Annotated in this window: 41 protein-coding genes; 19 read left to right on the top strand and 22 right to left on the bottom strand. The window is 72.6% G+C overall.

The features are described 5' to 3' along the window. The 11 genes from MET9862_RS15825 to MET9862_RS15875 form a co-directional block, all read right to left on the bottom strand. The coding region (locus MET9862_RS15825; RefSeq protein WP_142583873.1) for a baseplate multidomain protein megatron at positions 1-2,733 on the bottom strand (2,733 nt) is incomplete at its 3' end. Next, positions 2,721-3,197, bottom strand: a complete 477-nt coding sequence (locus MET9862_RS15830; protein ID WP_142583874.1) for an NlpC/P60 family protein — start codon at positions 3,195-3,197, stop codon at positions 2,721-2,723. The genes MET9862_RS15830 and MET9862_RS15825, both read right to left, overlap by 13 nt. Before the next feature lie 11 nt (positions 3,198-3,208). After that, positions 3,209-4,081, bottom strand: a complete 873-nt coding sequence (locus MET9862_RS15835; RefSeq protein ID WP_142583875.1) for a phage/gene transfer agent baseplate hub protein — start codon at positions 4,079-4,081, stop codon at positions 3,209-3,211. 18 nt (positions 4,082-4,099) lie between these two features. After that, positions 4,100-4,741, bottom strand: a complete 642-nt coding sequence (locus tag MET9862_RS15840) for a DUF2460 domain-containing protein (protein ID WP_142583876.1) — start codon at positions 4,739-4,741, stop codon at positions 4,100-4,102. A 102-nt stretch (positions 4,742-4,843) separates the two neighbouring features. Then, positions 4,844-5,407, bottom strand: a complete 564-nt coding sequence (locus tag MET9862_RS15845; protein WP_142583877.1) for a phage tail tape measure protein — start codon at positions 5,405-5,407, stop codon at positions 4,844-4,846. A gap of 12 nt (positions 5,408-5,419) precedes the next feature. After that, a complete protein-coding gene (locus tag MET9862_RS15850; protein ID WP_210248109.1) occupies positions 5,420-5,644 on the bottom strand; it encodes a phage tail assembly chaperone in 225 nt (74 codons plus the stop codon). Further along, positions 5,641-5,964: a gene transfer agent family protein gene (locus tag MET9862_RS15855; protein ID WP_142583878.1), complete on the bottom strand. Its 324-nt coding sequence runs from the start codon at positions 5,962-5,964 to the stop codon at positions 5,641-5,643. The genes MET9862_RS15850 and MET9862_RS15855 overlap by 4 nt, the downstream gene beginning before the upstream one ends. Next, positions 5,964-6,377, bottom strand: a complete 414-nt coding sequence (locus tag MET9862_RS15860) for a phage major tail protein, TP901-1 family (protein WP_142583879.1) — start codon at positions 6,375-6,377, stop codon at positions 5,964-5,966. Before MET9862_RS15860 ends, MET9862_RS15855 begins: the two co-directional genes overlap by 1 nt. A gap of 35 nt (positions 6,378-6,412) precedes the next feature. After that, positions 6,413-6,823: a tail completion protein gp17 gene (gene gp17, locus MET9862_RS15865; protein WP_142583880.1), complete on the bottom strand. Its 411-nt coding sequence runs from the start codon at positions 6,821-6,823 to the stop codon at positions 6,413-6,415. Further along, positions 6,820-7,179, bottom strand: a complete 360-nt coding sequence (locus tag MET9862_RS15870) for a head-tail adaptor protein (RefSeq protein ID WP_142583881.1) — start codon at positions 7,177-7,179, stop codon at positions 6,820-6,822. Before MET9862_RS15870 ends, gp17 begins: the two co-directional genes overlap by 4 nt. Before the next feature lie 12 nt (positions 7,180-7,191). Next, positions 7,192-7,740: a head-tail connector protein gene (locus tag MET9862_RS15875; RefSeq protein ID WP_142583882.1), complete on the bottom strand. Its 549-nt coding sequence runs from the start codon at positions 7,738-7,740 to the stop codon at positions 7,192-7,194. A 38-nt stretch (positions 7,741-7,778) separates the two neighbouring features. Between MET9862_RS15875 and MET9862_RS15880 the strand changes: the two genes are divergently transcribed. From MET9862_RS15880 to MET9862_RS15890, 3 genes are all read left to right on the top strand, one after another. Continuing rightward, positions 7,779-8,522 (top strand): S1 family peptidase, encoded by a 744-nt coding sequence (locus MET9862_RS15880; protein WP_142583883.1) that lies wholly within the window; start codon positions 7,779-7,781, stop codon positions 8,520-8,522. A 304-nt stretch (positions 8,523-8,826) separates the two neighbouring features. Further along, positions 8,827-9,681 (top strand): S1 family peptidase, encoded by an 855-nt coding sequence (locus MET9862_RS15885; protein ID WP_142583884.1) that lies wholly within the window; start codon positions 8,827-8,829, stop codon positions 9,679-9,681. A 184-nt stretch (positions 9,682-9,865) separates the two neighbouring features. After that, positions 9,866-10,411 (top strand): PAS domain-containing protein, encoded by a 546-nt coding sequence (locus MET9862_RS15890; protein WP_142583885.1) that lies wholly within the window; start codon positions 9,866-9,868, stop codon positions 10,409-10,411. 74 nt (positions 10,412-10,485) lie between these two features. Here MET9862_RS15890 and MET9862_RS15895 read toward each other — a convergent pair whose 3' ends face one another. The 3 genes from MET9862_RS15895 to MET9862_RS15905 are packed head-to-tail and all read right to left on the bottom strand — an operon-like array spanning position 10,486 to position 13,503. Next, positions 10,486-11,850: a phage major capsid protein gene (locus tag MET9862_RS15895; RefSeq protein WP_142583886.1), complete on the bottom strand. Its 1,365-nt coding sequence runs from the start codon at positions 11,848-11,850 to the stop codon at positions 10,486-10,488. Between the two features lie 5 nt (positions 11,851-11,855). Continuing rightward, the gene (locus tag MET9862_RS15900; protein WP_142583887.1) at positions 11,856-12,320 is read right to left on the bottom strand and encodes an HK97 family phage prohead protease; all 465 of its coding nucleotides are present in this window, start codon (positions 12,318-12,320) and stop codon (positions 11,856-11,858) included. Positions 12,321-12,330: 10 nt separating this feature from the next. Beyond that, the gene (locus tag MET9862_RS15905) at positions 12,331-13,503 is read right to left on the bottom strand and encodes a phage portal protein (protein ID WP_142583888.1); all 1,173 of its coding nucleotides are present in this window, start codon (positions 13,501-13,503) and stop codon (positions 12,331-12,333) included. A gap of 241 nt (positions 13,504-13,744) precedes the next feature. Here MET9862_RS15905 and MET9862_RS15910 point away from each other — a divergent pair, with 241 nt between their 5' ends. After that, complete coding sequence (locus MET9862_RS15910; protein WP_142583889.1) at positions 13,745-14,038, top strand: hypothetical protein; 294 nt, start codon at positions 13,745-13,747, stop codon at positions 14,036-14,038. A 145-nt stretch (positions 14,039-14,183) separates the two neighbouring features. Here the strand turns inward: MET9862_RS15910 and MET9862_RS15915 are convergent, their stop codons facing one another. The 3 genes from MET9862_RS15915 to MET9862_RS30110 all read right to left on the bottom strand — a co-directional run bounded on the left by MET9862_RS15915 (position 14,184) and on the right by MET9862_RS30110 (position 17,791). Then, entirely contained in the window at positions 14,184-15,662 is a 1,479-nt protein-coding gene (locus tag MET9862_RS15915; RefSeq protein WP_142583890.1) for a methyl-accepting chemotaxis protein, read from the bottom strand. 214 nt (positions 15,663-15,876) lie between these two features. Beyond that, positions 15,877-17,145: a DNA-packaging protein gene (locus MET9862_RS15920; protein WP_438616620.1), complete on the bottom strand. Its 1,269-nt coding sequence runs from the start codon at positions 17,143-17,145 to the stop codon at positions 15,877-15,879. Then, positions 17,102-17,791, bottom strand: coding sequence for a hypothetical protein (locus MET9862_RS30110; RefSeq protein ID WP_244612739.1), 690 nt, complete (start codon positions 17,789-17,791; stop codon positions 17,102-17,104). The genes MET9862_RS15920 and MET9862_RS30110 overlap by 44 nt, the downstream gene beginning before the upstream one ends. Before the next feature lie 218 nt (positions 17,792-18,009). Here MET9862_RS30110 and MET9862_RS15930 point away from each other — a divergent pair, with 218 nt between their 5' ends. After that, entirely contained in the window at positions 18,010-19,041 is a 1,032-nt protein-coding gene (locus MET9862_RS15930) for a sensor histidine kinase (RefSeq protein ID WP_142583892.1), read from the top strand. 80 nt (positions 19,042-19,121) lie between these two features. Here the strand turns inward: MET9862_RS15930 and MET9862_RS15935 are convergent, their stop codons facing one another. Then, positions 19,122-20,402, bottom strand: a complete 1,281-nt coding sequence (locus tag MET9862_RS15935) for an ArgE/DapE family deacylase (RefSeq protein WP_142583893.1) — start codon at positions 20,400-20,402, stop codon at positions 19,122-19,124. Between the two features lie 176 nt (positions 20,403-20,578). Here MET9862_RS15935 and MET9862_RS15940 point away from each other — a divergent pair, with 176 nt between their 5' ends. From MET9862_RS15940 to gltX, 5 genes are all read left to right on the top strand, one after another. After that, complete coding sequence (locus MET9862_RS15940) at positions 20,579-21,049, top strand: SRPBCC family protein (protein ID WP_142583894.1); 471 nt, start codon at positions 20,579-20,581, stop codon at positions 21,047-21,049. A gap of 113 nt (positions 21,050-21,162) precedes the next feature. Then, positions 21,163-21,492 carry a hypothetical protein gene (locus MET9862_RS15945; RefSeq protein WP_142583895.1) on the top strand — a complete coding sequence of 110 codons (330 nt, stop codon included), beginning with the start codon at positions 21,163-21,165 and terminating at the stop codon, positions 21,490-21,492. A gap of 105 nt (positions 21,493-21,597) precedes the next feature. Continuing rightward, positions 21,598-21,780 carry a NepR family anti-sigma factor gene (locus MET9862_RS15950; protein WP_142583896.1) on the top strand — a complete coding sequence of 61 codons (183 nt, stop codon included), beginning with the start codon at positions 21,598-21,600 and terminating at the stop codon, positions 21,778-21,780. 448 nt (positions 21,781-22,228) lie between these two features. Continuing rightward, complete coding sequence (locus MET9862_RS15955) at positions 22,229-22,462, top strand: hypothetical protein (RefSeq protein ID WP_142583897.1); 234 nt, start codon at positions 22,229-22,231, stop codon at positions 22,460-22,462. Positions 22,463-22,532: 70 nt separating this feature from the next. Further along, complete coding sequence (gene gltX, locus MET9862_RS15960) at positions 22,533-23,876, top strand: glutamate--tRNA ligase (RefSeq protein ID WP_142583898.1); 1,344 nt, start codon at positions 22,533-22,535, stop codon at positions 23,874-23,876. 117 nt (positions 23,877-23,993) lie between these two features. Here gltX and MET9862_RS15965 read toward each other — a convergent pair whose 3' ends face one another. Continuing rightward, a complete protein-coding gene (locus MET9862_RS15965) occupies positions 23,994-24,959 on the bottom strand; it encodes a LysR family transcriptional regulator (RefSeq protein WP_244612740.1) in 966 nt (321 codons plus the stop codon). A gap of 109 nt (positions 24,960-25,068) precedes the next feature. Between MET9862_RS15965 and MET9862_RS15970 the strand changes: the two genes are divergently transcribed. The 9 genes from MET9862_RS15970 (at position 25,069) to MET9862_RS16010 (ending at position 37,667) form a co-directional block, all read left to right on the top strand. Beyond that, positions 25,069-25,944, top strand: a complete 876-nt coding sequence (locus tag MET9862_RS15970; protein WP_142583900.1) for an HTD2 family dehydratase — start codon at positions 25,069-25,071, stop codon at positions 25,942-25,944. After that, positions 25,941-27,131: a CaiB/BaiF CoA transferase family protein gene (locus MET9862_RS15975; RefSeq protein WP_142583901.1), complete on the top strand. Its 1,191-nt coding sequence runs from the start codon at positions 25,941-25,943 to the stop codon at positions 27,129-27,131. The genes MET9862_RS15970 and MET9862_RS15975 overlap by 4 nt, the downstream gene beginning before the upstream one ends. Positions 27,132-27,218: 87 nt before the next feature. Then, entirely contained in the window at positions 27,219-28,235 is a 1,017-nt protein-coding gene (locus MET9862_RS15980; RefSeq protein WP_142583902.1) for a TRAP transporter substrate-binding protein, read from the top strand. Between the two features lie 331 nt (positions 28,236-28,566). Then, a complete protein-coding gene (locus tag MET9862_RS15985) occupies positions 28,567-29,196 on the top strand; it encodes a TRAP transporter small permease (protein ID WP_142583903.1) in 630 nt (209 codons plus the stop codon). Continuing rightward, on the top strand, positions 29,193-30,479 hold the full coding sequence (locus MET9862_RS15990) for a TRAP transporter large permease (protein ID WP_142583904.1): 1,287 nt from the start codon (positions 29,193-29,195) through the stop codon (positions 30,477-30,479). Before MET9862_RS15985 ends, MET9862_RS15990 begins: the two co-directional genes overlap by 4 nt. 216 nt (positions 30,480-30,695) lie before the next feature. Then, the gene (locus MET9862_RS15995) at positions 30,696-32,537 is read left to right on the top strand and encodes a caspase family protein (RefSeq protein ID WP_185156884.1); all 1,842 of its coding nucleotides are present in this window, start codon (positions 30,696-30,698) and stop codon (positions 32,535-32,537) included. 145 nt (positions 32,538-32,682) lie between these two features. Then, entirely contained in the window at positions 32,683-33,342 is a 660-nt protein-coding gene (locus MET9862_RS16000; protein ID WP_142583906.1) for an OmpA family protein, read from the top strand. A 273-nt stretch (positions 33,343-33,615) separates the two neighbouring features. Continuing rightward, positions 33,616-34,524, top strand: a complete 909-nt coding sequence (locus MET9862_RS16005; RefSeq protein ID WP_142583907.1) for an efflux RND transporter periplasmic adaptor subunit — start codon at positions 33,616-33,618, stop codon at positions 34,522-34,524. Further along, positions 34,524-37,667 carry an efflux RND transporter permease subunit gene (locus MET9862_RS16010; protein ID WP_142583908.1) on the top strand — a complete coding sequence of 1,048 codons (3,144 nt, stop codon included), beginning with the start codon at positions 34,524-34,526 and terminating at the stop codon, positions 37,665-37,667. Before MET9862_RS16005 ends, MET9862_RS16010 begins: the two co-directional genes overlap by 1 nt. Before the next feature lie 98 nt (positions 37,668-37,765). Here MET9862_RS16010 and MET9862_RS16015 read toward each other — a convergent pair whose 3' ends face one another. The 3 genes from MET9862_RS16015 to MET9862_RS16025 all read right to left on the bottom strand — a co-directional run. Next, positions 37,766-39,814, bottom strand: coding sequence for a methyl-accepting chemotaxis protein (locus MET9862_RS16015; protein WP_438616619.1), 2,049 nt, complete (start codon positions 39,812-39,814; stop codon positions 37,766-37,768). Positions 39,815-40,073: 259 nt separating this feature from the next. Next, entirely contained in the window at positions 40,074-40,982 is a 909-nt protein-coding gene (locus tag MET9862_RS16020; protein WP_142583910.1) for an efflux RND transporter periplasmic adaptor subunit, read from the bottom strand. Positions 40,983-41,009: 27 nt separating this feature from the next. After that, a partial coding sequence (locus MET9862_RS16025) for an AsmA family protein (protein ID WP_142583911.1) occupies positions 41,010-42,281 on the bottom strand: 1,272 nt, incomplete at its 5' end.

Raw genomic sequence — 42,281 nt, forward strand, 5'->3', positions numbered from 1 at the left:
GGTGTCGCGGGCGGCGATGGCGCGGTCCAGCACGGCCTCGGCCAGGGCCTCCGCGCTCGCGCGCCGGGTGACGATCGCCGCCTCGATCCGGCTCTCGCGGCGGCGTCCGCCCGCCGGACGCGCGGCCGCGGCGCTGGCGCGGCGATAGGCCGGGCTCTCGGAATCGGTAAGCCCGAGTTCGAGGCTGCGCGGCAGGGCGCTCTCCTCCGCCCGCACCTGCGCCAGCGGCGGCCTGTCCTCGGCGACGCGCACGAGGTCGCCCTCGGCGAGCGCCAGGGCCGTCTCGCGGCGGGGCCCGCGGATGCGGAGCACCCCCGCCACGGCCGAGACGTCGAGGCCGTAGACCTGAGCGAGAGGCTCCAGGGCGGCGCGCGCCGAGAGCGGGCGATCGATCACGTAGCCGTCGAGGAAGGCGGCAGCCTCGATCCGCACGGTGGCGTCCACGCCGAGATCGGCGAGGATGCGCGCCACCAGCAGGTCGAGGTCGCAGCCCTCGATGCGCCCGGTGATCCAGTGCCCCACCTGCCAGTTGCCGGCATCGGCCCAGACCGATCCGAGATCCGGGAAGGCGGGGAAGGGCCGCGCGTCCCAGGCCCAGACGAAGACCGAGGCGGGATCGACCATGCGTCCGCCATAGACCGGCGAGAGCGGGTTGTGGGCGGGGTCGAAGCCGGGGCTGTCCGGATCGAACCGCGACAGGATCGCCTCCAGGCCGCGCAGCTGGATGAGGTCGTCGCGGCTCCCGCGCGAGAAGGGCGGGACGGCGTTCTCGGAGGATTTCGGGTCGGGAAAGACGTTCGGGCCGTTTGTGCCCTTGTCGACGGCGGGCACGCCGACTTCCGTGAGCCAGATCGGCTTGGCCCCGGGCAGCCACGCGGTCGGCCCGGTCTCGACCCCGCCCTCCCGCTCGACATGGCGGTTCGACCACCAGGCGACGAGATCCTTCGCCCGGTAGATCCAGGGCTTGCCGAAGGCGCCGTCGCTGATCGGCCGGCGGCCTTGCGCCGCGCGCGCACTCTCGTCCGGATAATACCAGTCGAAGGCCTCGCCCGAGGCGCAGGCCGCCTTCAGGAAGCCGCGGTCGTAGAGGGTGTCGGCCCGGGCGAGGTCGGCATGGACCGGGGCGTCGCGCCAGTCGGTGAGCGGCGGGTAGTAGTCAATGCCGACCGCCGCGATGTTCGGATCGGCGAAGAGCGGGTCGAGGGGGAAGCGCAGGCTGGCCCCATCCTCGCGCACATGGGCGCCATACTCCGTCCAGTCGGCGGCGTAGACGAGGGGCACGCCCGGCCCGAGGATCGCCCGCACCTCGGCCGCGAGCGCCCGCAGCGCCGCGACCGCGGGGTAGCCGGCCGCGCCGCGCACCCGGGTCAGACCGACGAGCTCGCTGCCGATCAGGAAGCCGGACAGGCGGATGCCGGTCTCGGCCCAGCCCGCGGCGAGGCCCGCATAATGCAGCACCGCGTGCCGGTAGCCGTTCGCGAAGAAGGCCTCGACCTGGGCCTCGGCCGCGTCGGTGCCGTCCGGGCTGCCCGGCCGGCCGGGGGCGGGATCGCAGGTGATGCGCCCGCGCCAGGGATAGGGCGGCTGGCCGGAGGCGCTCGCGTCGCGCGGGTCCGGCAGGCCGTTGCCGGCGGGGATGTCCATCATCACGAAGGGGTAGAGCACCACCTCCAGCCCGCGCCGGGCGAGGTCGGCGACGAGGCGCCCGAGCCCGGCATCGGAGGGCGTGCCGCCATAGGCCGGGGCACCGTCCGCGGTGCTGGAGACGCACTCCGCCTCCGCCCGGCCCAGGCCGGCCACCTGCCAGACGTCGCCGGTCGTCGCCTTGGCCGCCGCCTCGACCCTGGGCACCACCCGGCACCGGCCGGCGCGCAGGTCGGTCCCGAACCACGACACCACCACGGCCACGCGCCGCAAGCGCGGGCACAGGGCCTGGAGCGCGTCGAGGGAGGCGGTGACGTCGGCCTCGCGCCGGAGCTGGAAGCGGTTGGCGGGCCGGCTCCGCCCGAGGCCGAGATCGACGCTGACGGAGGCGGGGTCGAGGGCGAACTCGCTGGAGCCCGGGATCAGGTCCACCGCTCGCACGAGCGGGGCGAGGCCGTTGACCGGACGGATCACCTCGAAGGCGAATTGCGGCACGCGGTTGCCGAACTCGGCGAGCGGCAGGCCCTCGAACACCACATAGGCGAGGCCGCGATATGCGGGGGCGTTCTCCGCGCCCTCCTTGGCGACGATGAGCGGGTCGGGCGCCTGATCCGGCGTGCCGGTATGGACACGGAGCGTGATCCGGGTCTGGTCGATCTCGCGGCCATCGGCCCAGATCCGGCGCAGGCAGGCGATCTCGCCCTCGCACAGGCCGACCGCGAGGTTGCCGAAATAGGCGTAGGCCGTGCGCACGACGCGCTGGCCGCCCCCGCCCTTGGCGCCGCGGCCGGCACGCTCGACCGTGGTGTTGGCGACCTCGAGCGGACGCGTCGCCCAGATCAGGGTGCCGCCGAGTCTCGCCCGCCCGTAGACGCGCGGCACCGGATCGCCCTCGGTGGAGGTGAGGCCGGCGACGTCGGCGAGGCGCGGCCCCTCGACATGGCGCGGGCCGGCGCGCGAACCGAGCAGCGCCCCGTCGATGGCGCCGCCGGCCGCGGCGCCGACCACGCGCCCGATCGCCCCCCCGATCGGGCCGCCGAGCGCGGTACCCGCCGCCGCGCCGGCCGTGGACAGGATCAGCGTCGCCATGGCGGATCTCCTGGAACGAGGCCGGGAAAGCGGAAGGCGCCGACGAGGTGGCGCCGCCACCACCCGGTGAGGGCGACCTCGGCGACGGCGGCGCGGTCATGGGCGTGGATCATCGCGCCCGCCTCGGTGGCGATGGCGCAGTGCCGGGCCGGGAGGTGGGCGCGGAAGGCGAAGAGCAGCACGTCCCCGGGCTCGGCCGCGTAGGTTGCGAGCGGCCCGTCCACCGGCACGAGATGGCGGCGGGCCGCTTCCATCAGCGGGTCGCGGCCGGGCGGGGCCGATTCCGCCCAGGTGCCCGAATAGGGCGGCGCCGCCTCGGGCTCCTCGCCGTGCAGCCCGCGCCAGACGCCGCGCACCAGACCGAGGCAGTCGCAGCCGATTCCGATCAAGGAGGCCTGGTGCCGGTAGGGCGTGCCGAGCCAGGCCCGCGCCTCGGCGACGACCGCGTCTCCGGTGAGTCTCATCGCGCGCTCCGTCAGCGGAACAGGCTGCCGCCGTCGAGGCCGGTCTCGCCCCCGGGCGGCCGCACCACGAAGTCGTTGCCCGGCATGTGCGGGAAGCCCTGGAAGTTGACCGCGTTGGCGAAGCGGTCGCGGCAGGTGGCGAGGCGCTTGTCGCAGCCGGCGCTGAGGGTGAAGGCGTCGCCCGGGGCGATCGCGGCCGGGGGCGCCTCCCACAGCTCGATCAGGCCGCCGGCCTGGACCCGCAGGTCGGTGGTCCGGCCGGCATTGGCGCCCCCGGTCCAGGCGAGGCGCCCGCCCGAGAACAGGCCTTCGGGAAAGCTCCCGTCGAGGGCGACGGCGAGCGTGCCGGGCTCCGGCTCCGCCAGCACCGTGCCGGTGGCGCGGAAGCCCGCGAGGTCGACGCGGCAGCGCGCATCGCCGAGATCGGCGCCGCAGGTGGCGCGGTAGGTCCGGCCGCGCTCCGCCTCCAGCCGGTCGGCGAGGCCGCGCAGCTCCGCCACGAAGGCGTCGCCCGTGCGGCGGATCTCGCCGAGCGTGGCGAGGTCGAGGAGGAGGCGCGTCTCCGGTGCGGTCCAGTCGACGAGCCAGGTCTCGACGCTCGCGCCGTCGTAGAGGCCGCCCGCGATCTCCACCTCGGTGAGCCCGAGGCCGGTCAGCGCGCCGGCCACGTCCCCGCCGGAGACGGCGAAGCCCAGCTCCGCGCTCGCCTCCGCCGCCTCGAGCCCGGTGCGGGCGGCGTAGGTCAGGCCGCCGAGGACGAGGTCGCGGTCGTGGTCGGTGAAGCCGAGGCGCAGGCCGTCGCGGCGGGTCAGCGCCCAGCAGCGGCAGAGCGTGGTGACGCCGCCGGCGAGATGGGCGGCGAAGGCGTCGGGGATGTCGCGCATGGGGGTCTCCCGGGAGCCTCAGGGCACGATCTCGACGAGGGGCACCTTCGGGATCTCGCCGGCGGTGAAGGCCTCGAGGTTCACGGTGAGGTCGTCGGTGTCGAAACGGACCGGCACGTCGAAGGCGAAGCCCGCGCTCACGACGGCGCCCGGGGCCGGCACCGCGCCGCCCGCGACGGTGACGAGGCCGGTGGCCGGGTCGCAGCTGAAGTCGCCCGGGCTCAGCTCCCGGCCCGCCACCGCCACCCGCACGCTGCCGGCCACCGGCTTGGCGATGGTCCGGCGGTAGGCGCTCGGGCCCGCGCCATAGGTCTTGGCGAGCGCGAAGACGCTGCTTCGCCCGTCGCCGGTGCCGAGGATCTGGTCTCCCGGGTCGATCGGCCGGCTGGGCGGACCGGAGCGGCAATCCACCCGGTCCCGGTAGCGGAAGCCGTAGAGGCGCCCGCGCCGCTCCTCGAAGAAGCTCAGCACCGCGTGGAGCGCGTCGAGGCTGCGGATGCCGAAGCCGGCATCGTAGCGGCGCCGCGAATCCGCCCAGCGGCTGTTGCGGTGCTCGCGGCCCGAGGCCAGGGTCACGATCTCGGTGAGCCGCACCGGCCCGCCGCTGCCGCGCAGGGCGACGTCGAGCGGAAACAGCACCTCGTGGAAGTCGGCGGCCATCGGGAGGTCCTTTCTCCTCGGTGTGAAGGCTCCGCGGAGCCTTCCCGTCCGGCGCCAGGGCGCGGTCGCGCTTGGCGCGTCGCAGATCGTCGCTTCTTGCTCTCACAGCGCCCGCTGGCCGCGGGCCACCGCGCGGGCGAGCTGGGCCGCGACCTGCGCCTCGGAGCGGCGGAAGGCGCCGGGGTCGGGGGTCGCGATGGTGACGTTGACGGAGACCGGCCGGGCGGCGGCGCCCGCCGCGACGCCGAGGCGGCCGTCCGGGCCGCGGCGGAGCGGCAGGATCGCTTCGGGGCCAGCCTCGCCCATCAGGCCGGCGCCGTCCCGCATCGGGAAATAGGTGGGGGCCGAGACGATCCCGCCCGCGGCGAAGGGGCGGACGCGGCCGGACTGGATCACGCCGCCCCGCGCGAAGGCGGCGTCCCCGCTGAGCAGCCCGTTGACGAGGCTGGTGATGCCGCTGCGCACGGGGCTCAGGGCCGCCCGCGCCGTGGCCACGGCGAGGCGGTTGCCGAGGGAGCCGAGCAGCCCGTCGAGCTGGCGCCCGGAGCCGAGGCTGCCGGCAAGCGCCGCGGACAGGCTGCGGCCGAAGCTCTGGGCGAGCCGGTCGAGGGTCTGGAGCTGCCGGATCCGGGCGGCGTTGGCGCGGTCCGTGTCGGTCTCGGCCATGGGGAGGCTCCGTCAGTCGGGATGGGCGGCGATCAGCCGGTCGAGCTCGGCGCGGGACATCGGCGCGGGCGCCCGCCCGAGGGCGGCGGCCACCTCGCGGGGCGTGGCCGCCCAGAAGGTGGCGGGCGGCCAGCGGAGGCGGCCGAGACAGAGGGCGAGAAGGTCGTCCCAGGGCAGGGCGACCGCTTGAGCCGATGGCCGCGGGAGGGCGCCCTCATGCCCGCCCGCGGCGCTCAAGGGCGGGAGCCGTCTTCCCCGAAGGCCGCGACGAGGGCGGCGCCGAGCGCCTCCGTCATCGCCGCGAAGCCGCCAGCCAGCGGCAGCTCCGCCACCGCGCGGTCGTCGAGGTCGTGCCCGCCGCCCCGCAAGGCGGCGCCGAGCAGGGCGACCAGGTCGCGGGCGGAGAGCCGCCCCGCGGCGAAACGCTCGGCGAGGCCGGCGAGGTCGGGCGCCCGGAGGGCGTCCTCCAGCTCGGCCAGGGCGCCGAGCGTCAGGCAGAGGGTGTAGCGCTGCCCCCCGAGATCGAGCGGCACCTCGCCGCGGCGGCGGTTCGCCATCAGGCGAGGGCCGTGAAGGCGAGGGCCCCGGCGGAATCGAGGCTCATCTCGAAGGTGACCTCGCCGGCATGGTCGCCGCGATATTCGAGCGCGGTGATCTGGAACGGCCCCTCGATCGTGCCGAAGGCCGGCACCACCACCTGGAAGGTCTCGATCAACCCCTCGAAGAAGAGTTGGCGCAGGCGCAGGTCCGAGGCTTGGTCCCGGAACACGCCCGCGCCCGAGATGGCGGCGCGGCGCACCCCCGCCCCCGCAAGCAGCTCCCGCCAGCGCCCGGCGGAATCCGCGTTCGTCACGTCGACGGTCTCGGCGTTGAGCGCGAGCTGGCGGGCTCGCAGGCCCGCCACCGCGGTGAAGCCGCCCGCGCCGTCCCCGGCCCGGATGAGAAGGTCCTTGCCTTTCTGGGCACTCATCGATGTCTCCGTGGAAGATGGTTTGCGGGACGGCGTCAGGGCGTCTCGGCGACACCCCGCAGGCTGAGGATCGCGCGGGCCTCGCCGCTGCGCGCGTCGCGGCTGGCGCTCAGGCTCTCGGCGACGAGGCTCACCAGGGTGTGGCCGGCGAGCGCCAGGCCGTCCTCGGCGAGCGCGGCCATCCGCGCCGCCGCGTCGAGGGCGCTGCGGGCCGAGCCGGGCTTGGCGATCACGATCAGCGCCTGGCCGAGGATGGCGCGCCGCGCCCCGTCGACGGAATCGTCGCGGGACGCGGCCTCGCCGAACAGGGCGTAGACCGGCACCGCCCCGCGCGGCGGCTCGTCGTGCAGGCGCACCGCGCCGCCCATCAGGGCCGCCAGGGCCGGGTCGTCCGCGAACCGGTCGATCAGGGCGGCGCGGAGGGCCAACAGGGCGGAGGCGCTCACAGGCCGGCTCCCGCCGGCGCCTCGACCAGCTCCTCCACGTGGCAGACGAGGTCGCGGCCCTGCGGATCCGCCTCGTCCACGCCGCGGATGGCGAAGCGGCGCGGCCCCGCGGCGAGCCGCATGGCGGGCGTCAGGCCCGGCCGGGCACGCAGGGTGATGCGGTGGGTGGCGACGCGGTCGCTCCGGCCGCCGGCGAGGCGCTCGACCGCGCCCGCCGGGCGGATCGCGCCCCAGAGCACGGGGCCTGCGACGTAGCGCCGGAGCACGCCGCCGAAGCCGTCCGGCTCCTCGACGGGCATCTCCAGCACGAAGCGGCGCCGCCGCGCGCCGAGCGCGGGACGTGCGAGGTCGGCCATGGTGGTCTCCGGTCAGAGCCTGAGGCGGCGGAAGGGTGCGGCGAGGGCGGCCGGATCGGGCGGGTCGGGCTCGTCGCCGCGGTGCTCGTAGCGGGCGGCGGCGAGTCGCAGCACGGCGAGCCGCAGGGGCGGGGGCAGGGCCGGCCCGTCGCCGCCATAGCCGGCGCTCAGCTCGATCAGGACGCTGCGGCCGTCGAGGGCCGGGGCCGCGGGGTCGATCGCGAGGCCCGGCGCCTCGATCGGGTCGTCGCCGAGGTGCACGAGGCCGGGATCGAGGGGCGTCGCGCCGCCGGGTCCCGACAGAGCGAGCCGCGTGACGGCGACGAGCGGGCTCAGGGGCACGGCGAGCCAGCCCCACGGCCAGGCGGCCAGGATCAGCCGGAAGGTCGCGGGCCGCAGGATACGCCGGCTCTCCGCCTCGATCCCGGCGCGGGCCGCCGCGACGAGGTCGGCGAGCAGCCCATCCTCGCTGTGGTCGTCGGGATCGAGGCGCAGATACAGGCGCAGCTCCGCCACGCTCACCGGCTCGACGCCGCTCTCCGCCACGCGTATCGGGACCATCGTCCGTACCCCTCCCGGTTCGAGCCAAGGCTGTTTCGATGCGTCTTCCGAGGCGTCTGCCCCGCGCCGCCGCGCTTCTCGGTCTGTGCCTCGCGCAGGCGCCGGCCCCGGCGGGCGCCGTGGTCGGGGGCGCCGAGGCGCCGCCGGGTTCCGCGGTGATGGTGCTGTCCTCGAACGGCGGCATGTGCAGCGGCATCGTGCTCGCACCCGACGTGGTCCTCACCGCCGGGCACTGCGCCGCGGGCGGCCTGGAGCACCGGGTCCACTACAAGGACGAGGGCGGCCAGCCGGTGCTGGTGCCGCTTGCCGCCCGTGCCGTGCATCCGGGCTACGATGCGGGGGCGATCGCCGGGCGGCGGCGCTCCATCGACCTCGCGCTCCTGCGCACCGCGACGCCGCTGCCGGCCCGCTTCGCCCCGGCCGCCCTGAGCCCGGCCCTGCCGCGGGCGGGGGCGAGCCTCGACCTCGGCGGCTATGGCGCCGCCCGTCCGGGCGATCCGCGCTCCACCGGCAGCTTCCGCAGCGCGGCGCTCGCCGTGGTCGAGCCCCACGGGCCGAGCCGGATCCTGGTCTGGCTGCGCGCCGCCTCAGGCAAGGCCGGCGGCTGTCAGGGCGATTCCGGCGGCCCGGTGACGGGGGCCGGCGGCGCCGTCGTCGCCGTCACCGCCTGGATCGGCGGCGCCTGCGGCGGTCTCACCCAGGGCATCCTCGTCGGCCCGCAGCGCGACTGGCTCGACCGGACGCTCGCGGGCTGGGGCCGGGCGGCGCGCTGGGAGGGCTGAGCGGCGTCGGCCCCGGTGCGTGGCCGGCTGTCCCAGATCGCGACCTCATCCTGAGGCGCCGAACCGCGGCGGAAGCCTCGAAGGAGCCCTCCAGAGGGGCGCCGTGAGGACCGGAGGCCTCCGTCGAGGCCGCCGGCGCGGCACCTTCGGACGAGGCCAGTGGATAGAGGTCGGCGTTCTCGCCCGAGATCTGCATCGGCCTTCGACACGCTTTCAGACCGATCGCCCAGGTCCGCAGGGAACCGCAGCTTGGCCGGGGGTTTGCCTTGGGCTAGGCTCGGAATCCGACAGCAGGGAACGCTCGATGCTCGCCAGAATCCTCCGCGCGACCGCGCTCGGCGCCCTCGTCGGTCTCATCCCGGCCTCGGCCGGGGCGGTGATCCAGGGTGAAGTCGCGCGGGATCCGAACGGCACCCGGACCTTCGTGGTGCGCATCGAGAGCACCCAGGGCGAGATCTGCTCGGGCACCCTCATCGCGCCCGACCTCGTGCTCACCGCCGCCCACTGCGTCATGCACCGGGCCGGCTACAACGTGATCGCCGTCGACCGCGGCTTCCGCTCCCGGCGCGTCGGGGCGGCGGCGGTCTCGATGCATCCCGAATTCGTGCCCGGCACCACGCCGGAGGATCAGCCGGGGGTCGACCTCGCCCTGATCAAGCTCGCCCAGCCGCTCGGTGCCGACTTCGCGCCCCTCGATCCGCGCGGCGCCGGCTCGATCGGCACGGGCGACGCGGTCGACATCGCGGGCTTCGGCGTCGTCGCCGAGAACCGGCGCAACACGGCCCGCACCCTGCGCCAGGCCCATCTCGTCTCGATCGGCTCGCTGCAGGTCGCCAACCGCGTCACGGTGGTGACAGACCGGCGCCGCTTCGCCGAGACGGCGGGGGCGGGCGCCTGCCTCGGCGATTCCGGTGGCCCGATCCTGAGCGGCGGCCCGGGCGGCTACCGCATCGTCGGCGTCGTCAGCTGGTCGAGCGGGGCACTCCAGCAGAACACGAAGCGACGGACCGCCTGCGGCGGCTTCACCGCCGTCACGCCCGTGGCGGAGCATGCCGGCTGGATCGCCTCGCGGGCGGCCGAGATGTCGCAGATCGATGCCGCCGTGGTGAGCCCGGGCGGCCGCAGCGGCTGGATGGCCCGCCCGCCGCGCAGCCGCTGAGACCCGCGCGGCATGGTGCCGCGGACTCTGCGCCCGCCTGGACTCTGGTCGACACGGCGCAGCTTGCCGGTCATGGTGCGGTTGGACTGCAACTGGTAGTATTGCTATCGATACCAGACTATCCCGGTCCGGTGTCTGAACCGGCTCCGCATCGTGCCGCGCAGCCCTCCAAGTCGACGAGCGCATGACACGCCGGTCCTTTCCCCTTCCGCTGGAGGCGGCCGGCGTCATCGGCACGTGGACGACCGACGTGCTGGCCGGCCGCTCCGTGCTCGACGACGGCGCCGCCGCGGCCATGGCGGGCGATGCCGGGCTCGCCGGCAAGCCGCTCAGCCTCGATATCGCGCTCGGCCGCATCCATCCCGAGGACCGGTCCTGGGTGTTCGACCGCATCCTGCGCGTCCGCGAGGAGGGCGGCCCCTTCACGGCCGAGTTCCGCATCCGCGGCGAGGACGGCGCCGTGCGCTGGGTGCTCAACCAGGGCCGCCTGCCGCGGCCGGGCGAGGGCCGCCACGGCCACGGCACCTATATCGACACCACCCACCGTCACCTCTCCGAGAGCTCGCACGATCCCGGCTGGGCCGAGCCCGACGTGCTGGAGGTGGCCGCCGACCATTGCATCGCCGCCCGCGAGGCGATCGACCGCAGCGGCCGGCCGCTGCTGCGCCTGCTGATCGACGCCCTGCTCCTGGAGATCGGGCGCCATCTGGTCCGGCGCCGCCCGCACTGAGCGGCGCAGGATCCGAGCGCTCTCGGGCCGAGGGGCCTATCGGCTCGGCGACGGAGAGCGCGTCAGGACACGGATCAGGCGAACTTCAGGAGCTTGATCGCCGCGAAGTCCTGCACCCCGCCGCCGACGCGCTTCGTCGTGTAGAACAGCACGTAGGGCTTGGCGGAGTAGGGGTCGCGCAGCACGCGCAGGCCCGCCCGGTCGACCACGAGATAGCCGCGGCGGAAGTCGCCGAAGGCCACCGACAGGCTGCCCGCCGCGATGTCCGGCATCGCCTCGGCCTCGGTCAGGGGGAAGCCCATCAGGGTGGCCGGCCGGTCGGCCGCAATCGGCGGCTGCCAGAGGTAGTTGCCGTCGCCGTCCTTCAGCTTGCGGATCGCGCTCTGCGTGCGCCGGTTCATCACGAAACCGGCATTCTGGCGATAGCCGCCCTGCAGCGCGTAGACGAGGTCGATCAGCGCGTCGGCCGGGTTCGTGGAGGCGAAGGCGCCGGACGCGCCCGTGGCGACGAAGCCGATCTTGCCGGGCGTCCAGGAGCCGTTGGTCACCGTGTCGTAGGCGAGGAAGCCCTTCGGCCGGCTCACCCCGTTGCCGGTGACGAAGGCGACGCCCTCCTGCTCGGCGAAGGCGGTCTCGACCTCGTCGGCGAGCCAGGCGTCGATGTCGACCACGGCGTCGTCGAGGAGCGTCTGGGTCGCCGCCGGCATGGCGTAGAGCTCCATGGCCGGGAAGGCGATCTCGGCAAGCGCCGGGCCGTCGGTCTCGGGCCGCGGCGCCGTCTCGGCCACCCAGCCCGCCGCCGGCGCCCCGGTGGCGACCGCCCGCTTGTACTGGCCGCCCGAGATGGTGCGCTGGCCGGCGATGGCCCGGATCGGCGAGAGGTCGGAGAGCCGGCGCAGCACCTCGCGCTCGATCGTCTCCGGCACGAGATAGCCGCCATCGGGCCCCGAGCCCGCCTGCATGGCCTTGGCCTCCAGACCTTTGAGGCCGCCGCTCTCGCCGGCCCGGACGTAGAGGTCGAAGGCTGCCTTGTGCTCGTCGGCGGCGGCGTCGCGGGGAGCCGGTCCGCCGAGCAGCGGGGGCCGCGCCCGGTCGAGGCTGATCCGGTCGAGCCGGCTGCGGGCCTGGTCGAGGGCCGCGTCGATTCGGGCGAGCTTCTCCTCGGTGAGGACATCGGGGCCAAGCCGGCTCTCGATCTGGCCGAGGCGGGAATCGTTCGTGGCCTTGAAGGCCTCGAAGGCGCGGGCGAAGGTGTCGAGCGCGGCGCGGGCATCGGCGTCGGGCGATCCGCCGGTCAGGCCGGCCTTGGTCTCGTAGGCGGGGATCCCGCTGGCCTTGGTCTCGCTGGCCTTGGTCTCGCAGGCCTTTGTCTCGTAGGCCTTCGTCTCTTGGGCCTTCGTCTCTTGGGCCTTGGTCTCGTAGGCGATGTCCGGTTGCATGCGTCCTAGTCTCCGAGGGCGGCGGGCGCGATCCGCCGGGCAAGCTCGCGCAGCCTGGGGCCGAGCGGCGCGGCGACGCGCGCGCCCGGCTGAAGGGGGAAGGAGACCAGCGAGATCTCCCAAAGATCGACCGCGGTCAGGTGGCGGAAGCCGGCGCGGTCGGGCGTGGCGCCGAGGGTGCGGAAGCCGATCGAGAGCCCGTCGAGGGCGCCCTGGCGGATCAGCGCGTCGAGCTCGCGGGCGCGCTGCACCGCGAGGTTGAGCCGGCCCTCCACGCGGAGGCCGCGCGCGTCCTCGCGCAGGTCGAGCCAGATGCCGACCGGCTCGGCCGGATCGTGCTGGAACAGCATGCGCACGCCGGCCGGTCCGCGCGCCCGCAGGCTCGCCGCGAAGGCCCCGGGCCGGACCACGTCGCGACCGAGATCGGGCTGGCCGAACAGGCTGGCATAGCCGGTGAAATGGCCGTCCATCGCGTCCTCCTCAGGCCGCCGGGCCGTAGCCGACCGCCGCGCGCTTCTCGGCCTCGCTCAGGAAGTCGGCGGCCTGGACGCGTCGCCACAGGGATTCCCGCTCGGCGGCGAGGGCCTCGATCCGGTCAAGGTCCGGCTCCAGCCGCACCGCGCCGAGGCCCGGCGCGAGCCAGTGCGCGAGGCTCTCCGCCGTGCGCCGCACCAGGGGGATCAGGGTCTGCCGGTAGAAGGCGCGGTTGGCCTCGGCGTAGTTGGCGTGGGTGCTGTCGCCCGGCAGACCGAGCAGGAGCGGGGGCACGCCGAAGGCGAGGGCGATCTCGCGGGCGGCGGCGTGCTTGGCCTCGACGAAGTCCATCTCCTTCGGCGAGAGCGCCAGCGGCTTCCAGTCGAGCCCGCCTTCGAGCAGCAGCGGCCGGCCGGCATTGGCGGCGCCCTGATAGTTCGCATCGAGCTCGCCCTTGAGCCGGACGAACTGCGCCTCGCTCAAGGCGGCGTGGCCGCCGAAGACCAGGGCGCCGGAGGGGCGGGCCGCGTTGTCGAGCAGCGCCTTGTTCCAGGCGCCCGCCGCGTTGTGGATGTCGAGGGCGGTCGCCGCCGCCTCGATCGGGGCGAGGCCGCGCGTGTCGTCCTCCGGATGGAACAGGGCGAGGTGCAGGATCGGCGGCACGGCGCCCACCTGCTCGTAGCGGCGCGCCCGGTCCCCGACGCCGTAGAGATAGGCGACCGGCCAGCCGTCGGGCCCCGGCACCACCCGCATCCGCTCGGGGCGCAGCGCGAACACTTCGCGGGGCGTCCCGTCCAGGCTCACCGCCTCCAGATAGGCGTTCCCGCTCAGCATGAGCTGGGCGTAGACCGTCTCGAGGAGCCGCGTGCCGCCCTCGCGCGGGTTCGGCCGGGCGAGGAGCGCGGCGAGCGCCCCGGCGCCCGCGCCCTCCGGCACCAGGGGCATGCTCGCCGCGGTCTCGGCCACGAGGCGCACGGCGCGGTGGACCACGGCGTTGCGCGCGTAGCCCGCCCGGGCGAGCGCCGTGGCCTTCCGCGGCGTCCAGGCGGCGCGGCCCTCGCCGCCGAGGACGAAGCCGGGTCCGGAGAGGACCGATCCCGGGAACGCCTTCTCCGACAGGGCGGCGTGCGCGGGCACGTAGCCGGCGGCCCGCGCCAGCCGGGTGAGCAGGGTCGGCATGGTATGCGTCCTCGCTGAGGGTCGGGATCCGGGTCGTGCGGGCGGGGCGCGCGTGTCGCGCGGCGGCGCGCCGTCCGCCGCGTCGGGGACGATGGAGGGAGGCCCGGGGCCGCGATCTCAGACCCGTGAAACGAAGCCGTTCGGCCGGACGGATCTTTTGTGCGCGATCGATGTTCTTCGTCCACGTCGCGGACGGAAGACCGTTGTCCTCCGTCCTTGCCACGCACAGGACAATCTTCGAATGCGCACGCTTCTGCTGGCGGCCGTTGCCGCCTCTCTCGTCACGCCCGCCCTCGCCCAGGTGGTCGAGACCCCGTCCGGCCCGGCCGTCGTCGTGGCGCCGGGGCCGGGCCCCGCCACCACCGGCGGCGTCCTCACCCGCCAGGGCGGCGCCACCGGCGAGCCGGGGGCCTACAGCTACTCGCCGACCGGCCAGCCGGCCGACGTGATCTCGAACGACTCGGCCGCCGCCGGCAATGCCGGCCAGCCGAGCCGCGTCGCCCCGCAGGGCAGCGGCGGCGGCGGCAGCCGCTGAGCCCGGCTCGCCCGGTTCTCACACGGGGCGGTGCGGGACGGCGCCGCCCCACGCGATCCCGCAGCCCATCCGGCGTCTCCGCCCGTGCGAGGAGAGTCTTGCAGCGGGGGCGACGACGGTGACGGCGATAGCCTGGGCGATCCGCTCAGCCCACGGCCCGCGCGGCCTCCCGCAACTGCCGCGCGGCCGCGTCGACGCGCCCGCTCGCCGCAGCGATCGTCTCCATGCCGGTCGCGAGGCTCGCCGCCCCGCAGGAGGCCATCTGCAGGCTGCCCGACATCTCGCGGGTCGTGGCCGACTGCTCCTCCACGGCCGCGGCGATGGCGGCCGCCGCCTCGTCCAGCGCCCGGATCGTGCCCTGGATCGCGCCGATCGCGTCCACGGCTTCCCGGGTGGCCGCCTGCGTCGTGGAGATCTGGCCGCGGATCTGGTCCGTCGCCTTGGCCGTCTGCTCGGCCAGCGCCTTCACCTCGGCGGCCACCACCGCGAAGCCCTTGCCCGCGACCCCGGCCCGCGCCGCCTCGATCGTGGCGTTGAGCGCCAGCAGGTTGGTCTGGCCCGCGATGCTCTGGATCATCGCCACCACGTCGCCGATCTGGGTCGCGTGCGCGCTCAGGCCGGCGACGATCTCGCCGGTGCGCTGCGTCTGCTCGACGGCCGCCCGCGCCATCTGCGCGGCATGGCTGACCTGCTGGCTGATCTCGCCGACTGAGGCGGAGACCTCCTCCGCTCCGGCCGCCATGGTCTGGATGTCGCTCGCCACCCGGCCGACCGTGCCGACGGCCGTCGTCGTCTGCTCGGTGACGTCCGCGATCGCCGAGCCGATCGCGTCGAGATCCGTGCCGATCGCCCGCTGCGCCTCGGCGCGCCGGCGGCGCTCGTGCACCTGCTCGGTGACGTCGGTGGCGAACTTCACCACCTGCGTGACACGTCCGTCGGCGTCGGTGACCGGGTTGTAGGTGCCCTGGATGAAGATCTCGCTTCCGTCCTTGGCGATGCGGCGGAACTCGGCCGACTGGTACTCACCGCGGGCGAGCGCCGCCCAGAAGTCGCGGTAGGCGTCGCCCGCCCGCTCGGACGGATCCATGAACAGGCCGTGGTGGCGGCCTCTGATCTCCTCCAGCGTGTAGCCCATCGTGGCGAGGAAATTCGCGTTGGCGTCCAGGATCGTGCCGTCCGGGGCGAAGGCGATGACCGCCTGGGACCGGTGGAGGGCGGCGATCTGGCCGTCGAGGTTGAGGCTGCGCACCGTCTGCGCGGTGATGTCGGTGGCGAACTTGATGATCTTGACCACCCGGCCTCCGCGGTCGAGCACCGGGTTGTAGCTCGCCTGGATCCAGACCTCGCGCCCGCCCTTGGCGATCCGCTTGAACGCGCCGGTCTGGAATCGGCCCTCGCGCAGGCCCTCCCAGAAGGTGCGGTACGTCGCGCTGTCGCGCTCGGCCGGCGGAACGAAGAGGCCGTGGTGCTGCCCCCGCACCTCCTGCAGGGCATAGCCCACCGTCGCGAGGAAGTTGCCGTTGGCGGTCAGGACGGTGCCGTCGGGCGCGAACTCGATGACGGCCTGCGACCGGTCGAGGGCGTCCAGCTTGGCACGAGCATCATCGCCGCGGAGCAGAGGCATGGGCGTTTCCGTCGATCAGGGATGCGAAAGGTGTCTTCGCTTGCCGCAGAAAGATTAATCGGATCTTGCGCTCGGTAGAACGCGATCGACATCACGGTAACGTCAGCGCGCATAATTGTAGTTTCGCATATTTACAACCGAAGGTTGTTGTTCTTTAGTGCTATTCTCCTCAGGAATTCGGCCTCGTGCGACAATGGGACGCCCCGTTGCGCCTTCACAATTTCCGGATGCGTGGCTCACCGCCCTCCTCCAGGAGCAGCGCCGTCACCGCCCAGACCAGCGCGTCGAGCCGGTCCGGAGAGCCACCGCCGCTCAGGCCCTCGGGGCCGAAATCGCACAGCTCGTCCTCCAGGGCCGGAAAGGCGCCGACATGGTGGACACAGCCGCGCGCGTAGAGCAGCGAGACCGGCTCGGCCCGCAGGTACTTGCCGCGGGTGGCGCGCACGGAGGTCACCGGCACGGCGGGATCGCACTGGCGCAGCACCGCGGCGGCCATCTCGCCGCCCTGGTTCACCTCGACCACGAGCGCATCGGCCGCGAGGCGGTGATAGAGGGCGAGCGCCGTGCCGGCCCAGGCCTCGGGGGTGGCCCGGGGCAGGCTCGCATCGGCCAGGATGTAGGCATGGCCGCCCGCGCGGGCCGCCGCGACGATGCCGCAGGTATCCGAGCGGGCGCCCGAGCCCGCCGGCGGATCGACCGCCACCACGATCCGGCCGAGGGCGTCCGGCGGGGCCGCGACGCGGGCGGCCTCGAGGATCGCGCGGCTCCAGAGGGCGTCGGCCCGGTCCTCGATCAGCTCGCCGTCGAGTTCCTGCCGCCCGAGCCGGGTGCCCGCGTAGCGGCCGACCACCGCCTCCAGGAAGGTGGGCGCGAGATGCGCGGCATTGTCCGCGGTGCGGGCCCGGCTCACCGCCGTGCGCGGATCGGCGAGCAGGCGCCGCAGCAGCGGGATCGGCCGCGGTGTCGTGGTGACGAGGTTGCGCGGATGCGCGCCCAGCCGCAGGCCGAATTGCAGCATGTCGAAGGCGGCCTCGGGGTGGCGCCATTTCGCGAGCTCGTCGCACCAGGCCGCGCCGAATTGCGGGCCGCGCAGCGCGTCGGGCTCCTCCGCCGAGAAGGCCTGCGCCACCGCGCCGTTCGGCCAGGTGAGCCGGCGCCGGCTCGGGCTCCAGGCCGGGCGCCGGCCGCGCTCGGGAATGCCGAGGAGCCCCGAGGGACCTTCGATCATCACGTCGCGCACGTCCGCGAAGGTCTCGCCGACGAGGGCGATGCGCGCGACGGGCTCGGGCGTGAAGGCCGGGTCGCCGCGGGCGAGCGCGTCGACCCATTCCGCGCCGGTGCGCGTCTTGCCGCAGCCGCGCCCGCCGATCACCGCCCAGGTCGTCCAGTCGGTCAGGCAACAGGGCGGCAGCTGGTCGGGCCGGGCGGCGATCAGCCAGTCACGGGCGAGCGCCCGGGTCCGGTCCGGCGGCAGCAGCGCCAGGGTCTCCGCCAGGCGGGGTGAGGCCAAGGCGGCGCGCGATCTCCGCGCGCAGGACGGGCAGCTCGTCGGGGTTGTCCGTGCTCCCTCCGCCCCCATCGCATGCCTCCGCCGCGCCGAGTTCGTCCAGAAGCTTCTTCAGGCCGCCGAGGTCGCGCAGGACCCGGGCCGAATCGACCACCGCTGCGCCGGTGCCCTGCAGGGCCGCATCGAACCCGGCGATCTGCCGGGCGATGTGGCTGCGCAGGGCCGCGCGCAGGCTCGGCCCGTCGGTGGCGCCCGCCGCGTCGAGGGGCGCAGGTGGCCCGGCCACGGTCGGGCTCGCGCGCCGGAGCGTCAGGCCGATCGCCTTGAAGAAGGCGCCGGCCGAGTTGCGGCCGATGCCGAGCGCGTCGACCAGGTCCTGCGGGTGGTTGCGCGGCTCGTAATAGAGCCGGGCGATCGCCTCGCGCCGGCCGAGCGGCCAGTTGGCGGCGCTCAGCTTCGAGGGGCGCGGCTTGCGCCAGCCGGCCCGGGCGTTCCAGCCCGCGAGCGTGCCGCGCGGGATGCCGAGCGCGTCCGCGATGGCGGACATCGGCTCGGCGGTCTCGCGCAGGCGGCGCTCCGCCTCGGCGCGCAGCTCCGCATTGTGCGGGGTCGGCCAGGGCATCGCTGCCTCTCGACATATTTTTGGAGAATGCCTGAACCCTATCCCAGGAGCGCGCCGGTGTCAAGGATCAATCTCTTTGGATCAGCCTTTTTTCATAGGCGCGGACCGTGCAGATCGCGCTGCCGCGGTGCCGGAACGGGCTTCCCCTTCGGCACGTTGACCGGCGCCTGCCAAAGCGCGCATCAGCGGGACGGCAGGGCGTCCGAGTCGGGAACAGCATGGTCGCGCAGACATCATCGAGCGGGGAGGAGCGAGCGGTCTTGAGCGACAGCTTCCGCCGCTTCGCCGATTCGGTGCCGCTGATGATGTGGCGCTCCGACCCCGAGGGCGCGACCATCCATCACAACGAGTGCTGGCTCGACTTCACCGGGCGCAGCCTCGACGAGGAGCTGGCGCTCGACTGGCGGCGCGGGCTCCATCCGGACGATTTCGAGCGCCATGCCCGGGTCGTGGCCGACGCCTTCGCGGCGCGGGAGCCCTTCACCGTGGAGTTCCGGCTGCGGCGCCACGACGGCGCCTATCGCTGGCTCCTCGACACGGCCCGCCCGCTGGTGGAGGACGGGACCTTCCGCGGCTATCTCGGCTCCTGCTTCGACATCACCGACCGCAAGCATGCGGAGGAGCATATCGAGCACGCGCTCGCCGAGAAGGAGACCCTGCTCGCCGAGGTCTACCACCGGGTCCGCAACAACCTGCAGGTGATGGTGAGCCTGATCGGCCTCTACGGCCGCGCCGCGCCCGATCCCTGCCGCGGTTCCTTCGAGGCCCTCGGGCAGCGGGTCCGCGCCATCGCCCTCGTCCAGCAGCACCTGCACGAGGCGCCCCACATCGCGAGCATCGACGTCAAGGATTACCTCCACCGCCTCGCATCGGGTCTCGGCCAGCTGCGGCGGGCCGGACGGATCGGGGTGCAGGTGGGCGGCACCGGCACGGGCCTCGTCGAGCCGCGCACCGCGAACGCGCTCGGCATGATCGTGGCGGAGATCGTGGCCGAGTGCCTCGACGCCACGGCCGAATCGGTGGCCTGCACCATCGCCATCGAGATCCAGGCGGCGGCCGGCGCGCCGGTGCGCCTCTCGATCGTCTCGGGGCTGAGCGAGGCGGCCGAGGCCGGGCGGCCGAACGTTCCGAAGCTCGGGCCGCGCCTGATCGCGGCCTATGCGGCGCAGGCCGAGATCGCGGTGACCGGCACGGCGGCGCCGGACGATCCTCTCCTCCTGCACCTGCCCGAGACCCGGATGGCCGGCTGAGCGGGCCCGGCGCCCTCCTGCGCCACCCGCTCGGATTGCCTCGGCATGGTGGCGGTCGCCGCCGCCCGGGCGCCGCGGGATCAGGCCTCCGTCCCGCACCATTCCGCGACGAACAGGGCGATCGCCGTGGTGACCCGCTCCACCGAGGCGAGGCTGACGCGCTCGTCGATGCCATGGATGTCGTGGCTGATCGGGCCGTAGCAGAGGGCCGGCACGCCCTCGTAGAGCGCGTGGACCCGGGCATCGAGATAGCTCGGCGACATGAAGCTCGCGAGCGGCGCACCCGTCGCGCGGGCATGGGCCCGGCCGAGCACCGCCTCCGCCTCCGATCCCGGCTCCAGCACGTAGCCCTCCGCGAAGAACCCGTCGAAGGTCACGCGCGGCGGATTCCGGGCCAGGAACGGGTCGGTGCGCGCGAACGCGGCCACCGCCGCCTCGATCTCCGCGGCGGCGTCGGCCGCGCGCGTGCCCGGATAGAGCGCGATCCGGCAGGCGACGGAGGCCCAGGCCGGCACCGTCGAGGCCCAGTCGCCCCCCGCGATCCGCCCGACATTCAGGTTGATCGGGTGTTCGGCGTCCCGGAAATGCGGGTGCCGGTCCTTCTCGGCGTTCCAGCGCGCCTCGACCGTCCGGAGCGCGCCGACCACCCGGTGGGCCGCGTCGATGGCGTTGGCGCCCGCCCCCATCTCCCGCACATGGGCCGGGCGGCCCCGGACCGAGACCGTGAACCAGAGCACGCCGGTATTGGCGCGCACCAGCATCTCCTCCTCCGGCTCCGGGATCAGCGCGGCCTCGGCCCGGTAGCCGCGCAGATGGGCGGCCAGCGCGCCGTTGCCGGTCGATTCCTCCTCGACCACCGAGAGCAGCGTCACCTCGGCCGCCGGCCGCAGGCCGATCCGCGCCAGCGCGTCGAGGGCGAACAGGTTGGCCGCGTGACCCGCCTTCATGTCGGCGCCGCCGCGCCCGTAGAGCCAGTCGCCGTCGATGGCCGGCTCGAAGGGCGGGTGCGCCCAGAGGTCGGCGGGGCCGGGCGGCACCACGTCCACATGCGCCTGCAGGATCAGGGAGCGGCCCGCCGGCCGGCGCGGCCGGTGGAGCGCGGCGATGATCGGGGCGTCGGAATGCTCCGCGGTGATCCGCCCGGCTCCGGGATGCGCCTCGAGCGCCGCGCGGTCCATCGCGAAGCGCTCGACGGCGAGCCCGCGCTCGGCCCAGGCCCGGCCGACGAAATCCTGGATCGCGTGCTCCTGCCCGCGCAGGGACTCGAAGCGCATCAGCGCCCGGATGTGCTCGACCTGGGCGGCGAAGCCCTCCGCGACGGAGGCGGCGATGCGCGCGGCGAGATCGGGATCGAGGGGCATGGGGCGCTCGGTTGCAAGGATCGGGGCGGGCGACAGATGACACAGGTTCGCGCGCGCGGCGACGGTCGGCCATTGCCATGGGCGGGCTCGCAGCCTAGCTCCCCCGCGGCCTGCGAGCCGGAGCGGGTCGAGAACAGGCCCCGCCCACACCGACACGACGGATGGAGACCCCAGAGATGTTGCGCCTCGCCCTCCCAGCCCTCGTCCTGCTCGCCGGCACGCTGCCCGGCCAGGCCATCGAGGTGCAGAAGTCGGCCACCGTCGCGGCCGCGCCGGACAAGGTCTGGCACACGATCGGCGATTTCTGCGGCATCGCCGCCTGGCATCCGGCGGTGGAGAAATGCGTCCCATCCGACAAGGAGGGCCAGAAGATCCGCACCCTAACCCTCAAAGGCGGCGGCACCCTGGTCGAGCAACAGGTTTCCCGCGACGACAAGGTGATGAGCTACACCTACACGATCCTGGAAGGTCCTCTGCCCGTCTCCGACTACCGCTCGACGCTCGCCGTCGCGCCCGAGGGCTCCGGATCGAAGGTGAGCTGGCAGGGCAGCTTCAGTGCCAAGGGCGTGCCGGACACGGTCGCGCAGGACGTGATCCAGGGCATCTACGATTCGGGTCTCAAGGCCATCGCCGAGAAGGCCCAGTAGGACCGCGAAGGGGGCGGGCGGTGGGGCGCGTCGTCCGGCGCGGTTGACCGGCTGGGCACGCCCGGCCCACAAGCGCCGCGGTACCAAGCTGTGCCGTTTCGAGGGTCCTTGTCGTGTCGAAGCCCACGTTCCGCCTCACGCTCGTCCTGCTCGCCGCCGCCGGGCTCGGCGCCTGCCAGCAGAAGGCCGTCACCCCGCCGCCGGTGGTCGCGGCAGCCCCGTCGGCCCCCGTCGTGCTGCCCCAGGGGTCGGGCTGCGGGCCCGCCATCGCCCGGACGCAGGCGGTGGTGGAGAGCGATGTCGCGACGGGCAACCTCAACAAGCCGGTGGGTGACCGCTTCGGTGCCGATCTCGCCCACGCGTCCTCGGCCTGCGCCGCCGGCCGTGAGGGCGAGGCGCTCGGCCTGCTCGCGGCTGCGAAGAAGCGCTACGGCTATCCGTAAGACCGGTTCCCGCTTCCCGTCGCCGCGATCGGATGGAATCGCGGTGACGGAGCCTTAACCGAGTTTGCGCACGATCCCCGCCGAAGCCCGGATGGAGGATCTCCCATGGTTGAGCCGAAGCAGCCAGCCCCATCCGCCGAGCCGGCGCAGGCGGCCACGCCCCTCAGCCCGAACGTCCGGCGGCATCTTGGGCAGAACCTGCGCAGCCTTTATGCCGATGCGCTCGCCGCTCCGGTGAACCAGCGCCTGGAAGCTCTCATCGCCCAACTCGACAAGCCGAAGCGCTGACGGGATCAATCCAGCGCGACGGCGACAAGGGAGAACAGGCCCGCGAGCAACAGATTGCCGGCGAGCACGAGGGCGATCACGGTCATGGCTGGGGGAGCAGTCTCGGATGGGGCCGGAGAAGTCCGGCCGTCACGTCATAGCGCCGGATCCGGCCACAGGCGGCCCTGATTCGCGCGACCGTCCGGGCCGGTCCGGCGAATGAGCGGAGGGTGATGCAGGCCGGGCACGGTGCTCAGCGCCGGCCGCGTGGCGCAGGTGCCGATTCCGGCCCGACCCATCCTGTTGCCGAAGCTCTCCTCCTGGGGTGTCTGAGCCGATCCGGCGCAGATCTGTCGATCGTCCGGCCGCGGATCGGGCAGACTTGCTTTCGCCAAGGTTGATCCGCCATTCTGTTAAGGTTCAGTCAACCTGAATCCGGGGCGATCGTGTCCTCGGCGGGAGGGGCGATATGACCATCGCAGCAATCGGATCGATCGGCGGTGCCTTCCAGGCGGCCTCGGCTCTTCTGGGCCGGCGTGTGGAGCGTGGCGACCTGCCGGTGCTCGTGATGGACGGCGAGACGGGCGAGGATTGGCGGGCAGAGTCCTTTGGCTGCGCGCTCGACCCGGCCTTCGCGCCGGGCTCTCCGTATTTCGAGGCGGTCGCGGCGGCTTTGGGCGAGGCCGGCTACCTCGACACGTAAGGGGCGTTCGCGGCGAAGGCCGAGCGCGCGGCAGTCCCCGCCGGGCCATAAAATGCGCTAGAGGGACCGCATGGCACCTCTCGTCCGCTTCGCCCCGTCGCCGACCGGCTATCTCCATATCGGCAATGCCCGGCCGGCGCTGCTCAACGCGCTGTTTGCCCGCGCCCGCGGGGGCCGCTTGCTGCTGCGCCTCGACGATACCGATCGCGAGCGCTCGACGGCGGAATTCGCCCGCGCCGTCGAGGAGGACCTCGCTTGGCTCGGCATCGTGCCGGATCTCTTCGCCCGCCAGTCCGACCGGGCGGCGCAGCACGATGCGGCGGCCGAGCGGCTGAAGGGACAGGGCCGGCTCTACCCCTGCTACGAGACGCCGGAGGAGCTGGAGCGCCGCCGCCGCCGCCAGCTCGGCCGCGGCCTGCCGCCGATCTACGACCGGGCCGCCCTGAGCCTCACGGCCGAGCAGCGCGCTGCCTACGAGGCGGAGGGCCGCCGCCCGCACTGGCGCTTCAAGCTCGAGGCCCGCACGGTCGCCTGGGACGACCTCGTGCGCGGACCCGCTCATGTGGATTGCGCCTCGCTCTCCGATCCGGTCCTGATCCGCGCGGACGGCACCTATCTCTACACGCTGCCCTCCGTGGTGGACGACATCGACCTCGGCATCACCCATGTCATCCGCGGTGAGGATCACGTCACCAATACGGGCGTGCAGGTCCAGATCTTCGAGGCACTGGAGGCGTCCGTGCCGGTCTTCGGCCACCACAACCTGCTGACCACCGCTGACGGGGAGGGGCTGTCGAAGCGCCTGGGCCACCTCTCGCTGCGGTCCCTGCGCGAGGCGGGCTATGAGCCGGCGGCCGTGCGCTCGCTCGCCGTGCTTACCGGTTCAGCCGAGGCGGTGCGGCCGGTCGCCTCCCTCGACGAGCTGGCTTCCCTCGTTGACCTCGCCCAGATCTCGCGGGCGCCGGCCCGGTTCGATCCCCACGAACTCGACGGGCTCAATGCCCGCCTCGTCCACGCCATGCCCTACGCGGAGGTGGCTCCGCGACTCGCCGCGCTCGGGATCCCGGATTTGGCGGGCGAAGCGTTCTGGCTGGCGGTGCGGGCCAACCTCGCCACGGTCGCTGAGGCCGCTTTGTGGTGGAAGGTGGTGGCCGGCCCGGTCGCGCCGGTGATCGCCGACCCCGCCATCGCCGCCGCCGCCGCCGAGACCCTGCCGGAGGAGCCTTACGGGCCGGAGACCTGGAAGACCTGGACGGGGGCGGTCCGCGAACGGACGGGCGCCAAGGGCAAGGCCCTGTTCATGCCGCTGCGCCTCGCCCTGACCGGCCTCGACCACGGGCCGGACCTTGCCGGGCTGCTCCCGCTGATCGGCCGCGACCGGGCGGCACGCCGCCTCGCAGGCGAGACGGCATAATTCAGGTCCGGGATCCCAAAGGGATCATCCCTTTGGTGGGGTTTCGGGGCGAAGCCCTGAAGGATCCCGGGCTCCGCCCGGACCCGTGAGAGGGATGATCCCACTCGACACCCGGCTTCAGGGGGCTTCCGGCGCCAGCTCGGCGGTCCAGCGGCCGGTGCGCACGAAGTCGCGCAGCAGGTCGAGGGCAAGGCTACGAACGGCGGCCGCCGCCGTAGAGAGCGGGCGCTCGGCGGCGTGGGCGAGGTAGATCCGGCGCTGGAGGGGTGGCGTCCCGAGCGGCCAGACGCGGAATTGACCCGTCTCGGTCTCCGTCTGCACGGCCACCCGCGGCAGCACGCCGAAGCCGTGGCCCCGGGCCGTCAGTTCCTTGATCCGCGCGTAGGAATCGATCTCGACGGGCGCGGCCACCGCGACGCCCTCGGCCTCGGCGGCCTCTTCCACGAGGTCGCGCAGGCCGTGCGAGAGCCCGGGCAGGATCAGGGGCAGGGCTGCGGCCGCGGCCAGCGGCACCGGCCCATCCGGGGGCGCGCCGTCCTGGCTCGGCACCGCGAACAGGCAGAGATCTTCGGTGAGCACGTGGGCGAGCACGAAGCCCTTCGGCGACGCCGGGTTGTACAGCACCGCGAGGTCGATCGCCTCGCGGTTCAGCCAGTCCAGAATGAAGCCGCTCATCGCCTCGGCGATGCGGAGCCGGATGCCGGGGTGCCGGGCGCGCACCGCCTCGAACAGCGGCACCGACAGGATCTCGCTCACCGTGCCCGGCAGGCCGATCCGCACATCCCCGATCACGGGTCGGTCGGCGCCGCGCACGCTGTCGGGAATCTCGGCGAAACGCTCCAGGATGGCGCGGGCATGGTGAAGGAGCCGTGCACCGGCCTCCGTCGGCACGGCGCCGCGCGGGCCCCGGTGCAGGAGGGGCAGGCCGAGTTCCCCCTCCATGTGGCGGATATGCTGGCTCAGCGCCGGCTGGGCGACGCGCAGGGCCTCGGCGGCCTTCGAGAAGGACCCCTGCTCGACGATCGCGACGAAGTAACGGAGTTGGCGCAGGTCCATCGATACCGGCGGATGCTGACGGATCACGCGCGGCATAGCATCCGCTTATGGGGGCGAGAAGAAAGCTGTCTTGGGCGACGGGGAGTGCGGCTGACATAGTCGGCGCGGAATCGAGAGCCTCCCGCAGAAGAGCCCGATGGACGCCACTCCCCTCGACATCGACCATTTGCGCGGCTGGATCGGGCGCACCGAGACCGCCGAGGATGACCTTTCAGAGCAGCTGGTGCGCGGCTTCCGGGCGACGCTCGACCAGGATCCGGGCAAGCCCCGGCCGGGCGAAGCGGCGCCGCTCGCGATCCACTGGTGCCTGTCGCCGGCGATCCGCCCGATGCGCGAGCTGGGGCCGGATGGCCACCCGGCCCGCGGCGGCTTCCTGCCGCCCGTGCCGCTGCCGCGGCGGATGTGGGCGGGCGGCGAGATCCGACACGTTGATCCGCTGCGTGTCGGCGACCGCGTGCGCCGGGTCTCCCGCATCGGCGACGTGCAGGTGAAGCACGGGCGCACGGGACCCCTCTGCTTCGTCGCGGTCCACCACGATTTCGAGACGGAGCGGGGTCTCGCCCTCTCCGAGCGGCACGACATCGTCTACCGGGAGATGACGCCCGGTCGCACGGGCCAGCCGCCGGAGGCCGCCGGCGGCGTGCCCGCAGCGCAGGCGAGCCACGCAGTCGATCCGACGCCGACCCTGCTGTTCCGCTACTCGGCGCTGACCTTCAACGGCCACCGCATCCACTACGACCGCGCCTATGCCACGGAGGTCGAGGGCTATCCCGGCCTCGTGGTGCACGGGCCCCTCCAGGCGACTTGGCTGCTGCATCTCGCCGCCGGGCTGCGGGGCGGGGCGGCACCCGGCCTCTTCCGCTTCCGCGGTCTCAGCCCGGTCTTCGACGGCGCCCCGCTCACCATCGCCGGTCGCCTGACCGACGGGACCACCGGCGAGGCGTGGACGCTCACCGCCGACGGGCGCGTCGGCATGCAGGCGCAGTTCTCGGACGAGGTCCCGGACGCATGACCATGGCCGCCCGCCCCCTCGACGGCATCACCGTGCTCTCTCTGGAGCACGCCATCGCCGCCCCCTACTGCACCCGCCACCTCGCCGATCTCGGCGCCCGGGTGATCAAGATCGAGCGGCCGGGCGTCGGCGACTTCGCCCGAGCTTACGACGAGCGCGTGCGGGGCATGGCCTCGCACTTCGTCTGGACCAACCGCTCGAAGGAGAGCCTGACCCTCGACCTCAAGGCGCCGCAGGCCGCCGAGATCCTCGACCGGCTGGTCGCGAAAGCCGACGTGCTCGTCCAGAATCTCGCTCCCGGTGCCGCAGCCCGGCTCGGCCTCTCCTACGAGGCGGTCTCGGCCAAGAACGCGGGCATCGTGGTCTGCGATATTTCCGGCTACGGCGACGACGGCCCGTATCGCGAGAAGAAGGCCTACGACCTCCTGATCCAGGCCGAGGGCGGTTTCCTCTCGGTCACCGGCAGCGCGGAGGAATCCGCCAAGGCCGGCTGCTCCATCGCCGACATCGCCGCCGGCATGTACGCGCTCAACAGCGTCATGGCCGGTCTGATCCAGCGCGGGCGCACCGGCAAGGGCGCCCGTTACGAGGTCTCGATGCTCGAATGCATGGTCGAGTGGATGGGGTATCCGCTCTACTATGCGTTCGAGGGGGCGGCCCCGCCGCCGCGGGCCGGCGCCGCCCACGCCACCATCTATCCCTACGGTCCCTTCCCCACGGGCGACGGGCGCACCGTCATGCTCGGTCTCCAGAACGAGCGCGAATGGGCGCTGTTCTGCGAGCGCGTCCTCGAGCAGCCGGACCTGACGGCCGATCCGCGCTTCGCCTCGAACGCGAAGCGCAGCGCGGCGCGCGAGGAACTCGCCGCGATCATCGCGCAGGCTTTCTCCAGCCAGTCCCGCGAGGCGGTGATGGCCCGCCTTGACGCGGCGGGGATCGCCAATGCCGGCGTCAACGCCATGGCGGACATCTGGGCCCACCCGCAGCTCCAGGCCCGCGGACGCTTCGCCGAGATGGGCTCGCCGGTGGGCCTCGTGCCGACCCTGCTGCCACCGGGCCGCACCGACGCCTACGCGCCCCGCCTCGATCCGGTGCCGGATCTTGGAGAGCACACCGACGCCATCCTGACCGAGCTGGGTTACGGCCCAGGCGAGATCGAAACGCTCCGGGTGGAAAAGGTGGTCTGACCACGTTGCGGCGGATGCCAGGGTCGCGCTAAGTCTCGGAAAACGCAGAACACTGCGACGTCAAATCAAGATTTCGGGAGGAATTGGATGAGTCTGCGCACGCATCTCGGCCGGGTACTCGTCGGCCTGACCCTGGCATTCGGTATCGGCGGCGCGCAGGCGCAGAGCCCGATCGTCATCAAGTTCAGCCACGTCACGGCGAGCGATACGCCGAAGGGCCGCGCCGCCGACAAGTTCAAGGAGCTTGTCGAGAAGAAGACCGGCGGCAAGGTCAAGATCGAGGTCTATCCGAACTCGACCCTCTACAAGGACAAGGAGGAGCTGGAGGCGCTCCAGCTCGGCTCCGTGCAGATGCTCGCGCCCTCGCTCGCCAAGTTCGGACCGCTCGGCGTCAAGGAGTTCGAGGTCTTCGATCTGCCCTACATCCTGCCCGACCGCGAGGCCCTGCGGAAGGTCGTGGACGGTCCGATGGGAGCGAGCCTCCTGAAGAAGCTGGAGCCCAAGGGCTTCATCGGCCTCGCCTACTGGGACAACGGCTTCAAGCAGATGACGGCCAACAGGCCGCTGCTCCTGCCGGCCGACTTCCGCGGCCAGAAGATGCGCATCCAGTCCTCGAAGGTGCTCGAGGCGCAGTTCCGCGCGCTCGGCGCCATCCCGCAGGTGATGGCCTTCTCGGAGGTCTATCAGGCCCTGCAGACCGGCGTCGTGGACGGCACCGAGAACACCGCCTCGAACATCTACACCCAGAAGATGCACGAGGTGCAGAAGCACCTGACGATGTCGAACCACGGCTACATCGGCTACGCCGTGATCGTGAACAAGAGCTTCTGGGAGGGCCTGCCGGCGGATGTGCGCGGGCAGCTCGACGAGGCGATGAAGGAGGCGAGCGTCTACGCCAACGAGGTCGCCCAGAAGGACAACGACGACGCGCTCGAGGCCATCCGCAAGGCCGGCAAGACCGAGATCCACAATCCGACGCCCGAGCAGGTCGCCGCCTGGAAGAAGGCTCTGGTCTCGGTCCACAAGGACATGGCCTCGCGGATCGGCAAGGAGGTCATCCAGAACTTCTACGAGGCGACCGGCTTCGACCCGAACAAGTCGTAAGCGCGGAACAACCCTCCCCTCTCTGCGGGGGGGGAGGGTGCCTCGCGGATGCGAGGCGGGAGAGGGGGGCGACGCTGCATGTGAGCGCGCCTCGTGCCGCCGCTCCGCCTCTTTCGTACGGCCGGGTTCTCCCCTCTCCCGACCCGCTTCGCGGGCCACCCTCCCCCATCCCAGGTCGGGCCTGCCCGACTTGGGCAGAGAAGAGCGGACCTCGGGCAAACCCGAGGTCCGTGGGGGAGGGGAAGCCCGGCAAGGCACACGCCTATCCCATGAAGCCTGCCGGGGACGGGGAACCCCGGTCCGGCCCCATGCCTCCTCCCCGGAGCCTGCCATGCTCTTACGAATCCTCGACCGGCTCGAGGAGGTGCTGATCGCGACCCTGATGGGTGCCGCGACATTGCTGATCTTCGTCGCCGTCCTTCACCGCTACTTCGCCACCGTCGACATCCCGGTGCTGCAGGACTTCCTGCTGTCGCTGAATCTCGGCTGGGCGCAGGAGCTCTGCATCTACATGTTCGTCTGGATGGCGAAGTTCGGCGCCGCCTACGGCGTACGCACCGGCATCCATGTCGGCGTCGATGTGCTGATCAACCGGCTCGATGGCCCCAAGCGCAAGCTCTTCGTGGAGTTCGGCCTGCTCGCGGGCGCGCTCTTCACCGCGGTGGTCGGCACGCTCGGCGCGATCTTCGTCTGGAAGATCGCCCATTCCGACCAGACCTCGCCCGATCTCGAAGTGCCGATGTGGCTCGTCTACCTCGCGGTGCCGGCGGGCTCCTACCTGATGTGCTTCCGCTTCCTCCAGGTCGCGGTCACGTTCTGGCGCACGGGCGAGCTGCCCCGCCACGACCACGGCGCCGTCGAAGGCATCGAGACGCCCTCCGACGTCACCCACTTCGTCCCCGAGGACAATCTGCATCCGAAGCCCGTCGGACCGGGCACGCACCGGGGAGAACGGGCATGAACGCGGCCATCATCTTCGGGCTGCTCTTCGCCCTCATGCTCACCGGCATGCCGATCTCGATCTCGCTCGGCCTGACGGTGCTCACCTTCCTGTTCACGCTCACCACCGTGCCGATCGAGGCGGTGGCGCTGAAGCTGTTCACCGGCATCGAGAAGTTCGAGATCATGGCGATCCCGTTCTTCATCCTGGCCGGCAACTTCCTGACCCATGGTGGCGTGGCGCGGCGGATGATCAACTTCGCCACCGCGATGGTCGGCCATTTCTACGGCGGCCTGGGCCTTGCCGGCGTCTTCGCCTGCGCACTCTTCGCGGCCGTGTCCGGCTCCTCGCCCGCGACCGTGGTCGCGATCGGCTCGATCCTGATGCCGGCGATGGTGCGGCAGGGCTTCCCGAACCGCTTCGGGGCCGGCGTCATCACCACCTCGGGCGCGCTCGGAATCCTGATCCCGCCCTCCATCGTGATGGTGCTCTACGCGGTCTCGACCAACACCTCGGTCGGCGCCCTGTTCATGGCCGGCGTGATCCCGGGCCTCCTGCTCGCCTTCCTGCTCGGCGTGACGACCTGGTACCGAGCGCGCAAGTTCGGCTATCCGCGCCTGCCGAAGGCGAGCTGGACCGAGCGCTTCGTCACCTTCCGCAAGAGCTTCTGGGGCCTGCTGCTGATCCTCGTCGTGATCGGCGGCATCTACTCGGGCTTCTTCACGCCGACCGAGGCGGCCGCGGTCGCCGCCGTCTACGCCTTCTTCGTCGCCGTGTTCGTCTATCGCGACATGCCGCTCTCGAAGGTGCCGAAGGTGCTGCTCGACTCGGCCAACATGTCGGCGATGCTGCTCTACATCATCACCAACGCGGCCCTGTTCTCGTTCCTGATGACCTCGGAGCAGATCCCGCAGACCATGGCCGACTGGATGATCGGCACCGGCATGGGGCCGATCGCCTTCCTGCTCGTGGTCAACGTGCTGCTGCTGCTCGCCGGCAACGTGATGGAGCCATCCTCGATCGTGCTGATCATGGCCCCGATCCTGTTCCCGATCGCCATGAAGCTCGGCATCGACCCGATCCATTTCGGCATCCTGATCGTCGTCAACATGGAGGTCGGCCTCTGCCACCCGCCGGTGGGTCTCAACCTCTACGTGGCGAGCGGCATCGCGAAGATGGGCATCACGGAGCTGACCGTCGCGGTCTGGCCCTGGCTGCTGACCATGCTGGGCTTCCTCATGCTGGTGACCTACTGGCCGGCGCTGTCCCTGTTCCTGCCGCGCTATCTCGGCCTGATGCAGTAACGACCTGCGCGGCCGGCCTTCCGGAGCCTCGGCGCCAAGGCCGGCCGCGGACCCGAATCCTGCCGATCCCCGTGCGGGCTCGGCGAGGACTGGTTTCAGATGTGGGCAAGGGGGTCGTCACGACTGACCCTCTGCCGTCCGATACCCCGGCACTATTGCCGCGCCCGGGATTCCAGGGCATCACCGGGCGGCAAAACGACATCGTTCGAGCGCCGCATGCCGTCCGTTCGTATCCTGGCGTCCGCGTTCCTTCTGATGCTGGCGGCGCTTCTTTCTTCCGCCCCGCAGGCTGCGGCAAACGGCCGGGCCGCCCTGCTCATCGCCAACGCCGCCTATCCGGACAGCGAGGCCGTGCTGCCGACGCCGATCGCGGATGCGCGCGCCCTCGGCGAGGCGCTGAAGGCCAAGGGATTCCGCGTCGAGACGGTGGAGAATGCCTCGAAGGAAGCGCTCCAGGCAGCGATCGACCGCTTCCAGCGCGGCCTCGAGCCGGACGGCATCGCCTTCGTCTTCTTCAGCGGCTACGGGATCCAGGTCGCGCGCAAGAACTACCTGATCCCCGTCGATGCCCGGATCTGGAGCGAGGCGGATGTGGTTCGGGACGGGCTCAGCCTGGACGGCCTGCTCGAGGGGCTCAGTCGCAGCCGCGCGGGCATCCGCGCCGTCGTTCTCGACGCCTCGCGCCGCAACCCGTTCGAGCGCCGCTTCCGCAGCTTCTCGCAGGGTCTGGCCGCGATTCCGGCTACGCCCGGCTCGCTGATCCTGTCGTCCACGGCGCCCGGCGGCGTCGTCAACGAGGGTGGCGCGACGCGCAGCCCCTTCGTCGGCGAACTGGTGCAGCAGATCGGCGTGCTCGACCAGACCGCGGACCGTGCCTTCGCGGCCACCGCCGAGGCCATCGCCCGGCGGGTGCGGGGGCAGAGCCCGGCCCTCACCGTCAATCTCGAAGAGACCTTCTCCTTCGATCCGGAGCAGCCCCGCACCCTTGTCCGCCGCAAGCCCGACGAGGCCGCGGACAAGGCGGCCAAGGAACAGGAGGCCCGGGATCAGGCCGCGAGCGAAGCCGCCCGCAGCCGCGAGCAGGCGGCCAGGGAGCAGACGGCTAGAGAGCAGGCCGCCCGGGATCAGGCTGCGCGGGATCAAGCCATCCGGGAGCAGGCCGCTCGGGATCAGGCGGTGCGTGACCAAGCTGCACGAGATCAGGCTGCGCGGGATCAAGCCGCGCGGGAGCAGGCGAATCGCGACAGGCTCGCCCGCGAACAGGGGCAGCGCGCCGCCGAGCGCGCCTTCGAATCCGCCCGCGCCCAGGGGACGAAGGGCGCCTACCAGGATTTTCTCGCCACCTACCCGGCAGGCCCCCTCGCGGAGAGGGCCCGGGCCGAGGTCGCGCGGATCGAGGGTGAGGACCGGCAGGCGGCTGCCGATTACGAGCGCGCCGAGGCCGTCGGCACACAGGCCGCCTACCAGGATTTCCTCGACAAGCACCCCTCCGGCCCCCAGGCCGAGCGGGCGCGCAACGCGCTCGACCGGATCGCCCGCACCGCCGAGCGGCGCCGGGACGAGGAGCGCCAGCGCCTCGCCTCTCTCGACCAGCGCATCGCCAGCAACCCGCGCGACGACGCCGCCTATTACGAGCGCGGTCAGTTCCACGCCCAGCGCGGCGACGCGGCGGCGGCGATCCGCGACTTCGATCAGACGATCCGCCTCAATCCCGCGAGCCCCGAGGCGTTCAACAATCGCTGCTGGATGCGCGCGCTCTCGAACGACCTTCAGCGGGCCATGGCCGACTGCAACCAAGCCCTGAAGCTCCGCCCGGGCTTCGTCGATGCCCTCGACAGCCGCGGTCTCGTGAACCTCAAATCGGGGGCGCTGCGGGCCGCGGTCGCCGATTACGACGTCATCCTGCGCGGCGAAGGGCAACACGCCTCGGCCCTCTACGGACGCGGCGTCGCGCGGCTGCGTCTCGGCGAGCGGGCCCTCGCCGAGAAGGACATGGCCGGCGCTCTTGAGCTGAATCCGCAGATCGACAAGGAATTCGCCGGCTACGGCATCCGGTGAGATCAGTGCCGGGCCGCGGGCAGGTGTGTCGGCTCGCACACAGGTGGACCATGAACTCTGTCATGCCATGTTGAACGGCGGAGGGCGCCGTGACACAACCCGATCAGCGGTAGAGAAGGACCGCCTGAGCGACTTGGAGGGTCCAATGTTCGGTTCTTCGAGGAGTGGTACTCATCTGTTCGTCGGGGCAGTGCTGGCTGTCCTGGCCTCGGCGCCGGCCTCGGCCGAGGATGTCAGCGAGGCGCAGATCCTCAAAGCGCTGTCGCCGAATGCCGTCGAGCCGCCACGCACCCGCGGCCTCTCGATCGGCGCGCCGGCCCCGGCCGTGGCCCCCGTCATCGCCGCCTCCCCCGACGCGGCCTTCGTGGACGGCCTGCGCAACAAGCCGAGCCGCTCGCTCTCGACGGGCGAGCGCGAGAAGCTCGGCAGCCTCGCGGCGACCAAGCCGCAGATCGATCTGCCGATGGAGTTCGACTACAATTCCGACGTGCTCCGTGGAGAGGCCCTCAAGAACGCCGACAATCTCGGCAAGGCGCTGTCGAGCGCCGGCATGCGGGGCCAGACCTTCATGATCGCCGGGCACACCGATGCCAGGGGCGGCGACGCCGCCAACCAGCGGCTCTCCGAGCGGCGCGCCGACGCGGTCAAGAGCTTCCTCGTCCAGAAATACGGCATCCCGGCCGCGAACCTGATCACGGTCGGCTACGGCAAAGCCCATCTCAAGGTCCCGGCCGATCCCGCCTCCCGCGAGAACCGTCGGGTGCAGGCGGTGAACATGATGCAGGTGCAGACCGCGGGGCGCTGAGCGCCCGTCCAGACGGGGATCGAGAGGCGTGACGCGATCCGACGTGATCGGGCACGGCTCTCGAGCCCGCCAAGCCGGCGCCTGGGGGGCGGGTGTCGGCCCGCCAGTCATAGACCCGACCCCGGGCCCGTGCACGCCATGTCCGAGCAACCGTCCGTCGCGCTGCGCCTCGCCCGAGGGGAGGGCGCTCCGCCGTCCGGGCGCCGCTGCCGGGCCTGGGCGGAGGGCCGGCTTCCCCTTCTCGCCGCGGCGCTCCCCTTGGCTGTGCTCCTCTTGTCCGCGCTTCTCCTGGCCGGGCCGGCCGCGGCCCAGAGCACGCCGGAGGGGACCAAGGTGCTCGGCGTGCGCGCCGGCAATGCCTGCCTGAAGGAGCAGGTCCGCATCACCGGCTTCGCCCTGGCGCGCGAGGAGAGCGGCGCCAGCATCCCCTTCGACGGCTACCGCGTCACCGAGATCCTGGTGGCGGAGGGGGACACGGTGACCGCGGGCCAGGAGATCCTGCGCGCCGTGCGCCAGCCGGACGGCGGCGCACAGCGCCCGCAGACGCCGGAGACCGTCTCCCTGCGCGCGCCGATCGCCGGCCGGGTGACCCGGATCGGCCTGCGCCTCGGCCAAGTGACCGGCGCCGCGGCCGGGCTCGGAGCGCCGGCCGCCCCGGCCGCGCCCGCGGGCCTGCCCGATCCGCAGGTGCGGGTCATGGCCGATGCCGGCACCGAGTTGCTGGTCGACGTGCCGAGCCCCTACGCCGCCAAGATCCGCACCGGCACCGCCGCGCGCATCGTTCCGGACGAGGGCGCGGAGATCCGCGGCAGCGTGCGGGTGCCGGTGAGCGAGGTGGATCCGCGGACTCAGCTCGGCCGCGCCCGCATCAGCCTCGACCCGCCGACGGCGCTCAGGCCCGGCCAGTTCGCCAGCGCCGTCCTTGAGACCGCCCGCGATTGCGGCGTGGCCGTGCCCCGCGCCGCCGTCAGCTACCAGAACGGGGTGCCCACCGTGCAGGTGCTCAACGGCAGCCGGGTGGAGACCCGCAGCGTCCGCATCGGCCTCTCCGACGAGAGCAACGTGCAGATCCGCGAGGGCCTGAGCGACGGCGAGCCCGTGGTGGCCAATGCCGGCACTGCCCTGCGACCCGGCGATCGGGTCACCCCCGTCATCACCGGCCAGGTCGGAGCCTCGCGCTGATGTCCGTCAACATCTCCGCCCTGGCGATCAAGCGGCCGCTGCCCTCGGTGGTGGCCTCGATCATTCTGCTGGCGCTGGGCTGGGTCAGCTTCATGAAGCTGCCGGTCACCCGCCTGCCGGCCGCCGACATCCCGCTGATCTCCGTCGTCGTCTCGCAGTTCGGGGCGGCGCCCGCCGAGATCGAGGCCCAGGTGACGAAGACGATCGAGGACGGCGTCTCGGGCGTGGAGGGCGTGCGCCACATCGCCTCCTCGGTCACCGACGGCCTGTCCGTGACCACCATCGCCTTCCGCCTGGAGAGCAACACCGACCGGGCGCTGAACGACGTCAAGGATGCGGTCACCCGCGTGCGGTCGAACCTGCCGCAGGGCGTGCAGGAGCCGCTGATCCAACGCGTCGACGTGGTCGGGCTGCCGATCGTCACCTACGCGGCGACGGCGCCGAACAAGAGCCCGGAGCAGATCTCCTGGTTCATGGAGAACACCGTCAAGCGCTCGCTGCAGGACGTGAAGGGCGTGGCCGAGGCCGAGGTGATCGGGGGCGCCGCCCGCGAGATCCTGGTCTCTCTCGATCCCGACCGCCTCCAGGCCTTCGGCCTCAGCGCCGTCGACGTGAGCCGGCGGCTCTACGGCACCAACATCACGGTGACGGGCGGGCGCGCCGAGATCGGCGGCCGCGACCAGGCGATCCGGACGCTGGCCTCGGCCAGGACCCTGGAGGACCTGGCCGGCACCATGATCACCCTGCCGACCGGGGGACAGGTGCGGCTGGAGGATCTCGGCCGGGTCACCGACACGGTGGCCGACCGGCGCACCTTCGCCCGCCTCAATGGCGAGCCGGTGGTGGCGATCGGCATCAAGCGCGCGCAGGGGGCGAGCGACGTGGTCGTCGCCAAGGCCGTCGAGACGCGCGTCGCGCAGATCCGCGCCGAGAACCCGGATTACGATCTCAAGCTGATCGACACCTCGGTCGATTTCACCCGCGGCAACTACGACGCGGCGATCTCGACCCTGTTCGAGGGCGCCTTCCTCGCGGTCGTCATCGTGTTCCTGTTCCTGCGGGACCTGCGCGCCACGGTGATCGTCGCGGTCTCGCTGCCCCTGTCGATCTTCCCCGCCTTCTGGGCGATGGACCTGCTCGGCTTCTCGCTGAACCTCGTCAGCTTCCTCGCCATCACGCTCTCGACCGGCATCCTCGTGGACGATTCGATCGTCGAGATCGAGAACATCGTCCGCCACATGCGCATGGGCAAGTCGCCGGTCCAGGCGGCCATGGAGGCGGCCGACGAGATCGGCCTCGCGGTGATCGCGATCTCGCTCACCATCATCGCGATCTTCGCGCCCGCGAGCTTCATGTCCGGCATCGCCGGGCAGTTCTTCAAGCAGTTCGGCATCACGGTCGCGGTGCAGGTGTTCTTCTCCCTGCTCGCCGCCCGCTTCGTGACGCCGATGCTCGCGGCCTACATCATGAAGCCGCACCACAAGCCCGAGAAGCCGCCGGGTCCGGTTCTGCGCGCCTATACCCGCCTCGTCACGCTCTCGGTGCGCTACTATCCCCTCACCGTCCTCATCGGCCTCCTGACCTTCGCCGGCTCGATCGCCTCCATCGGGCTGCTCTCGAAGGGCTTCCTGCCCGCGCAGGATTCCGCGCGCTCGGTGATGGCGCTGGAGCTGCCGCCGGGCTCGCAGCTCGCCGAGACCGAGAAGGTGAGCGAGGACATCGCCCGGGTGATCCGCGAGCTGCCGCAGGTGACGAGCGTGTTCGTGGATGGCGGGCGCGTGCCGAAGGAGCCCATCGAGGCGCGCCGGGCCTCGTTCATCATCAACTACACGGCCAAGAAGGACCGCTCGATCACCCAGCGCGAACTGGAGCGCGAGATCGGCAGCCGCCTGCGGGCCGTGCCCGATATCCGCTTCTACTTCGTGGACGAGAACGGCCTGCGGGCGATCTCGCTGGTGGTGCGCGGCACCGATCCGCGCACGGTCGCCAACGTCGCCAACGAGCTCGCGGGCCAGATGCGGCGCCTGCCGACGGTCGCCAACGTGATCTCCGGCACGACCCTCGACCGGCCGGAACTCAGGATCCGCCCGCATCTCGACCTCGCCGCGCGCCTCGGCGTCTCGCCGACGCTGCTCGCCGAGACGATCCGCGTCGCCACGATCGGCGATGTCGGCCCGGCGCTGGCCAAGTTCGACGCGGGCGACCGGCTCGTGCCGATCCGGGTGCAGCTCGACGACACGGCCCGGGTCAACCAGTCGGTGCTGGAGCAGGTCCGCGTGCCCAAGGGCGGGGGCGGCTCGATCCCGCTCTCGGCGATCGCCGCACTCGACTTCCAGCAGGGCCCGACCAACATCACCCGCTACGACCGCCAGCGGCAGGCCACGGTCGCCTGCGACCTCGTGGGCAATGCGGCGCTCGGCGACGTGCTCAAGGCGATCGACGATCTGCCGGTGATGAAGTCGTTGCCCAAGGGCGTCACCGTCGACCAGGGCGGCGATGCCGAGAGCCTGAACGAGCTGGCCGACGGCTTCGCCCACGCCATGAGCGCCGGCCTGATGATGGTCTATGCGGTGCTGGTGCTGCTGTTCGGCTCCTTCCTCCTGCCGATCACCATCCTGTTCTCGCTGCCGCTCTCGCTCGGCGGGGCGGTGATCGCCCTGATGGTCACCGGCAAGCAGCTCACCACGCCGGTCTGGATCGGCATCCTGATGCTGATGGGCATCGTCACCAAGAACGCGATCATGCTGGTCGATTTCGCCGTCGAGTCGATGCGCCACGGCATGGCCCGGGACGCGGCGATCATCGATGCCGGCCAGAAGCGGGCGCGGCCGATCGTGATGACGACCATCGCCATGGTGGCGGGCATGCTGCCCTCGGCGCTGGCCTTCGGCATCGGCGGCGAGTTCCGCTCGCCGATGGCGCTCGCGGTGATCGGCGGCCTGATCTTCTCGACGCTGCTCTCCCTCGTCTTCGTGCCGGCGGTCTTCGTCACGGTTTCGGAGATCAGCGACCGGAGCTTGCGCCTGCTGCGCCGGCTCGGCTCCCTCGGCCGGCGCAAGGCCGCGGCGGAGAAGCCGCAGGACGTGCCGCCTGGCGGTGGCGCCGTCGCCCCGGGCCTTGGGCCGGCAAGCCCGCCGGCCTGAATTCCGAGGATCCCAAAGGGGTCACCCCTTTGGCGGGGTGCCGGGGCAGCGCCCCGGCCTCTTCCAGGAAGGCTGAGCGTTCCCGACACCCGAGAGGATCAGGCCGCGCGGACCGTCGCCAGGAAGCGCGCGACCTCGGTCGAGAGATGGTCCGACTGGCGCGACAGGTCCGAGGCGGAGGCAAGCATCTCGTTCGCCGCCGTGCCCGTCACGGTCGCGGCATCGGCGACGCCCGCGATGTTGCGCGTCACCTCGCCCGCGCCGGTGGCGGCCTGGGCGACGTTGCGGACGATCTCGCTGGTGGCCGCGCCCTGCTCCTCGACTGCCGCCGCGACCGAGGCCGACACGCCGCTGATCTCCTGGATACGCGCGCTGATGCTCTCGATGGCGCGGACCGCCTGATCGGTCGCGCCCTGGATCTGGCTGATCTGGGCGGCGATCTCTTCGGTGGCCTTGGCGGTCTGGTTGGCGAGTTCCTTCACCTCGGCCGCCACCACCGCGAAGCCGCGGCCCGCCTCGCCGGCGCGCGCCGCCTCGATGGTGGCGTTGAGCGCCAGCAGGTTGGTCTGGCTCGCGATCTGCGAGACCGTGCCGACCATGTCGCCGATGCGGGCGGAGGTCTCGCTCAGGGCCTGGACGTGCTGAGCGGTCTCGCGAGCCTCCGCCACGGCGGTCCGGGCGAAATCCGCCGAGCTGGTGACCTGCCGGCCGATCTCCTGCACCGAGGCGCCGAGTTCCTCGGCCGCCGCGGCGACGGTGGCTACGTTGCCGGCCGCCTGCTCGGCCGCCGCCGCGACGGTGACCGACTGCTCGGCGGTGGCGGCGGCGCTGGTCGACAGGGTTTGGGCGGTGGTCTGGAGGCGTGTGGCCGAGTCCGAGACTTGGCCGACGATGCCGCTCACCGCCCGCTCGAAGCGGTCGGCCATCTGGTGCATGCCGGTTCTGCGCTGTTCCTCGGCCGAGGCGCGGGCGAGCGCTGTCTCCTCCTCCAGCGCGCGCGCCCGGATCAGGTTGGCGCGGAACACCTCGACGGCAGCGGCCATCGCGCCGATCTCATCCCGGCGACTGCGCTGCCCGAGTTCCACGGTGACGTCCCCGTCGGCGAGCCGCCGCATCGCCGCCGTCATCGCCGTGAGCGGGCCGGTGACGCCGCGGATCACCCAGGCGGTGCCGCCGCCGGCGAGCACCAGGGCCAGACAGAGCAGGGCGGCCTGGAGGGCGAGGTCCCGCCTCGCCTCCGCCGCGGTCGCGGCGGCGACGGCATCGAGGCGGTCGACGGCGGCGTAGGTCACCGCGGCGATCGAGTTGAGGGCGGGCGTCGAGCGGTTGCGGGCTTCCGCGAGCGCCGGGCGCGGCCGTGCCCGGTCCGCGAGAGCCGCCAGTGTCTGGCGGACCTCCGTGTCGAAGGGGCCCGCGAAGTAGCCGGCCTGCGCCGCCTCGATCGCGGTCCGGACCTCGCCGGCCTCCCGGATCGTCTCAGCGAGGCCACGCGTGACGCCGAAGGCGAAATCCACCAAGCGCCGCTCGGCGGCGAACGCCATCTGCTCCGTTGGGGTGATCAGGCGGTTCTCCGACAGGACGTCGTGGACGATCCTGCTGGCATCGCCCGCGAAGCTGCGTGCCGCCCAGCTCATCGCCCGCATCTGGATCGCGTCGGACAGCGAGGGATCCGCGTCGCGGATCCAGGTCTCGGTGGCGGTCATGGCCGCCTCGATCGCCGCGATCAGCGCCGAGCCCTGGTTGGAGACCTGGCCGTGCAAGGCCGGATCGCGCGCCGGCAGCGACCTGGCGAGCGCCGCGTCGGCCAAGTCGCGGGTGCGCCGCCAGTCCTCGTATTGTGTCTGTAGGGTCGTGAGGGCGCTCCGCATCGCCGGCACCCCACCGTCGGGGAAGGTGGCGAGGACCTGCGGCAGGCCGCCGTCGATGGCCGCGCGCCGTGCTGCAATGTCGGCGAGGTTGGGCCCGAGCTGCTCGCTCTCAAGGCGCAGGGCCGAGAGCGTCGCGCCGCGCTCGAAGCGCAGCTCCGAGACACCGCGCAGGAAGTGACGGTCCGCATTCGCGAGCGCGGCGACGAGCGTCGACTGCCGCCAACGCCCCCAGGCTTCGTAGACCTGCCGGCCGGCCTCGCCGATCACGGCGAGGCTCAACACAGAGATAATTGCGATGAGACGCAGTTTGACGGTCAAAAGGCCCTCCAAGATATCGCCGCCGGTCCCGTTGGAAGCGGGCCCGCAATCCGTGCGGATTACGGCGAAAGAGGGATCCTGCGCGGTTAAATAAAAGTAAAATCTGCTAAACATGCATCTTTGATGTCGATATAATTCGAAAAAATGTACTGAACTCTCGCGAATGCTTGACGTTCTACGGTTGCCTGATACCGAAAGCGCAACTCTGGCTGAAATCGGGTCAGGGGCGGCTCGCCGGCTCCGCCACGATCGGCTGGACGAGATCGCCCTCGCGCAGGAAGGCGCCGGCGCGGATTACCACGAGATCCTGGTCCGAGAGACCCGAGAGAATCTCCGCGTCGTCGCCCGCCAGCAGCCCCACCGTGACCTGCCGCGTCTCGACGCGGGTGCCGTCGACCACCTGCACGATGGTCCCGTCCGCTTCGTACTGCACCGCCGAGTAGGGCACCCCGATGCCGCAGCGCTCGCCTACGGTCACGATCCCGCGTGCGAAGGTGCCGACCCGGGCGTCCTGAGTGCCCCGCAGCGCGATCCGCACGCGGCCGGTCTGCGAGGCCGGATCGGCTGCGGCCTCGACGCGCCGGACCTTTCCGGCGATCTCGGGAAGCCCGAGGGGGCGCACCGCCACCGCCTGACCGGCGGCGATCCGTCCGAGATCGGACAGCGTCACCTCGGCCGACAGTTCGATGTCGCCGCCCGCCACGATCTGGAACAGGGGCCCCAGTCGCGGCGAGGCGGGCTGGCCGATCATCGCCTGACTGCGCAGCACGGTCCCGCCGACCGGCGCCCGCAGGGGCGTTCCGGACCCGTCCGTGGGGCCCTCCATCGGCGCCAGCCGGGCCAGGATCTGCCCCGTGGTGACGGTGTCGAGCGGATTCACCAGAACCTGCGCGACCTTCATCCCCTCGCGGTCAGCGCTGAGATCGACCTGCTCGCGGGGGGCGAGCGTTCCGGTCACCTCCACCCGGTCGGGAAAGCAGCGCGAAGCGGCGGGGCGCACGCTCACCGAGACCGCGGCGCGGGGGGCTTCGTCCGCCGCCCGTGCCGGCGCGGCGGGGCCGAGCGCGAGGCCTGGAAGAAGCGCGAGGCTCCGCAGCAGGGCGTGGGACCGGAGAGCGGGGCTAGGCATCGCCGAAGGGACTCGTCGCGTGAGAGGTCAGGGCCGGCGCCGCGGCGCGCGGTCCGAGGGAAGGCGCTCCGCCGGCCCGCTGTCCGGGCGCGGTATCAGCGCGTCGAGGAAGTCGCCGATGGCCGCGCCGAGATCGGTGTCCGGGTCGTTGCCGAGCAGGCTGTTGCCGAGACTCTGCAGGCCCTGGAGCGTCCCGCCCGGATCCTGCGTCAGGCCCGCGAGATCGGCGGAGATCGCTGGGCTGGTCCAGGGGCCTGAGATCCGGATCGGCACGTTGAGGCGCCCGCCGCCCGCGACCTTCAGGGGTTTGAGGCGCAGGTCGATCGTCCGCGCGACGAGATCGAGGCGCCCGCTCCCCTGCGCCTCCAGGAGGCCGGTCCGGATCTGAAGGTCGTCGGTGGTCGCCCCACCCTCCGCCAGCGCGAAGCGCGCCCCGAGGCGGTCGAGGCGGGCGGCGAGCCCTCCGGGCGCAGCGGTGAAACCCGCGGCGCGGGCGAGGTCGAGCCCGTCGATCCGCCCGTCCGTGACCGAGATCTCGGCCTGTCCGCGAGCGCTGCGCAGGAGCGCCGGGATCGATCCGCCCAGGGCCTGCGCGTCGAGGCGCCCGGTGCCGGTGCCGTCGAGGCTCGACACGTTGCCGATGTCCTGCAGCAGCGGCTGCACCCGCACCGCGTTGAGCGACAGGCCGATCTGGTGGCGGCCCTGGCCGCCCTCCGGCTCCACCACGTAGCGTCCCCGCGCGGAGCCGCCGTAGAGGGCGGTGGCCTCGATGGCGGCATCGAGCCGCCCGGACCGCACCCGCGCGGTCAGGCCGAGCGCGCCGGCTCGCACCGGACCCAGGGCGAGGCGCGCCACGGCGACGGTGGCCTCCGCCTCGTAGCCGGAAAACCAGCTCGGATGCGGTACGAGATCGGCCCGCACCGGCACGGTGATGCCCGCCACCGGATCGACGCGCAGCGCGGCGCTCTCGTCGGCGAGGGCGAGCGCCTCGAGGCGCAGGTCGAGCCTCAGACGCGGCTTCGCCCCCGGGCTTCCGCCCTCCAGGGCGAGGCTGCCCGCGAAGGGCGCGAGGCCGAGGGTGCCGGAGATCGCGTCGAGGCGGAGGGTCGACCCATCGAGCCGGGCCGTCGCACTCGCCGTGACCCGCGGTCCCTGGTTGGGCGCCAGCGTCAGACGCACCGGCCGCGCCGACCCGGGGGCGCCGGCCTCGATCTCCGCCAGCGCGCCGCGTTCCGGCACGTCCAGGCGGATCGCCGGGCCGCGAGCGCCCGGTCCCGGCGCGAGGTCGAGGGTGAGGTC

This window comes from Methylobacterium symbioticum (assembly GCF_902141845.1).
Classification (GTDB): Bacteria; Pseudomonadota; Alphaproteobacteria; order Rhizobiales; family Beijerinckiaceae; genus Methylobacterium; species Methylobacterium symbioticum.

Excerpts from the sequence above, each read along its gene's own strand:
- MET9862_RS15830 (WP_142583874.1), bottom strand. The coding sequence starts at position 3,197 with ATGAGACTCACCGGAGACGCGGTCGTCGCCGAGGCGCGGGCCTGGCTC.
- MET9862_RS15835 (WP_142583875.1), bottom strand. The coding sequence starts at position 4,081 with ATGCGCGACATCCCCGACGCCTTCGCCGCCCATCTCGCCGGCGGCGTC.
- MET9862_RS15840 (WP_142583876.1), bottom strand. The coding sequence starts at position 4,741 with ATGGCCGCCGACTTCCACGAGGTGCTGTTTCCGCTCGACGTCGCCCTG.
- MET9862_RS15845 (WP_142583877.1), bottom strand. The coding sequence starts at position 5,407 with ATGGCCGAGACCGACACGGACCGCGCCAACGCCGCCCGGATCCGGCAG.
- MET9862_RS15855 (WP_142583878.1), bottom strand. The coding sequence starts at position 5,964 with ATGGCGAACCGCCGCCGCGGCGAGGTGCCGCTCGATCTCGGGGGGCAG.
- MET9862_RS15860 (WP_142583879.1), bottom strand. The coding sequence starts at position 6,377 with ATGAGTGCCCAGAAAGGCAAGGACCTTCTCATCCGGGCCGGGGACGGC.
- MET9862_RS15870 (WP_142583881.1), bottom strand. The coding sequence starts at position 7,179 with ATGGCCGACCTCGCACGTCCCGCGCTCGGCGCGCGGCGGCGCCGCTTC.
- MET9862_RS15875 (WP_142583882.1), bottom strand. The coding sequence starts at position 7,740 with ATGGTCCCGATACGCGTGGCGGAGAGCGGCGTCGAGCCGGTGAGCGTG.
- MET9862_RS15880 (WP_142583883.1), top strand. The coding sequence starts at position 7,779 with ATGCGTCTTCCGAGGCGTCTGCCCCGCGCCGCCGCGCTTCTCGGTCTG.
- MET9862_RS15885 (WP_142583884.1), top strand. The coding sequence starts at position 8,827 with ATGCTCGCCAGAATCCTCCGCGCGACCGCGCTCGGCGCCCTCGTCGGT.
- MET9862_RS15890 (WP_142583885.1), top strand. The coding sequence starts at position 9,866 with ATGACACGCCGGTCCTTTCCCCTTCCGCTGGAGGCGGCCGGCGTCATC.
- MET9862_RS15895 (WP_142583886.1), bottom strand. The coding sequence starts at position 11,850 with ATGCAACCGGACATCGCCTACGAGACCAAGGCCCAAGAGACGAAGGCC.
- MET9862_RS15900 (WP_142583887.1), bottom strand. The coding sequence starts at position 12,320 with ATGGACGGCCATTTCACCGGCTATGCCAGCCTGTTCGGCCAGCCCGAT.
- MET9862_RS15905 (WP_142583888.1), bottom strand. The coding sequence starts at position 13,503 with ATGCCGACCCTGCTCACCCGGCTGGCGCGGGCCGCCGGCTACGTGCCC.
- MET9862_RS15910 (WP_142583889.1), top strand. The coding sequence starts at position 13,745 with ATGCGCACGCTTCTGCTGGCGGCCGTTGCCGCCTCTCTCGTCACGCCC.
- MET9862_RS15915 (WP_142583890.1), bottom strand. The coding sequence starts at position 15,662 with ATGCCTCTGCTCCGCGGCGATGATGCTCGTGCCAAGCTGGACGCCCTC.
- MET9862_RS30110 (WP_244612739.1), bottom strand. The coding sequence starts at position 17,791 with ATGCCCTGGCCGACCCCGCACAATGCGGAGCTGCGCGCCGAGGCGGAG.
- MET9862_RS15930 (WP_142583892.1), top strand. The coding sequence starts at position 18,010 with ATGGTCGCGCAGACATCATCGAGCGGGGAGGAGCGAGCGGTCTTGAGC.
- MET9862_RS15935 (WP_142583893.1), bottom strand. The coding sequence starts at position 20,402 with ATGCCCCTCGATCCCGATCTCGCCGCGCGCATCGCCGCCTCCGTCGCG.
- MET9862_RS15940 (WP_142583894.1), top strand. The coding sequence starts at position 20,579 with ATGTTGCGCCTCGCCCTCCCAGCCCTCGTCCTGCTCGCCGGCACGCTG.
- MET9862_RS15950 (WP_142583896.1), top strand. The coding sequence starts at position 21,598 with ATGGTTGAGCCGAAGCAGCCAGCCCCATCCGCCGAGCCGGCGCAGGCG.
- MET9862_RS15955 (WP_142583897.1), top strand. The coding sequence starts at position 22,229 with ATGACCATCGCAGCAATCGGATCGATCGGCGGTGCCTTCCAGGCGGCC.
- gltX (WP_142583898.1), top strand. The coding sequence starts at position 22,533 with ATGGCACCTCTCGTCCGCTTCGCCCCGTCGCCGACCGGCTATCTCCAT.
- MET9862_RS15970 (WP_142583900.1), top strand. The coding sequence starts at position 25,069 with ATGGACGCCACTCCCCTCGACATCGACCATTTGCGCGGCTGGATCGGG.
- MET9862_RS15975 (WP_142583901.1), top strand. The coding sequence starts at position 25,941 with ATGACCATGGCCGCCCGCCCCCTCGACGGCATCACCGTGCTCTCTCTG.
- MET9862_RS15980 (WP_142583902.1), top strand. The coding sequence starts at position 27,219 with ATGAGTCTGCGCACGCATCTCGGCCGGGTACTCGTCGGCCTGACCCTG.
- MET9862_RS15985 (WP_142583903.1), top strand. The coding sequence starts at position 28,567 with ATGCTCTTACGAATCCTCGACCGGCTCGAGGAGGTGCTGATCGCGACC.
- MET9862_RS15990 (WP_142583904.1), top strand. The coding sequence starts at position 29,193 with ATGAACGCGGCCATCATCTTCGGGCTGCTCTTCGCCCTCATGCTCACC.
- MET9862_RS15995 (WP_185156884.1), top strand. The coding sequence starts at position 30,696 with ATGCCGTCCGTTCGTATCCTGGCGTCCGCGTTCCTTCTGATGCTGGCG.
- MET9862_RS16000 (WP_142583906.1), top strand. The coding sequence starts at position 32,683 with ATGTTCGGTTCTTCGAGGAGTGGTACTCATCTGTTCGTCGGGGCAGTG.
- MET9862_RS16010 (WP_142583908.1), top strand. The coding sequence starts at position 34,524 with ATGTCCGTCAACATCTCCGCCCTGGCGATCAAGCGGCCGCTGCCCTCG.
- MET9862_RS16020 (WP_142583910.1), bottom strand. The coding sequence starts at position 40,982 with ATGCCTAGCCCCGCTCTCCGGTCCCACGCCCTGCTGCGGAGCCTCGCG.